Source organism: Clostridium magnum DSM 2767 (assembly GCF_001623875.1).
In the GTDB taxonomy this organism is placed as follows: domain Bacteria; phylum Bacillota; class Clostridia; order Clostridiales; family Clostridiaceae; genus Clostridium_AM; species Clostridium_AM magnum.
The window spans coordinates 57672-115342 of record NZ_LWAE01000010.1 but is presented as its reverse complement, the minus strand read 5'-3'; the positions used below and the strand labels follow the sequence as shown (position 1 = coordinate 115342).

The window sequence follows — 57671 nt, the reverse complement described above, 5'->3', positions numbered from 1 at the left end:
ACCAACTCGACCATCTTTCCACATGTAATTTAAATCGCCAACTTTTAAAAATATTTAATTTTTTTGGCTGGGATAGCAGGATTTGAACCTACGAATACCAGAGTCAAAGTCTGGTGCCTTACCGCTTGGCGATATCCCAATATTTTTAATTTGCTTGGCGAAGAATATAATATCATGAATCAAAAATTTATAAGATGAATAACAAACTATATTTTGAAATTATGTTATGTTTTCTATGTTATTTGAAATTATATTAATGATTTCTTGTATTGATACACTCGGGGGTGTTGTAGTGAAAAAGTTCTAGGATATTTTGATATAAATACAACTCTTGGTGTTTATTGGCACATAAATTTAAAGATGTAGCAGAATGCTACTGAGAAATTAGCTGCTATTTTGAGCGATGGCAAAAAATAAAAATAGCCACTGAAAAATCAGTGGATATCCCATGCGACTAAGTCTATAAGCCGAGTTTTGTATTCCAGGAAATGGGGATTTTAATATATTTTCTTATATTAAATTATATCTTTTATACCCTATAAATGGCTTGAAACCAAGGGTTTTAGAATTTAGTATACCTTAGTGTGTTTTTTTGAAATTTACACAGTGGTGGCAAATCGGTGGAAAGATTTAATTTTGCCACCAGTTATATTTATCTACTTGATTAACAAAATAGAGCAAATAAGTTAAATAAGTTTTTCAATTACAATTTACAACCTCTTTATTGGTGTACTTTACAGTATGTTGGAGATATGCTATATTATATAGTAATCGATTATATATAATCTATAGTATTTTAAACATGGGTAGGATAAAGTAAATGAATTCAATTAAAAAATCTACACTAAGAAACGAGGTAAGTCGTAAAATAAGGGAATTAATATTTAATAATGAATTAAAGCGAGGAGAAAGAATCGTGGAAACAAGGATTGCTAAAGAATTGGGAGTTTCTCAATCACCTGTTAGGGAGGCAATAAGGAAGCTTGAACTAATGGGCCTTATAGAAAACAAACCATTTCTCGGATGCTTTGTAAAGAAACTTACAAAAAAAATATAGAAGATACATATAAAGTTAGGACTTATTTGGAGATGCTTGCTGTTTGTGAGGCAGCTGAAAATATATCGGAAAATCATTTAAAAAAAATGAATGAGCTGCTAAAAAAGATGAAAATAGTTGCTGAAAGTGGATTTAAAGAGGAATTTACTGAATTAGATATAGCTGATAATTCATTGTTAGATAAGATGTGGAATATGGTTAATCTAGGACAATGGACCTTTATTACTGCAAATATATCTAAAAAAAGCTTGGCAGAGCTAGCTGGTAGGCATGAATTGTTATTTCAAAGTTTAAAAGAAAGAGATTCAGAAAAGGCATCTCAATACGTAAAAAATCATATTGAAGAATTATGTGAAGAAATCCTTACAAAAGTTGAGGATTTGTAAAGCAAACATAAAGGTAGTTTCATATTGGAGTGAATAATATGTTTGAAATGACAACATTAGAAAAGGTATATAAATATTTTTATGAAGAAAATTTGAATCCTAATGATATGAGTAAATCGAATTTGTATACCATATTAGAAAGATTTGATGCACAAGAATTTGAAACAAATTTTATACAGAGTTTATCTAAAGCTGATAATATTCATTCAGAGCAATTGTTTATTAAGTCAGAGGCAGATGCTGCTGTGGTAAGACGACCTAGATATCTACCACAGCATGGAATGTATAAGCATAATTTTATAGAGTTTACTTATGTTTACAATGGCCTATGCAAATTTATTCAATCCAATGAAAAGGAGATAACTCTTAAAGAGGGGAATCTTCTGCAGATGATAGCATTATCTTTCATATTGTGGTAAGACGTAGTACTTTTGACAAGGTATTTACGATGCTGCTAGATAGTGAGGATATACTATCACAATTTTTTGGAAGAGTTATATATGGGGTATCACCTATGTTCTATGCTTTATTTGAAGTAGGTAAGGATGAAAAATAAAAGCTTTAGTTTTAGAAATGTATGAGGAGATGCAGCTTTCACATAGAACTTCGAAACATATGCTCAATGTATATTTTGAATGGATTTGTGTTCATTTGATGAGGAGCTACGACTGTAAAGTATGGATTGAAGATGCCCAATCACCACATGTGGATATGGTGAAGATACTGGATTATATGAGAAGTAACTATAAGGATAGCTCTATTGAAGAAATAGAACAGAAATTTAGTTATAGTAAGAACTATCTATGTAAGATCATAAAAAATATACAGGAAAAACATATGGAAAGTTAATTAGTGATATAAGAATGCAAAAATCATGTGAACTTCTTAAAAAAAGTAAAATAAGTACAGCGGAAATTGCCTCTATATGTAGGGTATGAGGACATAAGTAGTTTTTATAGATCTTTTAAAAATACCTATAATTTAACCACTGCACAGTATCGAATCCAAAGCACAGCGGTTAAAAATGAATAATAAAGGCTGATTTAAATCTACTGAAAAAGGATTTAATATTTGGTATGAATGAACACTTTTAGAATTATTGAAGGGATTATATATAATAGCTATAAGGAGGGGTATTCATGAAGCTATCTGTTTATAAGTTGGGAAGAATTGAGTACACGAAAGCTTTAAAACTTCAAAAAATGTTATTAAAACTAAGACAACAACAGAAGATAGTAGATATATTGTTAGTGCTAGAACATCCTTCAGTGTTAACACTAGGGAGAAATGCTAATCAATCTAATATTTTGGTTGCTAAAGATATATTACAAGCACGTGGAATTGACATACATGAAACTAATAGAGGTGGAGACGTAACATATCACGGACCAGGTCAAATAATTGGATATCCTATAATAGACCTTAATAACCATGGTAAAGATGTACACAATTTTATTTGGAATATAGAGGAAGTCTTTGTTCGACTGCTTAAGGAACAATATAATATTGATACAAAACGATTCTCGGAACATAAAGGAGTGTGGGTTGGAAACAATAAAATTACTGCTCTTGGCTTTAGTGTTAAACGGTGGGTTACTATGCATGGATTTACTTTCAATGTAAACACTGATCTAGAGTATTTCAAGATGATAAATCCTTGTGGTATAAGTGATAAAGGTGTAACTTCAATACAGAAGTTATTGGATCATTGTGAGAACTACGATAAAGCCATAGATGTTGTTGTACGTTATTTCTGTCAAGTATTTAATCTAGAACCTGAGATACTATATAAGTTAGATTCTAGAGATAAAAAATTGGAGGATGATTAAAAACATAAAGAGTATATGATAAAAGATTAATATTAATAACTTTAATTCTGCAAAATAAAAAGTCAAATTGGCAATACTTCCAAAAAATAAATATGGCACACTGTCTAATTCCATGTTAAATATAAGTTGCGAGACAAATATTACACGGAGGTAATCAGTATGCCAAATAAATTTATCAATTATAGTATATCCACCAATAATGAACTTTACAACTACTTAAATGATGTAAACTATGGAATAAGTAAGCCGCAGTTTCATCATATAACCACAATTATTAATGGATTAATAAATTTAGATGGCACAAAATCTCTATTAAAAATTTCTGAGCATATACTAACTGCTAAAAGTAGCAGCTCGATATATAGATTTTTGAGTCGTTCTAAATGGGACGATAGGCTCATTGACAGAAATCGTATTAACTATTTAAAGCTTTACTTTGATAAGATCATAAAGCCAAAATCCGCAGGATTCTTAGTTATAGATGATACTGTAAATCCTAAAGAGCAAGCAAAGAAAATGCAAGGGCTGAGCTATAATTATTGTCATGCAGAAGGTAAAAGCATTTGGTTTCACTGTGTAGTTACTTCTAACTTTGTCGCAGGGGATATGTCTATTCCTTTAAACTACAAGCCCTACTTAAGTAAAGAAAACTGCAAAATATATGACAAAACTTTTATGGGTAAATCAGACATAGCCCTAGATTTTATTAATTCTTTTGAAAAACCATCCAACTGGGATAAAATATATTGTCTTGTTGACAGCTGGTATACTAGTGAAAAACTCATTAATGGCTGCTTTATAAAAGGTTTCAACCTTATCGGTGCTTTAAAATCTAACAGAAAGATTTCTCCATTAGTAATAACAATGCAAATTAAAGAGTTTGCAAAATATATCAATCCAGCTACCTTAGATGTAGTTACCATCGAAGGTACTGATTACAGAGTATATAGATACGAAGGTAAAGTTTCAAAGATTGAAAATGCATTAGCCTTAATTTGCTATGAAGTTGATGGAGATAGTTTCAAAGATCCAGTATACTTAATGTCGACAGACATAGAGCTTAGCAGTGAAACTGTAATAAAATACTATCTAAACAGATGGAGTATTGAAACTAACTATAAATACCTTAAATCACATTTAGGATTTGATGAATATAAGGTTCAAGGTATACTCTCTATCGAGAGATACTTTCTGATTACCTTCTTAGCAATCAATTTTCTAGAGATTTATAGGTTATATCATATTAAAGAACTTGAAACTATTGGTGATGCTATTAGGTCTGTCAAAAGCCTAGCGGCTAAAGATCTAGTACGCTTTGTTTATGAGCAAGCCAAAAATAATGTACCCATAGAAACAGTGTTTACCAAACTTAAACTAGTTTCTTAAAAATTTTATAAATTTTTTATAGCAAAAGTATATCCATTATTAGTGTAATTATATTCTATTTAAGGAATATAAACTTAAGTCTGGATTTTTGACTTTTTAAATTAAAGAAGTTAAGTTAATAAGGGATAAAATATAATATCAGCGGTAGAAGGTGCCATTGAAGAATAAAAGTTAAATTTAAAGTTTTAACCATTTGCTTAAAAAGTCAAACTTTAAAATTAAGGGGGAAATATGTATGAGTTATTTGGTTTCTATTGGAATTAGTGCTGGAATTATTGCTGGAATTTTTGCTCAGTATGCAAGTGCAATCAATATAGTTTCATGGGTTAGTTTTGTTGCAATTGCAAGCTTTTTCGCGGCAGGCGGGAAGAAAGAAGGATTATTCAAAGCATTATCTGCAAATTTAAGTGGTGTTGTTTGGGCAATGATTATTTTTTTGGTACTAGGAGCATGGCATTTTAAGTTTGCAATGACTATAATAGTATTGATTGCTGTTATAGGTATGTGTGTACAAGCTGGATGGAAAGTTCTTTCCTTTATACCAGGTTCCTTTATTGGATGTGGAGCTACTTTTGGTAATAATTTTGATTGGAAAGCAACTGTAATTGCTATCATAGTAGGTGGTGTGTTAGGATATTTAATGGAACTAGGTGCTAATTATATATTTAAAGGCTTCTTTTCTAAAAAAGAAGCTTCTAATCAAGCGAAAGCTTAATTAAAAAACGTATTTATACTTTTTATTGACCAATTTGTTATTAAATATTTAGGCTTTTTAAGCAAGTGTTAAAAATATATACTTAAGTTAAAGTTCTCAGTTAGAAATTATATCTAGCTGAGGACTTTCTTTTAGAGTTTTAATTGTAAATTATTTAAATATTAACTTGATGACATTGTTCTGGTAGGATATAACTTAAGAGAAGCTTTACACAATACAGTTAGAAAAAATAAATATACTAGAAAGTCTAGTAAGTCATATAATTGATGATTAAAGTCTTTTGATATTGGAGTGATAACATGTTTGAAATGACAACATTAGAAAAAGTATATAAACATTTCTACAAAGAGAATTTGAATCCTTATAATATGAGCAAAGTGTATTTATCTACCATATTAGAAAGATTTAATGCACAAGAATTTAAAACAGACCCTGTGCAGAGTTTATCTAAGGATGATAATGTTTATTCAGAGGAATTGTTTATTAATGCAAAGTCAGATATTGCAGTGTTAAGACGACCTAGATATCGACCACACCATATAATGCATAAGCATGATTTTATAGAATTTACTTATGTTTATAATGGTGTATGTAAATTTATTGGACCAAATGAAGAAGAGGTAATGCTTAAAGAAGGAGACCTGCTTTTATTAGCCACTAACATCGATCATCAACTGCACACAGATGCAGACGACAGCATTATCTTTCATATTGCGGTAAGACGTAGTACTTTTGACAAAGCATTTATGATGTTGCTAGATAGTGAGGATATACTAGCACAATTTTTCAGCAGAATTATATATGGATCATCACTGGTATCTTATGTTTTATTTGAAGTAGGTGGGGATGAAAAAATAAAAGCTTTAATTTTAGAAATGTATCAGGAGATGCAACTTTCACATAGAACTTCGAAACGTATGCTCAATGTATATTTTGAATGGCTTTGTGTTTATTTAATGAGGAGCTATGACTGTAAGGTATGGATTGAAGATGCCCAACCACGACATGTGGATATGATGAAGATACTGGATTATATGCGAGATAGTTATAAGGATATCTCTCTTGAAGAAATAGCGCAGAAGTTCAGTTATAGCAAGAACTATTTATGTAAGATCATAAAAAAATATACAGGTAAGACATATGGAAAGTTAATTAGCGATATAAGAATGCAAAAATCATGTCAACTTCTTAAAAAAAGTGAAATAAGTACGGCAGAAATTGCATCTATTGTAGGATATGAGGATGTAAGTAGTTTTTATAGATCTTTTAAAAATATCTATAAGTTAACTCCTGCTAAGTATCGACTTCAAAACAAGGATATAGAAAATGAATAGTTTAATAAATCAAAGAGCCTTTTATCAAAGAGGGCTCTTTTTGCTGAAAATTTTTGAAAAGATAACTTTTGCAATAGTAAAGGACAACAATAGACAATGATTTAATTATGAAAAATAGCTATAGTTAATATATAGAGTAAGTAATCGGAAATATATAAAGAATAGGAGGAAATAACTATGAGTACAGAAACTATATTTAAAAAAATCAATAATATACCTAGAAGACACTATATTAAAGAGGCAACACCTCTTCAAAAACTGCCTAATTTATCTAAAGAATTAGGTGGAGAAGTAGAGATCTATATTAAAAGAGATGATTTACTTCCATTTAGTGGTAATAAAGTAAGAAAACTAGAGTTTTTATTTCAAGAAGCAGTTGACCAAGGTGCAGATACCATTATTACTGGGAGTACAGTGCAGTGCAATCACAATTTAATGGCACTGCTTATAGCTAATATGGAAGGCATGAAGACAGAATTAATTATGGAATATTGGGCAAAAGCAGATTATGAATACAATTTAGATCCTAATAAGCACCTATATGAGCTTGGAGGCGTATCTAAAGTTGATAAATCTATAGCACCAATTGTAGGACCACTAAGCGATATGGAACTTACTCAAAAGATGAAAAGAGACTTAGAAGCTGAGGGTAAAAATCCCTATATACTTGCAAGAGGAGGTACATGCTCCCTAGGAAACTGTGGGTATGTTCTTTGCGCAAATGAAATTCTTCAGCAAGCAAAAGAAATGAATGTAGATTTTGACTATCTTGTATGCCCAAGTGGTACAGGTGGAACACAAATGGGGCTTCTTATAGGTTTTCATTCAGCACAGTATACTATTTCTGTAATGGGGGTTAATGTATTTCAAAATAAGGAGATGCAATTAAAAACACTTTATGGTGCGCTAGAGCAGACATCAAGTTATTTAAATGTTGAAACACCAAGCAAAGATAAAGTTCTTTGTTATGAAGAATATTATGGTAAAGGTTATGCACAGCCCACAGTAGAACTTAAGGAGGCTATAGAATTATTAGCAAGAACCGAAGGAATTATGCTTGACCCTATATATTCAGGAAAAACACTGGCAGGTCTCATAGGATTAATTAAAAAAGGTGAGATAAAGAAGGGATCTAAAGTTATCTTCTTACATACAGGGGGGTTACCTACATACTATGATTACTCTTCTATGAAAGAAGCATTTTAAAATAGATTAAATACAAGGAGGTAAGAATATGAAGAACGAAATTTCAAAAAGAAAGATTTATGATAGGCAAGATGCCTATGCAAAAATAACGGGTAAAGCAAAATACATTGATGATTTAAAATTCCCAGGAATGCTTTATGTGCAAACGGTTAGAATTGGTGCTCCTCATGCAAGAATTTTAAATATAGATAGTTCTGAAGCATTAAAAGTAAAAGGGGTCGTAGGAGTATATACTGCAAAAGATGTACCAGGGGTAAATCAAACTCCAAAAGACAGGCCTGCTTTGGCAGAAAAAGAAACAAAATTTGCAGGTGATGGTGTAGCTATTGTTGTGGCTAATACAAAGGTACAGGCTGCTAAGGCAGCAAAGCTTGTTAAGATAGAATATGAAGAATTACCTTATGTAGTGAATCCAGAAGAAGCATTAAAAGAAGGGGCACCAATACTCCATGGAAATTCAAACTTTGCTGCAAGTCATAAGACTGTAAAGGGTAACTTAGAAAAAGGATTCGCAGAAGCAGATGTCATCCTAGAGAGAGAATTTTCTACACAAAGAGTAATGCATTCGGCTATAGAGCCTGATGGTGCAATTGCTATTCCAGAGGCAAAGGGTGTTTTAATTTACTGTCCAGGAAAAGGACCTTTTAATATCAAGAGAGCTGTTGCGGCTTACTGTGGATTCAATGAAAATCAAGTTAGGGTCATTCAACCTACTTTAGGGGGCGTTTTTGGTGGGAAAGATAGCGATATTAATATTATTGCATCTCGTGTAACTATGGCAGCAATGATTACAGGCAGACCTTGTAAAATGGTTTGGAATCGTGAAGAGGTTTTAGAAGAAGGAACTAAAAGACATCCTTTTAAATTGAAATATAAAATCGGTGCAAAGAAGGATGGATATATTACTGCTATGGAAATTAATGGGTTAGTTGATGTTGGGGCTTATATTACAAAAAGTCAAGCAACAATATGGAGAGCAACGGTAGAAGCTACAGGACCTTATAATGTTGAAAATCTTTCTACTAATATAGTAGGAGCATTCACAAATAACACCATTTCAGATGCGGTTCGTGGATTCGGTTCACCACAAGTTGATTTCGCATCAGAATCTTTAATGAATGAATTAGCGAAAGAGCTAGGCATGGATCCATTGGAACTTCGTCGTATAAATGCCTTTAAGGAGGGGTCTATTACAGCCACTGGTCAAAAACTACAAAGTGTAAATTTAATGGCCTGTCTAGACAAATTAGAAGAGGAATTCCCTGTTCACGAAAAATCAGGACCAGCACCTAAGGGAAAAGTAAGAGGACGTGGAATATCATGTATATTTCGTGGTGAAGCTATGGGAGCAGGGTTCCCTGTAAAGGATGCTGCGGCTGTAAGTTTTCACGTGGAAAAAGATGGAACTATAGTTGTACTTAGTGGAATTACAGAACAAGGACAAGGAGGAACCAATGTAGTTCTTCAAATTATCAGTGAAACATTAGGGGTTAGTATTGAAAACATGAGAATAAGCCCATTGGATACTTCTTATTTACCAGATAGTGGTGCAACTGTAGGCTCAAGAGGTACCATTACTTCCGGTAACGCAGCTTTAGTTGCAGCAAATGATGCAAAAGATAGAATGTCTAAAGTTATTGCTAAAAAATGGGGTGCAAAGTGTGAAGATTTAGTATTTGAAAATGATACGATTTTTACAAAAGATAAAAGTGAAAATATAAGCTTTAAAGAGGCTGTTACCTTATGTTACAAAGAAATACCAGGGGTCTATGGTTATGGTTGGTGGTCATTGCCTCCTGTATGGTGGGATTTTGAAAAGAATTGTGGAGAAACTTATGCTTCTTTTAATTACGGAGCTTGTGGTGCAGAAGTAGAGATTGACTTAATAACAGGAAAAGTTGACGTAATAAATTTAGTGGCTATTCATGATGTTGGACGTATTATAAATGAAGCTGAAGTAAAGGCTCAAATTGCTGGAGGAGTTTCCATGGCTTTAGGCTTTGCATTAACTGAAGAAGTAACAACTAAAAATGGTAAGTTATTGACTAAAAATTTTGACAAATACCTATTACAAACAACAGCGGATTTTTATAATTTGAAAACAATTCCTTTAGAAGCAAAAGCAGGAAATAACCCATTAGGTGTAAAAGGTGTTAGTGAATCTTCAACAGCTACTGTTTCACCAGCGGTGCTTAATGCCATTGAAAATGCATTAGGTGTAAGAATAAGAAATTTACCAGCAGATTTAGAAAGTGTATTTTCAGCAATTGAAGAAAGTCAAAAGTTAGGATATATACAAGGAGGCGCCATCAATGAGTAGAGAATTTTTTCAACCTAAAACTTTAAATGAAGCACTAAAATACAGGAGAGATTACCAAGGTGCAGCCTTATTAGCAGGAGGAACAGATCTAGTTGTTAACATTCATAAAGGCAAGGGACCAGAAGGAAACATTATTGATCTATCTAAAATTGAAGAGTTAAAAGAAATTGAAATTAAAGGTGATAAAATAAATATTGGAGCCATGGCTACATTTACAGATTTATCGGATTCAAAAATTCTAATGGAAAAAGCAATGATTATTTGTAAAGCAGCAAAAGCTGTTGGATCACCACAAATTAGAAACAAAGGTACAATAGGAGGTAATATTTGTAATGCTAGTCCTGCAGCAGATGTAGTGCCTACCCTTACTTGCTTAGAAGCAAAAGTAGAGCTTAAATCAATTATAGATGGTGATATTAAGATAAGAGTTATAGCTGTAGAAGAGTTTATTGTAGGTAGTAATAAAACGTTATTAGAGAAGGATGAGATATTAACCAATATTATATTTAAAATACCATCAGCTGACATAAGAATGGACTTTGAAAAAATAGGTAGAAGAAATGCCTTAGCAATAGCAAGATTAAATGGAGCTTGTCTTTTAAATGTGGATAACAATAGAGTGACTAAAATAAGCTTAGTTATCGGTTCAGCAATCTCCAAACCAGAAAGATTTAGTACTGTGGAGGATTATTTAATAGGCAAGGAATTAAATGATGAGGTATTAAGAAAAGGTGGTATGTTAGCATCAGATTACGTATTAGAACAAACAGGAAGACGTTCATCTAGCACTTATAAATTACCTGTAATTGCTAAGTTTACTGCATCACTTATAGAAAACACTTTAAACAAGGAGGACTAAGTATATGAATAAACTAGAAATTACATTTATGTTAAATGGTAAAGAAACTTGTATAGATGTAGACCCAGAAATGACATTGTTGAATCTACTTCGTGAAGAATTATTACTCACTGGAACAAAAGAAGGCTGTGGCGGTGGAGAATGTGGAGCGTGTACTGTACTGATGGATGGTATTGCTGTAAACTCTTGTTTAATATTGGCAGCTCAAGTGAATGGAACAGAAATCATTACAATTGAAGCGTTAGAACATGATGTACAATTAGATCGCTTGCAGCAATCTTTTATAGATAATCATGCTGTACAATGTGGCTTTTGTACACCGGGTATGCTTATGAGTTCTAAAGCTTTACTACTAAAAAATCCCCGTCCAACAGAAGAAGAAATTAAAATTGCACTTTCTGGAAATCTTTGCAGATGTACAGGATATAAAAGTATAATAGCAGCGGTAGAAGGTGCCATTGAAGAATAAAAGTGAAATTTAAAGTTTTAATCATTTACTTAAAAGTCAAACTTTAAAATTTAAGGGGAAATATGTATGGGTTATTTGGTTTCTATTGGAATTAGTGCTGGAATTTTTGCTCAGTATGCAAGTGCAATCAATGTAATTTCATGAGTTAGTTTTGTTTCAATTGCAAGCTTTTTCGCTGCAGGTGGAAAGAAAGAAGGATTATTGAATGCGTTATCTGCCAATTTAAGTGGTGTTATTTGGGCAATGATTATTTTTTTCGTACTAGGAGCATGGCATTTTAAGTTTGCAATGGCTATAATAGTACTGATTGCTGTTATAGGTATGTGTGTACAAGCAGGATGGAAAGTTCTTTCCTTTATACCAGATTCTTTTATTGGATGTGGAGCTACTTTTGGTAATAATTTTGATTGGAAAGCAACTGTAATTGCTAGCATAGTAGGTGGTGTGTTAGGATATTTGATGGAACTAGGTGCTAATTATATATTTAAAGGATTCTTTACTAAAAAAGGGGCTGTCTCAAAATAGAAAGTAATTTCTAGGGCGAGATAGCCCTTTTATTTTTTGGATAAAAAAAGCGGGTTCAAATGAACCCGCGGCGTGTGTATAATAATTTCTGTGAAAAAACAACTAAACACACAAAAGAATTATATCAGCAACAACTCGAATTTTCAAATGGATATTTCTATTGATATTGAAAGTTTAGTACAAAGTTTTCAATAGATTTTGTTTTACCTAATATTAAGGTTGAAATCAATTGTATGTCAGAAATACTTAACTTCTTAAACGATAAGAAGACTAAAGACGGTGTAGAATTTGTTCACGGCAAAGGAAAAAGAAAATCTCCGATTCAAAGGTATGTGGAGGCTGTCGAAGACATTATTGAAAAACAATCCAAATATGATGAATTCAATAAAACCTTTGGTGATAGAAACAGCTTTTCAAAAACAGATAAAGATGCAACATTTATGAAAATGAAAGATGACCATATGAGAAATGCGCAGCTAAAACCAGGGTACAATGTTCAAATTGCAGTTGAGAGCGAATATATTGTTGGAACTCTTATATCTAGTGAAAGATCTGATCAACTTACATTAATACCGTTTCTAAAAAAACTCGAAGAAAACTTAGATAAAAAGTTTTTGAATATAGTGGCTGACGCCGGATATGAAAGCGAAGAGAACTATGTTTTTATTGAACAGAATAACCAGATCTCTTTCATAAAGCCACAGAACTATGAAACCATGAAGAAATCAAACTTCAAGAAAGATATCAGTAAACGTGAGAATATGAAATATGATGAAGAACTCGATGAGTACACCTGCTACAATAATCTAAAATTAAGGCCTGTCGGCCATAAAACAAGGACATCTAAGTCCGGTTATAAATCAGAAGCAGTGATATACGAATGTAATGATTGTTCTGGATGCGAGCATAAGTCAAAATGTACAAGAGCTGCTGGAAATAAAAAAATACAAGTATCAAAAGTATTTGCTGAAAAAAGGCAGCAATCTCTTAATAATATAAGTACTCCCGAAGGGATTGTCCTTAGGGTAAACAGGTCTATACAGGTAGAAGGTGCTTTTGGTGTCCTAAAGGAAGACTATGGATTTAGGAGGTTTTATACCAGAGGCAAGGATAACGTAAAGATTGAGTTCATGCTGCTAAGCCTAGGATATAACATAAATAAGCTTCATAATAGGATTCAGAACGACAGATGCTGTAAATCGCTACATGAAGTAAAGGTATCTTAAGTTTCATAAAAAATCCCAAGTTTGGAGCCATAAAAGGACTCTCTTTTTGTCATGCAAAAAAATAACAATTAATTATACAACTACATAATAATTAAAATTATTTCCTCCAAAAATAGAAGAGAGGCTAACTCTCAAAATGACTTTAGGAATCATTTTGAGACAGCCCCTAATGAACGAAAGCTTAATTAAAAACGTATTTATATTTTTTATTGACTAATTTATTATTAAATATTTAGGCTTTTTAAGCAAGTGTTAAAAATATATACTTAAAGTTAAAGGTTCTCAGTTAGAAGTTATACCTAGCTGAGGACTTTATTTTTTTAACTTTGATAGAATGACCTACAGGATTGAAAAAAGAAACAACCCCGTTGGACTTCTGTAAGAAATCAATAATAACTTTTTGTGATTTAATACTAAACAATAAACAACTATGAATATATATCCGAAAACTCAATGTTAATTTTTTCGACATTGCTTTGATCTAAGCAACTTTCTACTACTTCGGTTTCCTCAACTATTCTAATAGGTAATTCTATAATAAATTCACTCCCCTCCCCAATTTTACTTTTAACCTTTATGGTACCATCGTGCATGCCAACAAGAGATTTCACGAGACATAGACCTATGCCACTGCCTTCATTATTTCTAGAAAGTGTCTTATCTACTTGACCAAATCTCTCAAATATAATATCTAGTTTATCTTTAGGTATCCCAACGCCTGTATCTTTTACTGAGATAATAATACTTTCATTCTTATCTTCTATACGAACCAATATACTATCTCCAGCATCAGTAAACTTCACTGCATTAGAAAGCAAGTTTAATATTATTCTCTCGACCTTGTCTGCATCAATAGCTATAATCTTTTCTTCGGTATCAGTATCAAATATCAATTTAACACCGCTAGTTTCTATGTAATCTGCAACTGATAACGTGATATCTTCTATAACACTTACAATGTTATAATTACTGAGATTTAGTTTGAAATATCCTGTATCAAATTTTGATACATCAATCAGATTATTTATAATCCTCAGCAACCTATAACAATTTTGCTTCATTGTTCCTATATACTTATTAAGTGTAAGATCAAAGGATTTTGATAATCCCTTATTATTAGGCAACTCTAATAGTTGAATAGCACCTAGTATTACATTTAATGGTGTTTTTAATTCATGTGATATATTTGCAAAGAACTCCATCATCTGTCTGTTAAATTCTATCGTGTCACTTATAACTTTCTCATTTTCTTTTACATGATTTTCAAGTTCATTTATTTGTTTTTGTGAACTAATATTCTTAATTAAACTAATGTATGATGGATTACCATTATATAATATATAACTGCTTATTATTTCTACGGGAACTTCCTTTTCGTTTAGTCCTTTAATTTTGCATTCATATGAAATAAAAGTAGTGGATTCGGAATATATTTGGTCAACATATTGTGTCACCATTTCTTTATTTTCGTTGTTAATAAAATCAAAAAATTCATTACCTATAAGTTCACTTGAATTATTTGTACCGAATATTTCGAGTGCCTTATTGTTAACAAATATATATTTTCCTTCACTTATGACTGCAATTGCATCGCTTGAGCGATTTATAATTAAATCATAGAATTGTTGATTCTTAGTAAACATTTCTTCGAAATATTGACGTTGTTTTATTTCTTATTCCAATTTATTATTAGCAATTTTTAATTTGCTGTTAGATTTATCTAACTTGTGAAAAATAATAGCATAAGGTCTCCTTAAGCCTAATTCGATTACACCTTTATATATGAAAAGGTGATAAACAACCTTTAATATATGGGATACTATGTATATGGAGTCATTAGTACTAGAGAACATGCTTAAAAGTAATTCAGTTACGATCTTCGTTATTAGATAACACTCCATATAAAAAAACATTTGTGAATCTATATTCTTTCGTAGTTTGAAATATAAAATGGAAAGTATTAGGAAAATAAATGAGGTTATATATTCACTAATAATTTTAAATTCAGTTTGACCTTTATTATAGCAAGTTGGAAATATTTTAAAATAAAAGATAGAAGCTATAGAGAGAGCAAAAATAAAAGAGAAAACTATAAATACTAAATTGTTATTTAAATCTTTTACTGGTCTATAAATTAATAAAATTGATCCTAAGCATGTGAAGGCTTCTATATATGCAAGAGCAATGTTAAGCTGCATTGAAATATTATAGTTATCGTTATTTGAAAATATAGCTAGTCCAGGATATGAAAAAACGTGTATCATCCCCAATATTGCTACAAATAAATGTCCAATGCCCAAAAACACCAAAAAGTTATTTTTATTCATATTATAAGTATTTAGAATGATTACAAATACCCCAAAGTAAATTATAGAACTAAAAATTTCTGTTATACTGTGAAACAGTATGTCATTAGTAAAGCTAAAAATAATAATTACTGAAAAGATGGTAATGGCAATACTAGATCTCATAGATAATCTCATATGTGAAAGTGTATGATTTTTTTGTAATTCTCTAAGGTTTCTGTAAACCTCCATAAAATATTCCCCCCTAATTCGTTGGATATTCCTATATATATTACAATCTATTATATATAAACGATTATTTATAAAGATTATACCTATAATAGTTTTTTATGTCAATAAATGGAGCAGGTTATAATAGTGTGATTTTTAGATATAATGCAAGCTTCAATTGATACTATGTTCTTTTGTCATGTTATCATGTTTTTCTACAAAATAACAAAATATACGAACTTTTTTAACAATATATATTGACAATTATTAAACAAGCGTCTTATAATAAATGTAAGCGATTATACATAATCGATTAAAGATTATAAATTAAAAAGTTTTGATATATTAATCTATTACACTTGTAGTATTTTTAACATTTAAAAATTTCTAATTAATACGAGAAGTAGCAAATGTTTTTTTATAAATGTTTTATGTAAAGGATTTATAAAAATCATAATAAATAATAATAATGGAGGTTTTCGTTTATGACGAATTATGTAGGTAAGAGTGTAAAAAGAATTGATGCTTACGAAAAGGTTACAGGTAAAGCAGTATACGCAACTGATGTTGCTACTCAAGCTAAAAATGCTGTTTACATGCATGCGTTAACAAGTCCATATGCACATGCAAAAATTAAAAAATTAGATTTAAGTAAAGCAGAAAAGGCACCAGGAGTAGTTGGAATAATAACAGGTGATGAACCAGGTGCTAATTGGGAGCTGTTCCCTAAAGATGCAGTACTAGCTCAAAATAATGAGGTAATATGGGCAGGACAAATTATTGCTCTTGTTGCAGCAGAAACTTTAGAACAGGCAAAAGACGCAATTGAGTTAATAGACATAGAATATGAAGTACTACCACATGTTTTAACTTATTGGGATGCTATAAAAGCAGATACACCATCTGTCATTGACCCAATGTTTGGAAAAAGAAACACTGCATCAGATAGACCAATGGATGAAGTGAAAAATAGAAAATCACCGAATGTTGTTGGTTCATTTAAGCTTGATACTGGCAATGTAGATGAAGCTATGAAGACAGCAGATGTTATTATTGAAAGAGATTTTTATACTGGTAAGAAAACAGCAAGTCAATTGGAAACTCCATTAGCGGTTTGTGAATATGATCCTTGTGGAAAATTAACAATAAGATCAAATGGTATGGGTATTCATGGTGTTGTAAAAATGGGTCTTTCCAAAATGATAGGAGTACCAGAAAATAAATTACGTGTCTTAGCTCCTGTCAGTGGCGGAAGCTTTGGAGCACGTTTAGCTTGTATCATGGAAGTATTAGTTGCAATGATGGCTAGGAAAGTTAAAAGAACTGTAGTTTATAGATTGACAAGAGAGCAGCAGTTTACTACAGCTCCATCTAACTGGCCTGTTATTACAAAAGTTAAGCTTGGTGCTAAAAAAGATGGAACAATCGTTGCCCTCGACTTTTATGTTGGTGAAGAGATTGGTGCAGCAATAAACAATACTTACTTTACTGGACGTATGGCAGCATCCGGTGCAAATCCTGTTTACAATTGGGGTGAAGCGAGAATTGATGCAGAAGCAGTTACTACAAACACAGTACCAGCTGCTGAATATAGAGGTTTAGGTGTTCCAGAATCAGAATTCGCTCTTGAAAATGCAATAAGCGAATTAGCAGATAAATTAGGCATGAGTCAAGTAGAAATTAGACAGAAAAACTTCATCAAAAGAGATGAGAGAGACTGCGTAGGAGAGGTTGTAACAAGTACTGGAATAAGCAAGTGCTTGGATGCAGTTGCTAACTCTATTAAAGTAGATGAACCAAGTGTACAAGATGGAACTGTTTGGAAAAGAGGAAAAGGTATAGCAGCAGGTGGAAAACAAAATACACCACTTGGACGTGCTGAAGTCAAAATTAACTTTAACAGTGATGGAACGGTTACTTTACTACTAAGCAGTGATGAAAATGGTATGGGTGCTACTACAGCTCTAAAACAAATGGCAGCAGAACTATTGAAAATGGATATAGATAACATAGAGGTTTTAGCTAGAGATACTGATGCAACTCCTTATGACAACTATGGAGCTTCAAGCAGAACAACATATACTACAGGAAACGCTGTAAAGGCTGCTGCTTTAGATTTAGTAAAAAATCTAAGAGAAGCAGTTGGAAGAGAAATAGGTGTTCATCCAATGAACATTGAAATAGAAGGAACAAAGGCAATTATAAAAGGATATCAAAAGAAAGAAATTGAAATTGCAAGCCTATTTAGACCAGTAAACTTCTTTGAACAAGGTAACTACGGCATGATGAAAGGTACTCCAGTAGTAGGATACGGTGTATATTGCCCAGCTCCAGTTCTACAGTGGGGTGAAGACGGCAGATGTGACAGACAATGGAACTGGTATCAATTCGCTGCAACTGCTGTTGAAGTTGCAGTAAATGAAGAAACAGGACAAGTTAAAGTTCTTAAATATGCATGTGCTGCTGATACAGGAAATCCAATCAATCCAAAACTAGTAGAAGGACAGATTGAAGGCGGCGTAATGATGGCAATAGGTTTCGCTGTCACTGAAGATCATTATTATGATAACAACGGAAAGATATGGAATGCAAATCTTGGAGATTACAGAATTCCAACAATACTTGACGTTCCAAAAGCTGATGACACTTATTCACATATTTGTCCAGATTCACTACCTGACGGACCATGGGGTGCAAAGGGTATGGCAGAATCAATTACTATTGCACCAGGACCTGCAATTGCAGAAGCTATTTACCAAGCTGTAGGAGTTAGAGTAGATTCATATCCTATGACAGCAGAAAAAGTTCTTAAGCTTATAAAAGAAAAGAAGGCAAAGGAGGCTGGAAAATAATGAGTATTATTGATAAAAGCTTTGAAAGTATTATTGTTGATTTAGAAGTAAATGGAAAAGAATATACATTACAGGTTCCACCATACAAGACACTATTAGAGGTTTTAAGAGAGGACTTAAACCTTATTGGTACAAAAATGGGATGCGAAGATGGAAACTGTGGAGTTTGTACATTACTTATGGATGGAATGGCAGTAAAGAGCTGTTCAATACTTGCTGCTCAGGCAAACGGCAGAAAAATTACAACAATCGAAGGATTAGAAGGCAAAAATGCCTTACATCCATTACAACAATCTTTCATAGACAATTTTGCACTTCAATGTGGATATTGTACTCCAGGGATGATTTTAACAGCAAAGGCTATTTTAGATGAAAATCCAAATGCAACAGAAGACGATATAAGAGAAGGGCTGCATGGAAATATGTGCCGTTGTACAGGATACAAATCAATTGTACGAGCTATCGAAGAAGTACGTGATGGCAAGTATAAAGAAGCTTGCGGGGAGGTATAGGATATGGCTATGTTTAGATTTGAAAGATATTATGAACCAAAGTCTGCTGATGAGTGTGTAGAAATACTTAAGAAATATGGAACTGATGCTAGAATGGTTGCAGGTGGAACTGACTTAGTTCCAAAACTTAAAAATAGAGTTCTTAAGGTTAAAACAGTAATCGGATTACAAAGCGTTCCTGAAATAAAAGGTATAAAGAAGACTACAGATGGAATTGAGATTGGAGCTTTAACAACACTTCGTGTAATCTCAAAATCTGAAGAAGTAAAAGAAAATTGGTTAGCATTAGCAGAAGCTGCTGGACATGTTTCAAGTATGCAGATAAGAAATATGGCAACTATTGGTGGTAATGCATGTAATGCATCTCCAAGTGCAGATGCTGTACAAGGTCTAATAGTTTCAGATGCTATTGTAAATATAGTAGGTGAGAATGGGACAAGAACTATTCCAGTAATAGATTTCTTTACAGGCGTAGGTAAAACAGTTTTAAAAGAAGGAGAATTTGTTATAAGTTTCACTATTCCAGCTCCAAAGGCAAACACTGGTGCAACTTACCAAAAGTTTGCTATTAGAGGGGATACAGATATAACAATAGTTGGTGCAGGAAGCAGTATAACATTAGATGCTGATGGAAAAGTTGAAAAGGCAATAGTTTCACTGGCAGCAGTTGCACCAACACCAATAAGAGTTGAAGCAGTTGAAAAATTAATCACAGGAAAAGTTCTTACAGAGGAGCTTATTGAAGAAGCAGGTGAAGCAGCAGCAAATTCATGCAATCCTATAACAGACCAACGTGCTACAAAAGAGTATAGGGTTGAAATGGTTAAAGTATGGACTAAGAATGCTCTAAGAGAAGCATTGAAAAGAGCAAAATAGTAAAAATATCAGAGTTGGAATGCTTAGGGTATCCAAAACAAGTATTAGAAATAGCCAAAAGTAATATATTGATGATGACGCTAGATTATTTGTCTAGCGTCGATAAAAAGAAGGGGAGTTTAAATTATGGAAAAGATAACACAAAATGTATATACCAACACAAAAATAAGAGGTTGCAACCCAAGCATCGTATTTACAAGTGAAGGCGCAGTATTTATAGACAATGCACAATGGATTAGTACATTGTTAGAAATGATTGATTTTGCAAAAAGCAAAGGTCCAATCAAATATCTAATAAACACAGAACCTCATATTGATCATATATTTGGAAACCATTGGTTTGCAGGAGTATGCCCAGTAGTTGGACACGAAAAAGTAAAAGATACTTTTTTCCTTGTTCCAGGTGAGATGGATGGATATGATTACAGCGTAGATGTAATAACACGTCAAGATAAAGAGTCTTTACCTCTTATGCCTTCAAGAGAAGAGTATGTAGTTAATATGCCGCAAATAACATTTAACGATAAAATGTCTCTAAAAGTTGGAGATCATACATTTAATTTATATCACACACCGGGACATGCCGATTCACAGATAGCAGTACATGTTCCTGAGGAGAGAGTTGTATTCGTAGGTGATACTATATTCTCTGACTGTCAAACATGGCTTCATAGTGCAAACATTGACGATTTAATTAATTCATTACACTTCCTTAAAACTTTAGATGTAGACTATATAGTTCCAGGTCATGGCCCTGTAGTAACAAAAGCTTATATAGATGTTCAGCTTGCAGTAATATACAAATGGATTGGTGCAGTGGCAGATGGAATTTCAAAAGGATGGTCACAGGATGAATGTATTAAGAACATAAAATTCGAAGAGCTCCCAGTAGATATTGGACAAGATGAAATGATGGAATACATCCAAACAACAAATGTAATCAAATGCTACAACTATGTTATGAACAAAAATAAATAAAATAAATACAATCTCAGATTAAGGTTTGGATATTAAAAAAGGAGTATAGCATGTGTGATGTTATTGATAATGGCAGAACAAGAATACTAAATAAAGGTACAGATGTAGCCATAATAACAAGCAGTGCAAAATCTCCTGATGCTATGAAAGCATCAAGAACACTTGTTGTAAGGGGGATTAGTACTGCTATTATAGAAGTGTTAAATATCGATTTTTTAGATAAAGATACAATCCTAGAATATGCAAATAAAACAGGTGCACTTGTTTTTATTGATAGAGAAATATATGATAAGGCACGAATGTTCATCAATAAAGATGTAGCGGAAATAGAATTGGTAGATGAAGTGACAATAAATAATATTATTAAGATAGCAACGATGGCAATGAAAAATAAAATTACTAATCATAGAGGAGATAATTCTATACATTATGTAAGATAGTAAAATAACCCTCTACCTAATGAAATTTATGGACAGACTTTAGAAACGTGTAGTAAACATCATAATAAGTTTGTTTACAAATATACTGGAATTCAATATATTCAAAGATTGCCAGAAAGACAATCTTTGAATATATCGCATGTATGATAACTAGCCTTTTCATTTTTCAATACAGAATGGAAAGATTTAATGATTTATAGATAATTTTATTGTGAATATATTAAGTATGTTCATAAAAATAATAGTTATATTACTTATGACTATATGATAGTGAAGAACTAAGAAGGGATTGATAACATGAAATTAGAAAATGTTAAACATATCGGGATTATAGGTACCGGTATGATTGGTACAAGTATGGCAGTACTGTTTACTGGTCATGGATATAAAACTACACTATTTGCTGTGAGCCCTGAACTTCAGAAAAGTAGTAAGGAAAAGTATGATAGATTCTATCAGGACTTTGTGGATAGAAATATGATGACTAAGGAACAGGTGGGTATCTGTGAAAAATATCTTAACTATACTTTGGATTATAATGATTTAGCTGACGTTGACGTTGTAGTTGAATGTGTATTTGAGGAATTGCAGGTTAAGTTCAATATTTATAAGAATATTGAGAAATACTGCACAAATGCAAAGGCAATTATCTCCACTACTTCTGCTCTTTCTGTAGATGATCTAGTAGACGGTTTAGATAAGTATAAGGATATTATGGTGGTGGCTCATCCATTCAACCCACCGCATCTAGTTCCTTTCTTTGAGGTTGTTAAGAGTAAGTACACTCGTGATGGTGTAACAGAGCATGTGGTAGAATTATTGGAGGCTGTTAACAGAAAAGTAGTAGTACTAAAGAAGAGTGCTCCTGGTTTTATAGCCAATCGTTTGCAGCATGCTTTGTTCAGAGAGGCAATCTATATAGTAGAAAGTGGAATTGCAGATGCACGTGATGTTGACATTGCGGCTATGTATAGTTTTATGCCTCGATACACTTCAATTGGAATTTTTGAGCATCTAGATAACTCCGGGGTTGACCTAAACTATAATATTGAAAATTATCTATTCCCGTCTCTAAGCAGTGCACAGTGCGCACCAAAGCTTATTTGTGACAAGATGGACGCAAAGGAGTACGGTGTAAAAAGTGGCAAAGGTATCTACGATTGGAGTAAAGTTGATATGAAAGATTTTAGTGAACGTATAAGTGCACCATATTGGAATTACTTCAATTGGAAGTTACCAACAGAATAACTATATCAGCATATTAGAGAAAGCATAATATCAAGAAAATCCGTAGAAAATGAAGAATTTTTCGGAAGAAAGGAATAGTTTCAAATGAGCAATATTCCAGCAAAAGGTGTTATTTTTGATATTAGTCATTATATGATTGAGGACGGACCTGGAATAAGAACCAACGTATTTATGAAAGGGTGCTTTCTAAAGTGCAAGTGGTGCAGTAATGCATATGGTCTATATCAATACCAGCAACTGGCTTTTATAAAGAATAAGTGTATAGGCTGTAAAAAATGCCTATCCCAATGTACAAACAACGCTATTACCTTTGATAACGAGATGGAAAAGGCATCAATGGATTTTAATAAGTGTCATAGTTGCTTTAAATGCATCGATATTTGTCCTACAAAGGCAAGAGTAGAGGTAGGTAAGACATATACTTCTGATCAAGTGGTGAGAGAGGTTGAGAAGGATCGTCTGTTTTATCGTAGAGGAGAGGGTGGTGTCACACTTTCTGGTGGTGAAATTCTTATGCAACCAAAATTTGCTGTTGAAATTTTAAAGAAATGTGCAGAAGCATATATTAATACTGCTATTGAAACTACTGCATATGGTAAGTGGGAATACTTAAAGCAGATGATAGATTATTCTGATACAGTTTTTATAGACTGCAAGCATATGGATTCAGAGCAGCACAAACGTCTGACCGGAGTAGATAATGAATTGATTCATGAAAATATTAGAAAGGCAGCGGAGTACTGTAAAGAAAAATGCAAACAGATGGTAGTACGTTTTCCACTGATACCAACTATAAATGATTCTAAAGAAAATATTATAGCTACGGCAAATTTGGTAAAGAGTCTTGCAGGAAATCGTGAATTGAATGTATTGCCTTACCACAGTTACGGCTCAAATAAGTATCAGTATATTGGAATGGATTATGAATTAGAGAAACTTGACACATATACAAAAGAACAACTGTTAGAGATTAATAAACTACTTCAATCAACGGGTGTATGGTATAGTATCGGCGGATATAATGTGGAGAGTTATTCATAAAACTCAAGCATATTTGAAATAAAAGTTAATTCTACAGATAAACAATAAAATAATGAATTTTTAGGTAGTTTGTTGACATAGCATTCATAAATTACTATACTATAATCAACAATAAAATATAATCGATTATATATAATAGTTTGCATTAAGAAAGGGTTGATAAAAATGAAAGATTATTCAATTACTATTTTAGAATATGGAGTTCAAAAGGGTTTTTCAAATGCCATGGTATATTCAGGCTACCATGGTGCAGGGGAGACTACTGATGTGACATATACATTCAATGTTTTACAGAATGGGGAAGATGTGATTTTGGTTGATACCGGCTATGACGGAAACAAAGCTGAAAATCAAGCTTTAGCTGATGGGGTTAATCTAACCCAGTATCAAAACCCAGTGACTGTATTAAAGAAGATTGGTGTCAATCCGGAGGATGTAAAGCATGTAATTCTTACTCATGCTCATTGGGATCATATGGGAGGTATTAATTTATTTCCAAATGCTAAATTCTATCTTCAAAAGGATGAACTGACTAGTTGGATTACAACTATGACACTTCCACGTGAGTATAATACGTTAAAGGCATCCATTTCCTGTACTGATTTAGAGCAGTGTGTTGGGCTTATTCGTGAGAACAGATTAGTTCTGTTGGATGGTGATGTGGACAACCTGCTTCCAGGTATTCATATTAGAGTGGCTAGGAATGGACATAGCTTTGCCAGCAACCTTGTAGTTGTAGAGAGCAAGGGGAACAAGTTTGTTATCGTTGGAGATACAGCTTATGTAAAGGGAAATATTATGGGAGGCCGCGGTGATGGGGTCTCAATGCCAAATGGTTACGGAGTTGGAAGCACATACAATATGATTCATACATTACAGCATATCCTAAAATTGGCAGAAGGAAACATCAACAATGTTCTAATCGGACATGAGGTTGGAACTTGGGAACAGTATGAATCTACAGTTACATCTGATGGACTTCATATCGCATATGTTGTTAAGTAAAAATAAAAAGATGAAGGGAAGGAAAAAAATGAAAGCAATTGTTAGAACATCATTAGAAGCAGGTAGTATGTCAGTACAGGAGTTGCCTATTCCAAGTATTGCAGAAGATGAAGTATTAATTCGTATAGAAGCAGTTGGAGTTTGTGGTACGGATGCCCATATTTACGGAGGACATGTTGCAACTAAAGTACCTGTTGTAGTCGGTCATGAACTTTCAGGAGTTGTTGAGAATATTGGAAATAAAGTTACAGGTGTCAAAGTGGGCGACCGTGTTGTGAGTCGTTTAAATGTCGAAGTTTGTGGTGTATGTAGAGCTTGTTTAACTGGTAATCCTCAAATGTGTGAACATCGTACTTGTCCAGGTCACATTGTAGATGGTGCCTTTGCAGATTACATGAAAATAGATGCGAAGCAGTTAATAAAAATCGAAGATAGTATTTCTTTTGAAGAAGCTGCAATGGTTGAACCTATGGCTTGCGTTGCCCATGCACTTGTAGAGCGTACTAAGGTAGAGCCGGAAGATATAGTGGTTCTTTTCGGGCCTGGACCAATTGGTTTACTAGCTCTTCAGATGGCTAAGATAAATGGTGCTTCTAAGGTTGTTGTGGTTGGTACCAACAGTGATGAGAATCTTCGTTTACCACTAGCTAAGAAGCTAGGTGCGGATTATATCCTTAACTCACAGAAGGATAACGTAGAAGATTTTATCTCTGGACTTACAAACGGTCAGGGAGCAGATTTATGTATCGAATGTTCTGGTGCGGCACCTGCTATAAATACAGGTATCCGTTCATTAAGAAGACAGGGAAGAATGTGTGTTATTGGATTGCCAGGAAGAAAAGAAATAGGAATTGAATGGCTTACTGCTGCACAGAAGTCGTTAGAATTAGTATTTAGTTATAGTTCTTCTCCACTATCATGGAATATGTGCCTATCAATGCTTGGAAGAAAGGCAATTGATGTGAAGAGCTTGATTAGTCATACAGCTTCGTTGGAGGATTTTAAGACAATATTTGATGAGACTGCTAAAGGTAATGTTATCAAGGCAATTATCAAACCATAAGTAAAGGCGTAAGAAAATGTAATAAATAGAAGGTAACAAATATAAAAGAACTAGGAGGAAATCAACATGCAAGAGATGGATAAACAGGAAGTCCATGAAATTGGTAGTCGTCGTGGTATGGAACTGCGTGATGGCAAGAGTGCAGAGGTTGGCTGTACTGATCGAATCAAGAAAATGAGCGTGGTTCTACATCGAAGCAGACCAAATTTAGAAATACACCGTACGAGAGTTTTTACTGAACATTTTAAAGCAACAGAGTGTGAATCCCAGATTCGTCGTCGTTATTTTGCTATGGCAAAAGTTTATGAAACGATGCCAATCTTCTTTGTAGAAGGGGAACGTCTAATTGGCTGGCAAGGTAGTCGTGTACGTTGCAATAATTTTAGTATTGAATCCCATGCTCACTGGTTAGAATCTGATTTTGACACTTTCGAAACTAGAGATTTTGATCCTTGGGTGATTGACCCAGAAGATAAGAAGGAGCTAAAAGATATTCACATTCCTTATTGGAGTGACAAGACATTAACATCTAAGTGGAAAAAACAGGTACCAAAAGCAGATATAATGTTGGCCTCTGGTTATGTGGATGCTAGTAACTACATCTCCAATCCAGGTTCTCACTTTATTCCTGATTATCCACAATTGCTAGCTATTGGATATAAAGGATACTATAAAAAATGTGAAAAAATTCTAGCTGAATTGGACGAATCCCAACCTGAAAATGTAGGAAAAAGAGATTTCTATGAAGGTATGATGGCTGTATGCCTAGGAATAAAGCAATACGGAAAAAATCTTAAAGCAAGGGCTCTTAAAGAGGCTGAACTTCAAAGTAATCCTACACGTAAACAAGAACTCATTGATGCTGCTAATCGTGCTGAAAGGATTTGTTGGGATACACCTACAAGCTTTGTTGATGCATTGCATATGATCTGGTTAAATACAATGTTGCTTAACGTAGAAGGCTCCGGTCCATGTATTAATCTAGGACGTATTGACCAGTTCTTATGGCCTTATTTAGAAAAAGACTTGGAGAATGGAAAACTGACTGTTGATGAAACCTTGGAGTATATGGAGGAGTTTAACATCAAGTGTTGTAATATTCCATGGCTTTTACCAGCGAATTTAGCTGTGTTCTTTGGCGGTTACTATCGTTGGACTGGAGGTTACTGTGTAGGAGGATATGATGCTAATGGCAATGATGCAGTCAATCTTTTATCCTATATTTGCCTGAGAGCTGCTCGTGAGACGCGTACTACTGCACCATCTGTTCACGTCCATATTGGTAGCAAGACATCAGATTCATTCTTACGTGAATGTGTTAAGCTTGCGGCTGAAGGATTAGGACACCCATCTTTCTTTGATATTGAAAGTATCTATAAAATGATTCCTTATAGTGCAACAGGTCTTAATGGTATAAATAACTTCACTCTTAAGGAAATCCGTGAGAAAGCATGTACTGTAGGTTGTGTAGAACCTAAACTTCAGGGCTATTGTTATGGTCACACAAATGCTAATATCACTAATTTAGGTAATACCTTAAGTGTAACACTCAATAATGGTATTTTGCCAAAAGGTTGTCCGGGTTATGGTGCTGGTACCCAAATTGGTTATCCAACAGGAGACCCTAGAACATTTAAGACCTATGATGAGTTTTATGATGCTATTCTACGCCAGTTCAAGTATCAAGTGGATGAATGTCATACACATTTATTAGTAGCTGAGAAGATTACTGCTGAGGAACATCAGCTTCCGTTATTTACAATGATGGCTACAAGTGCTATTGAAAAAGGGATTGATGTATGTGCCGGAGGTGCAATTCTGAATTCTGGTCCACACTACATGCTCAGTGGTGTAGCAGATATCGGTGATTCTTTAGCAGCAGTTAAGAAATTGGTTTATGAGGATAAAGTTATTACTATGGAGCGCTTACTAGAGGCTCTAGAAGCAGATTTTGTAGGTTACGAAGATGTTCGTCAACTTTGCTTGAATGCTCCAAAGTATGGAAATGATATTGATTATGTAGATGAAATTACTTCTAAAGTACTACAAGATTTTGCTGAATATTGTTCAACTAAAAAATGTTGGAGAGCAGGGAATTATTCTGATGCAGGTGTTCAACCTACTCAGGCAAATGTAGCAATGGGACAGATGTGCTGGGCATTACCAAGTGGAAGAAAGGCATTGGCTCCTTTAGCAGATACTCTTTCTGCTGAACAGCATATGGATGTAAATGGTCCATTAGCAGCATTGAGATCCTATGGAAAAATCAATCACACTGCTTGTACAAATGGCACCATATTAAATATGTGGATTAACAAAGGTGAACTTGTTGAAAATTAATTGAAAGGAGCGAAAAAAATGAGTAAATATGATGTAAAGAAAGTTGATATTAATACATTGTTTCCTGATCCTGATGAGGGACGCTATAAGAAACAAGGTATCGCAAGAATGTGTAACTTGGTACGTACCGCTTTGAATGATCAGCACATTCATCATATTCAATTCAATTGTCAGGATAAAAATGTTTTACTAGATGCTCAAAAACATCCGGAAAAATATCCTACATTGATGGTGAGAGTAGCAGGCTACAGTGTTTACTTTACTGATTTAAACACCACGGTACAAAATGATGTAATTTCTAGAACTGAGCATCATTTTTAAAATTCAATAAATAAACATAGATTGTTTATAGTTCTATTCTGTAAATAATGATGTCTATCTTATTAAGTTAGATTATGGAATTGTAGTTTTATCCTTGGATTTGTAACTAACAGTAGTAGAATTTTTTCTATTACTGTTGGTTAGTTTAAGGAGGTTATGGTTTTTAACCTTTCTGTAAAGTGTGGGACAAACTCTAAAGAATAGCCTATTTTCAATACTTAAATAGATTAGAAAATATTAAACATATAAAGGGGAGCGTAATTATGAAAGAAGTTGTTATTGTAAGTGCATGCAGAACTGCCCTTGGCAGCTATGGTGGCACATTAAAGGGAGTGCCTGCAGCAGAACTTGGAGCTGCAGTTGCTAAGGAAGCTATTAAGAGAGCAGGAATAAAGGCAGAGCAGGTTGATGAAGTGATTTTTGGTAATGTTCTTCAGGCTGGTCTTGGACAGAATGTTGCACGTCAGGTTGCATTAAAGGCTGGACTAGCAGTTGAAAGTACAGCAGTTACAATTAATATAGTATGTGGTTCTGGTCTTAAGTCAGTTGCTATGGCAGCCAATGCTATCAAAGCTGGTGAAGCTGATATAATTCTGTGCGGTGGAACAGAGAATATGAGTGTAGCTCCATATGTAACTCCAACAGCTCGCTGGGGAGCAAGAATGAATAATGTAACTATGATTGATGTTGCAGTTAACGATGGATTATGGGATGCATTTAATGATTATCATATGGGTATTACAGCTGAGAATGTTGCAGCGCAATATGGCTTAACAAGAGAGATGCAGGATGAATTCTCTGTAAGAAGCCAGAATAGGGCAGAAGCAGCAGTTAAAGAAGGTAGATTCAAAGATGAGATTGTACCTATAGCTATCCCTCAGAGAAAGGGCGATCCAATAATATTTGATACAGATGAATTTCCTAAGTTTGGAACAACCATAGAAAAGGTTTCTAAGCTTCGTCCGGCGTTTAAAAAAGATGGAACGGTTACAGCAGCAAATGCATCAGGTATCAATGATGGCGCAGCGGCTTTGATTGTAATGTCAAAAGAAAAAGCAGATGAGTTAGGACTTAAGCCTATGGCAACAGTAGTTTCTTATGCAACAGCAGGTGTTGACCCAACAATCATGGGTATAGGTCCTGTACCTGCAACTAAGAAGGCCCTTGTAAAAGCAGGTTTGGAAGTTAAAGATCTTGACTTAGTTGAAGCAAATGAAGCTTTCGCGGCACAGGCACTAGCAGTTGCTAAAGATTTAGGATTGAGCATGGATATCACTAATGTAAATGGGGGCGCAATTGCCATTGGACATCCTATTGGATCTTCAGGTGCAAGAATCCTTGTTACATTGCTTCATGAAATGGAAAAGAGAGAGGCAAAGACAGGTCTTGCTACATTATGTATCGGCGGTGGACAAGGGCAAGCATTAATTGTTAAGAGAGCCTAATTGAATTAGGTAATATAAAATACTAAAGCAATTTGGTAATATGTCAAGAACAAAATGAAAAGAAAATCAAATGATTTCTTTAAAAATGGGTAACCTTAATAAACATACAGTCCAATGAGAAAGTATGTTCGTATAATTTATATAGATTAATCTACTCTATTTGAAGAGTAGAGCTGATTTTTAGCCAGCAATCCAAAAATCATACGAATAAGTTTACGAGATGTTAGCGCGAGTGCTCGTTTGTGCTGATGTGTAGTTACTTCAGCAAATTTCTTCTGATAGAACTCTTGATATTCAGGAATATGGCAAACAACACTTCCTGCAGCTTCTATGAGATAATAGCGTAAATAACGGTTACCAGCTTTGTTCATAGGTGTATTTTCAGCTTTAAAACCTCCAGATTGATTTTCTTTCCACACGATGCCAGCGTATTTAGCAATAGCATCATTACTAGGAAATGCATGCACACTTCCTAATTCAGCAAGAATGCCACTGGAGTAAACAGGGCCAAAACCAGGAATAGACATTAATATTTTGTATTCCACAGGATTCATTCCCATAACAGCTTTTTCAATGGCTTTGTTAATACCTTTAAGTTCTTTATCAAAAGCCTGAATACAGTTGAAAGAACAAGCAATAGAGGTTGTTAATGGCTCATACAAACATTTATCAAGACGGTATGAATTACGTGCAGCTTGCTGCAAAATTTCAGCAGTCATCTGAGGATTAGAAATCCTTTTCCGACTTTTTCTATTGACGAAGTCAACAAGTTCTTCAATTGATGTATTTGCAATATCTTCGGAAGATAGAAATTCAGTAAGTATTGAAGATGCGGTAGCACCGTATTTATTAGAAAAAGGATGATCTTCTCCCTGTAATAATGCAAATTCGCTGAACTTAAGAAATACATTGGATAACATGTAAGTTTTTTCTCTAGTTAAGCATTCAACAATATGAAGTCTGTGCCTTGTAAGTCTTTGCAGAGCAAGATATTGAGAACCACGCCAAGGTTCAATATGAATTCTGCCAACTCTTGCAAAGTCAGCAATAACAAAAGAGTCAATGCCATCATTTTTATCAAGAGAATTAAAGGATTCTTTGTAGTTAGCAACTTCCTTAGGATTCAAGCAGTAAACATAAGGTTTGTAAGTCATAAGTTTTTCACTAGCAGATAAAAAATTGGCTATATGTACTCCATAAAAGGAAGTAGATTCTAAGCCGATTATAACAGCTTTAAAAGTATTGTTTTCTAAAACCTTAACAAGCATGGATTCAAGTTGCTCTGCACCAAATTGCGTATTAGGAACAGGTTTCATCTTAATCAAGAATTCCTGTTCAAAATTAATAGCAGAGACAACATTTTGTCTCGCACCAATATCGATACCAACAAATAGAGTTGATAAGTAATCTAATTTCTTCATGAAATCACCACCTTTCAAAAATAATGAGGAAATTAGAAAGGATTATCCTAATCCAAAGTACTAACTGCAACCTCGCGTAATTAGCATTCATCCAGACGCAAAACCTTGCTGGTGGCTGCGAAAGGAGATGCAACATTTGTGTAAGCAGAATATGATACTTTGGTCAGGCTGCAAGCTTTACAGGCAATAACACAATGTGTTTTGCAGGAGGAATACAGCAGTAACCTTCGCTAAAGTTCCGTTATGACTATTTTAGCATTAGAAAATCCTTTAATAAATAGTAGGTTAAAACAGTATAGATCGGAAAGTATAAGAATCAGCAATACTGAATTGGGAGAATCCCCACTAGAAAAATTGAGATGCTTTCTTAATCTATACAAAATATAAAAAATAAATAAGTTTATAGGCAGTAAATAACTGCTATAAACTTATTATACGAGGAGGATAACTTATGGGAAGAACTCGACAAATTAATGCCAAGGCAGCAGCTTCAATGATTAAAGACGGCATGACAGTAATGATTGGAGGCTTTATGGCAAACGGTACACCTGAAGCAATAATTGATGCCTTAGTTGAAGCTGGTACTAAAGATTTAACTATAATATGTAATGATGCAGGTCTTCCAGGTCGAGGTACAGAAAAATTACTTCAAAATAAACAGATTAAGAAGCTAATTGCTTCACACGTAGGATTAACTCCTGAATGTGGTAGACAGTATAGTGAAGGTGAGCTTGAACTAGAGTTAACCCCACAGGGAACACTTGCTGAGAAAATAAGAAGTGGTGGTGCAGGACTTGGTGGATTTTTGACGCCAACAGGTATTGGTACGATTGTTGCTGAAGGAAAAAAGGTCATTGAGATAGATGGAAAGGATTATCTGCTTGAAAAACCATTAAAAGCGGATGTTTCAATAATCAAAGGGCATATTGCAGATGAATTTGGAAATATACGATATAGAGGCTCAACAAGAAACTTTAATCCAATGATGGCGACAGCTGCAGATATTGTTATCGCAGAAGTAGATAAAATTGTTCCGGCAGGTAGTATAGGACCTGAGTTTGTGGAGACACCTGGAATATATGTAGACTATATTGTAGGAGGTGAAGCATAGTGGAAGACAAAAAAAGTTTTATTGCTGCTCGTGTGGCAAAGGAATTAAATGATGGAGATATTGTAAATTTGGGTATTGGCCTTCCAACTTTGGTTCCCAATCATCTTGATCCATCCATTTCAATCACTTTGCAGTCTGAAAATGGATTTATCGGATTGAGTGGAGAAGAACCAAATGAAGAAGATGCAAACTTTATTGTTAATGCAGGTGGTAAACCAGTATCTATTCATAAAACGGGAGCGTTTTTCAACAGCGCTGATTCTTTTACAGTTATCCGTGGTGGTCACGTTGATACTACTGTTTTGGGCTCTCTTCAGGTAGATGAAGAAGGTAGTATTGCAAACTGGATTATTCCAGGAAAAATGGTACCAGGCATGGGAGGTGCTATGGATCTAGTTGTTGGTGCAAAAAAAGTTATCGTTGCAATGGAGCATACAAATAAAGGTCGTCATAAAATTCTTAAAAAATGTACATTACCATTAACAGCTAAAAACCAAGTCAATATGGTGGTTACTGAAATGGGTGTTATGGAAATTACAAAAAATGGTATTGTATTAAAAGAGTACAATCCTAAATATTCAATTGAAGATATTCAAGCAGTTACAGAAGCCAAATTAATCATTGCAGCTGATTTGAAACCTATGATTTAAGAAAAGCTGTTGTCCGAAATACAGCAGTAACGGATAAAAAGAAGTGAGGGATAATTATGGAAGAGAAAAAGAAAATTAAAGAAGTAAAAAAGACAATTATTACAGTAGCACCAACAGGTGCATGGCCGAAGAAAAAGAATAATCCCAATGTTCCTATGACTCCACAGGAAATTGCAGATGATGTTTATGAAAGTTATAAAGTTGGTGCTGCAATCTGCCATCTTCATATGAGAGATGATGAAGGCGAAGGAACAATGGACAAAGATAAATTTGAAGAGACAGTTCGTTTAATAAAATCAAAATGTGATATTGTTATCAACTGTACAACTTCAGGTGATTTAAATGCAACAGATGAAACAAGACAAGCTCATTTAAAAAGTATCAAACCTGAAATCGCTTCTTATGACTGCGGTTCCATGAATTGGATGCATAGCGGTTTATTCATAAATCATCCAAAGTTTTTAGAGGGATTGGGAATGACAATGCAGGAATGTGAAATAAAACCTGAGATTGAAATATTCGATGCAGGTATGATTTACAATTCTTTGTATTATGTAAAAAAGGGTGTATTAAAAGCACCATGTCATTATCAATTAGTTCTAGGAGCTGCTGGTGGTTCAACTGCTACAATAGAAAATTTAGTATACTTAAAGGGACTATTGCCAGAGGGAAGTACATGGGGAGCTCTTGGTATCGGTAAGCAACATGTACCAATCATGTTAGCTACAGTTGCTATGGGTGGACATTTAAGAGTTGGTATGGAAGATAATGTAATGTGGAGTGCTGACGTTCTAGCAGAATCCAATGCTCAATTAGTAAAGCGTGCAGCTGACATCGTAAGGGTTGCAGGGAATGAGGTTGCTACACCTGCTGAGGCAAGAGAGATTTTAGGTATTAATAGAGTGTGTGATTTTAAATAAAAAGCAATTGCATTTTAAGACTCTATGTCAAGTATTAAGGTATGGTTTACTCAAAGCAATACCTTAATATTTAACATAGAGTTATTCTAACATTTTGGTCTATAATTTTATTTTGGACATCTCATATTGAGTACTAAAATTTTTAGTTACAGGAGAACAGTAAAAAATCATATACCTAAGGAGAAGTATAGTATGAGTTATGGAGCATATTTTATGTATTATAAGTGTCCAAAATGTGGGAAGAGATTTAAATACTGTTTGGATGCAGAAAAACAGAATGAGTTTGGACAATGTGATACCTGCCATGCAGTTGGTGTTTTAGTTGGAGAAGGTTGCAAAGAACCGGATAACAACATGGAATATGAAGATATTTCAGATTAATTAGATAAAGTAAGAGGAAAAAATGAAAGAAGTAATATGTATTAACTGTAAGAAAAAGTTAAGCGAATTAGATGAGAATAAAAAACTATTAATTTATGAGAACGGGGTAGAGACAAGACAACCAACATATTCTCATGGATTATTTGAATTTGTTTTTTGTTGTCCTTGTTGTCATAAAATTTCAAAGGCTAACGTAGCTGTTGAATAAAAAACATAAAAAATAGACAGAGAGGAGCTTTTATGGTCATAACAAAGGAACTTAAATATGAAGAATTATCAAAAGCTTATTCTAAATACTATTACATGGATATGCAAAAACAACCTCAGAAGTTACTTGACAAAATTAATAAAGGGCCAATAGATCCAAAGTATGCATTAAGGATAGAAGATAGAAATGATTTACTAAAACCAGGATATCTTCCGGTAGAAACAGGCTACTGCATCATGTCTGATGGAACTGGATTCGTATCAAGTATCATTCAAATGAGGCATGTTACTCCAATAATGTTTGATTGGTGGTTCGCATGGCATGGTTTACATCCCTTGAGATATAAAATATGGGATAAAGAAAATCATTTTTATATTGAAACAACCAAAACAGAACAACTGTTAAATGGAGATTTATCTTTAAAAGAGAAACTGTGGGGAGTTACCCATACTGTAATTGAAGATAGAGGATTCGGGGCAGAAAAAGCACAAATACACTTTATGTCTCCTGGCCAACTTGGATTTGACATAAATCATTTTAAAGAACCTTATGTCTCATCAGTTGTGGGAGGAAATATGAATTCTACTGTGATGTGCCATTTTATTCGTAAAAACGAAGATGGCATAGAAGTACGATCACGTTTCTGGATGGGATATCAAATTATAAATAGAGAAGCAGTAAAAGTATTACCGGAAGGAACTAAGATATCAGATGAGGTAGCCAAGCGTTTAGCCCTATGTAATATAAAGAAATTTAATAACTTGGCAAAATTATTACCTTTGATTTATTATGAAGAACGTAATAAATGGTAGATATAGTTGAAGATATTTTACAATAGTAAGAGTCATACATTTTTTTTAAGAAGAAAATGTGAGTTATGAAAAAATCACATTTTCTTCTTAAACTTGAAGCATTCAATCTAATATAAGATGTATTCTTAATAATCGAATAGTTAGTGCATAAGTCACACTTTATCGATAATATTTTATCGATTTTAGATTGACAACCTTTACGTCTTGTGGTATTATTAATTCATAAATTAGATAATATTCTGAATAGATTTGTATTCTGAAGTTGAGCTTGCAAAAACTAGCACCCTAAGATATACACTTAAAGAATGCTAGTTACTAAAGTTGCTCAATTTCAGAAACAAATTATAGAACGAATACCGCGGGGCAGATACTATGGGGTTTCAATCTTTCCCATATCACCTTAAGAGCTGTCGCTCTCTTATATTTTTAAAAATTTAGGTGTTAGGAGAAAACAAACCATAAACTTTTTCCTTAACAATTGCATAACTCCCCCTCCCCGTAGATTATTTCACTACTCCCAATCACGTTGATTTATGAAATTTTTGCAGCCCTAATTGGTGGGGCACAAATTCTAGGTTCTACTCTTCTCTTAATTGATATGTTTCCTTTACAACAAGGACATATATTAATATCTATACCTGTAAGTTTTAAAAGAAGTTCTGCTGTACTTAACTTACTCACAGATTCATTTTTTGAAACTGACATTTTAAGAATCCTTTTGCATTTTTTAAGCTTAGTTGTTCGGTTCCGATTGCTTAAGATTCCATAATGTCTTATCTTAACAAACTTTGGTGGTAATATATGCATGATAAATCTTCGTATAAATTCTTCAGCTGTAACAGTCATATACTTTTCTTTATTATTATCACTATAATCCCTCCATTTAAAAACTACATAACTATTCTGAAAAGCTATAATTCTATTGTTAGATATTGCTACCCTATGAGTATATCTACCTAAATACTCGATAACGTGCTCCGCACTTCCGAAGGGAGGTTTGCAATAAACTATCCAGTTCTTCTTATAGAGCTTATCTATAAAACATTGAAATATATCCTTGTATTTCAAATCTTCAGCTTCATTAACAAATTTCAATTTTGGATTGTTATAGTATTCTTTCTTCAAGTAGTATAGAAACTTCCCACGAAACTTCCTCGATAGAACCTTAACAGGTATGAAGAAGTCTTTTCTGGAACTTATCCAGCGGGTGCCATCTAAGGATAATCCACCACTAGGAACTATACAGTGAATATGAGGATGATTCATAAGATTTTGTCCCCATGTATGAAGTATTGTAGTAAAACCTATTTCCCCACCTAAATATTTTCTATCTCTTGAGAGCTCTAATAAAGTTTCCGAAGTAGCCTTAAACAAAATAGAATACATTTCTTTTTGATTCGTAAGGACTAAAAAATTCAATTCTTGAGGTATTGTAAATACAACATGAAAATAGGATACAGGTAATAAATCATTTTTTCTAGCTTCAATCCATTTCTCCTTTGCTAATGTTTGACATTTAGGACAATGCCTATCTCTGCAGGAGTTGTAGGAAATCCTTATATGCCCACATGCTTCGCATTCATCTATATGACCGCCTAATTCTGATGTTCTGGAAGCCTTAATATTACTCAATACCTTTCTCAAATGTGGCGGCAGCCTATGCCTTCTGATATACTCATCTCCGTATTTTAAGAGTATGTCCTGAACCTCAATCATTTCCTTCACCTAATAAAATATCTAGTGGACTCTTTACGCTTAGTAAATCCATCCTTCTAAGATGTAAATATATTGTTGTAGTAGTTATACGTGTGTGTCCCAAAAGCCTTTGTATATAACAAATATCAGTACCTGCATCTAAAAGATGAGTTGCAAAGCTGTGTCTCAAAGTGTGAACTGTTGCATTTTTAGTAATTCCAGCTTTTTTTCTAGCTTTTTCAAATATTCTCTGAACACTACGTGGTGTTATGGCATCAGTACGATATCTTCCAGAGAATAAAAATTCTTTTGGCTTATACTTTTTCCAATACTCTCTTAGAATTTTAAGATTAGCTTTTGATAAGAGACTATACCTATCCTTTTTTCCCTTACCTTGCCTTATAAATATTTGCATATTCTTGCTGTCTATATCCTTAATTTTAAGCTTGCAGACTTCACTAACCCTCAACCCTGCGGAATAAGTAGTCATTAAAATAGCCTTATGTTTAATATTATCTGTGGCATCAAAAATAGCTTTAACTTCTTGTGGAGATAATGCAACTGGCAGTCTTCTACGTTCCTTCATTCTAGGAATTGTATTGATATCCCATGACTTGTTTAAAACTTTTGTGTAGAAAAGTTTTAAGGCAGCATTAATTGAGTTAACAGAGCCTATCGTTAAATGTTTTTCTGTGATACAATAATGTAAGTAACCACATATTTCCTTTTCGCCTAACAGTAGAGGTGATTTGTTGTAAAACTTAGAAAAGTTACTGACATGAGTAAGATAATACTTTGTTGTTATTGTGCTATAACCTTTTAGCTCCATATACATTTTCATCTTGTTTCTTAATTCCGACATGCTAACACTCCTTTTTATTTTGGTTTGGTTTGTCCTTATATTCTTGACAATATAAGGGATAAAAAGAAGTGTTCATGATAAAAAGTGGTAGTTATGCTTAAATAACTACCACTTTAAATTTATACATATCTTAGATTTTAAACTCAAATTTCTAAATTGCAACAGAGTCCGCCACCGCTTATAGCGGTTTCGTTCTTTAATAGGATTGTGACTGGTTTTCCAGGCAAGACCTAAATTAATATGAGACTTACTTGTACAAAGTGTGTAAATGTATAAGTGTCTGATATTAGTTTAGGTTTTTTATTTTCCTATGGAAGGGTAATACTAATTGCTAGATTATAATGTTATCCACTATTGCGTAAAGTATAATTATTTTTAAAGTGGTGATAAAATGAAAATAAAAAAAATACTAAATAATAACGCTGTAACCGTATTAGATGAGCAAAATAGGGAAATAGTTGTAATGGGGCTTGGATTAGCATTTAAAAAGAAGTCTGGCGATGAGCTAGAAGAAGAAAAAATTGAAAGGATATTTACTTTAGAGAATAAAGAGGTATCTGAAAAATTAAAAAACATCATAAGTGAAATACCTGTAAAATATGTGGAGATTTCAGAAGAAATAATAAAGTATGCAGAAAAAGCCTTAGGAAAAAAACTAAACGAAAACATATATTTAACGCTCACCGACCATATTAATTTTGCTTTAACTAGATATAAGGATGGGATAAACATAAAAAATCCTATGCTTTGGGAAATAAAAAGATTTTATAAACAGGAATATTCTATCGGAGTTAAGGCTTTGGAGATAATAAGAGATAAACTTGAAGTGAGTTTAGAAGAAGATGAAGCGGCATCCATTGCACTGCATATTGTAAATTCGCAACTTAATGTGAATATGCCTGATGTTGTAAATATAACAAATATCATTCAAGAGATTCTAAGTATAATTAAATATCATTTTAGAATTGAATTAGATGAAGAATCTTTAAGTTACCATAGATTAATAACACACTTGAAATTTTTTGCACAAAGAATGCTAAATCACACAGCCTCTAAAAATGATGATGACTATTTATATGATATAGTTAGAGAAAAGTATTCAGATGCCTATGATTGTGCTGATAGAATAAAAAAGTTTATAAAAAAAACTTATCAATTTACAATAACAAATGATGAAATGACCTACTTAATAGTGCATATTCAGAGAGTAATTAGCAGGGATTAAGATAGTTAAAAAATAATATTTAATAGTGTAAATAATTAAGGATTGTGACTGTTGTTCAGGCAAGACCTAAATTGTTTACTAAATACTTCATTTATGAAAGTCTTCAGCTTTCAGTATATATACATGCTGAAAGAGGGATGATTCTATTGAGGTATTTAGTTTATAGTTTAGGTCTTTTTATCTTATAAATTTTTATATAACAACAAATAAAATTAATTTAAGGGGTGGAAAAAATGAGCTATAGCAGCTTAGCAAAGGAAATTCTTAAACTAGTTGGAGGACAGGAAAATGTATTAAACCTTGTTCATTGTGCCACAAGGTTAAGATTTAAATTAAGAGATAAAAAGAAAGCAAGCAAGTCAGAACTTGAAAAAGTCAATGGTATTTTAAGTGTAGTTGAGAGTGGAGGACAATTTCAAGTAGTTATTGGTAGTGATGTTTCTAATGTATACAAGGAAATAATGAAAATTGGTGGTTTTGGAACAAGCTCAAGTTCAGAACCTGAAAGCAAAGGATCAGTTACTTCTAGAATTTTTGAAGTTATTTCAGGAAGTTTTTCGCCATTACTTCCAGCACTTGCTGGATCAGGTATGCTTAAAGCGCTGCTGACAGTTCTTACAATGACTCATTTATTGTCTGACAAGAGTGGAACTTATTCTATTTTATCTGCAGCAGCAAATGCTGTATTCTACTTCTTGCCAATTTTTCTAGGAGTTACTTGTGCTATAAAGTTAGAGGCAAATCCTTATGTAGCAGCCGCTATTGGAGGGGCACTTCTAGAACCTAATTTTACAGCTTTGTTAGCTGCAGGTAAAACAACTACATTTATAGGTTTGCCAGTAGTATTAATGAGTTATTCATCGTCTGTTTTCCCAATTTTTATAGCTATTAGTATATTTGCAATACTTGAAAGATTTTTAAAGAAAGTTGTTCAAAAAGATGTACAGATGTTTTTAGTTCCTATGTTATCTTTAATGATTATGGTACCTTTAACGGCAATGGCTTTTGGACCTTTTGGCGTTTACGCTGGAAATGCAATTGGAGAAGGAATTAGTTTCCTAAGTGCTAAAAGTGGTATAATAACAGGCGCTATTATGGGAGCCGCTTGGACATTTTTAACTGTTCTAGGTCTTCATTGGGGACTTGTACCTATTATTTTAGCAAATCTTGCCGCTGGTGGTGACCCAATTATAGCTATGGCTGCAGCTGCTCCGTTTGCTCAAATGGGTTTAGCTCTTGGAGTTTTCTTAAGAGCAAAGGACAAAAAACTTAAAACACTTGCAGGATCTACATTATTACCGGGATTATTATCTGGAGTAACAGAGCCTATTATTTATGGACTACTATTAAGATACAGACGTACAATTCCTTATGTAGCTGTTGCGGGAGCAATTGGTGGAGCAGTTAGCGGCTTCCTTGGAGTGAAGGAAAAAGTTTTTGCCTTCCCTTGTTTAACAACAATTCCGGCATTTTCACCAATGACATCTTATGTAATAGCTGTGGCAGTTTCTTTTATTGTATCAATGATTCTTACTATAACATTAGGATTTGAAGATAAACATGAAGTCTCTCAAAATAAAACAGACATAGATAGTGAATTACTTATAAGAAAAAAAGTTGTTGCAAGTCCACTAACTGGAGAAGTTAAGTTGTTAACAGAAGTAAATGATTCTGTTTTCTCATCAGAAACAATGGGGAAAGGTGTTGCTATTGAACCAACTGTTGGCGAAGTATTATCACCAGTCAATGGAACAATTACAACAATATTTCCAACAAAACATGCTATTGGAATTGTATCTGAAGATGGCGTAGAGATATTAATCCATATTGGAATAAATACAGTTCAATTAGAAGGAAAACATTTCACTCAAATAGCTAAGCAAGGTGATAAAGTGAAGCAAGGAGATTTGATAATTAAATTTGATATTGAAAAAATTAAGGAAGAAGGATATGAAGTTATAACACCTGTTATTGTTACAAATTCTAAGGATTATGTAGATGTTATAGCGGATGATATAAATCAAATTAAAAAGGGAGAAATATTATTAACTGTAGTATAGGTAATAATAATTTTATAATATTATAGTTCTTACTTTATTTCCTAATTATGAAGCCTAATGCCATCATTTTTTAAAACATAGAAAATGATGGCTATTATTTGTAAGTAGTGGATGATAAAAATAGTAATTTTATTTACATTAAGAAAGATATACACCTATGCAGTAAGATAAATAAAAATCTAACTTTAGGAGGAATTAATTATGCAGAACAATATAAATAAATTTCCAGACGGTTTCTTATGGGGAGGTGCAGTAGCAGCTAACCAATGTGAAGGTGCATACAATGAAGATGGTAAGGGATTATCAACACAGGATATAGCGCCAAGAGGCATAATGGGAGCAATTACAGAAGAACCAACAGAAGATAACATGAAACTAATAGGGATTGATTTCTATCATAGGTATAAAGAAGACATCAAGTTATTTGCGGAAATGGGCTTTAAAACCTTTAGAACATCTATTGCATGGTCTAGAATATTTCCAAACGGTGATGATGTAGAGCCAAATGAGAAAGGTTTACAATTTTATGATAACTTATTCGATGAATGTTTAAAATATGGGATTGAACCTCTAGTTACAATTTCTCATTACGAAACACCTCTTGAACTTTCTAAGAATTATGATGGTTGGGTAAATAGAAAACTAATAGGATTCTTTGAAAACTATGCAAGAACAATATTTACGAGATATAAAAATAAGGTGAAATATTGGCTAACTTTCAATGAAATAAATTCAGCAACACATTTCCCTTATATGAGTGCAGGAATATGGACACCAAAGGAACAATTAAGCAAACAAGATTTATATCAAGCTATGCATCATGAGTTAGTTGCAAGTGCATTAGCAGTAAAAATTGGTCATGAAATAAATCCAGAATTTAAAATTGGATGCATGGTTCTTGGAATTCCAAATTATCCGTTAACACCAAAACCAAGTGATGTACTAAAGGCGATGGAACAAGATAGAGTAAATCTTTTCTTTGGAGATGTTCATGCAAGAGGGGAATATCCAAGATATATGAACAGATTCTTTAAGGAAAATAATATAGAAATCAAAATGGAGCCTGGTGATAAGGAAATCTTAAAGCATACAGTAGATTTCATTTCATTTAGCTACTACATGAGTGCTTGTGCAACTGGAGATCCTGAAAAGGATATAAGGGGCAAAGGAAATCTTATTGGTGGAGTTCCAAACCCATATTTAAAAGCATCAGATTGGGGATGGCAGATAGACCCACAAGGATTAAGATATATCTTAAATCAATTCTATGATAGATATCAAAAACCATTATTTATAGTTGAAAATGGCTTAGGTGCATTTGATGAGTTAATTACTGATGAAAATGGCAATAAAACTGTAAATGATGATTATAGAATTCAATACTTAAATGATCACTTAGTTCAAGTAGCTGAGGCAATTGAAGATGGTGTGGAACTTTGGGGTTATACTACTTGGGGATGTATTGACCTTGTTAGTGCATCAACGGCTGAACTTAGAAAGCGTTATGGTTTTATCTATGTTGATAGACATGATGATGGAACAGGTACATTAGAAAGATATAAGAAAAAGAGCTTCTATTGGTATAAAGAAGTAATTTCAACTAACGGGAAAAGTTTGATTAATAATAACTGATAAAAAGTAACATTTCTCAAATACAAATTTTTTACTAAATATGTTATTAAAACAACATACTTTATATTTTTTTATGATTAAATTATAGTATACCAACGTAATTTATGTCTATGAAAAAGCACAGCTTCTTATATAATGGGGCTGTGCTTACCCTTTACCTAAATTAGATGTATCCCTAAATTATAGAAAAGTCATTTAAAGTTCCATGTCTTATTATATTATAGATATCTTTTACCTGAAATAAAGGATTTGGTAGCCCGCTTAATTAATCAATTTTATTCATCCAACCTCTTAGTTTGTCCTAGTGCTTAAATATATCAAAGGTATTTGCAAAACGTTGATTATGATCATTGGCAAGAGTTGAAAAACAATAGTGTCGCAACACAAAGACACAATAATGTTGCAATAATGCGACACTGTTCTGAAATTGCAACACCAATTATTTTAACTGATTCTTCAATAATAGATTTCGCTCATAATTTGAATATTTTAATTGGTAGGGCTCTTTAGAGCATAATACTATATAACTACAGAGTATTTGATATTTATATAGTAAATCTATAGAATGAATAATTAAAAAATGTGAAAACTTTTGAGAATTATTAAAAAAAACTAAAAAATCATGTGTTTTTTAGTTATATAACAAATGAAATTAATGAAACTAAGAATATATTGTAATTTTGGCATAAAATTTGCTTTGTTTAAAATATGGGGTATTACAATTTTATATTAATTGTTTTCAATTTGATGACAATTTTTAATCATGTAACCATAGGAGGATGTGTATGGAATTAAAAAATATAATTCTTGAAAAAGAATGCAAGATTGCAATAGTTACAATTAATAGACCTAAGGCACTAAATTCGATTAATTCAGAAATTTTAAAAGAATTAGATATTGTCATTGATGAACTGTGTGAAGATAAAGAAATTTTAGCAGTAATACTTACTGGAACAGGAAAAGCATTTGTAGCAGGAGCAGATATAAGTGAAATGGAGAACCTTAATAGTGACGAAGGCAGAAGATTTGGGATATTGGGCAATAAGGTTTTTCGAATGTTAGAAAATATGGGAAAACCAGTTATAGCAGCAGTCAATGGTTTTGCATTAGGTGGAGGATGTGAATTATCTATGGCCTGTGATATAAGAATAGCTTCCTCAAAGGCTAAGTTTGGACAACCTGAAGTTGGTCTTGGAATAACTCCAGGTTTTGGAGGAACTCAAAGGCTGCCAAGACTTGTTGGTGAAGGAATGGCGAAGGAACTTATATTCTCTGGAAAAGTGATAGATGCACAGGAAGCTTTAAGAATAGGATTGGTCAATAAAGTAGTTGAACCAGAACAATTAATGGATGAGGTTAAGACATTAGCTAATACTATGGCAGCTCAAGCACCAATTGCTGTTAAGCTTTCTAAAGCAGCTATAAGCAGAGGAATGCAATGCGACATAGATAGTGGAATATCCTATGAAGCTGAAGTATTTGCACAATGCTTTTCAACAGAAGATCAAAAAGAAGGTATGGCAGCATTTATAGACAAAAGAGATAAATGCTTTAAAAATAGATAGGAGGTAACAATAAATGAATTTTGAATTGACAAAGGAACAGCAATTAGTACAGAAGATGGTAAGAGAATTCGCTGAAAATGAAGTTAAACCATTGGCAGCAGAAATAGATGAAACAGAAAGATTTCCTATGGAAACAGTAGAAAAGATGTCTGAGTATGGAATTATGGGTATTCCCTTTTCTAAAGAATATGATGGAGCAGGTGGAGATAATCTTTCCTACGCAATAGCAGTAGAAGAGTTATCAAAAGTTTGTGGCACTACAGGGGTTATAGTATCAGCACATACTTCATTATGTGCATACCCAATAGAACACTTTGGTACTCCAGCACAAAAAGAAAAGTACCTACCAGCCCTTTTAAAGGGAGAAAAAATAGGGGCCTTTGGTTTAACTGAGCCAAATGCTGGAACAGATGCTTCAGGACAACAAACTACAGCAGTTTTAAATGGAGATCATTATGTGATTAATGGTTCAAAAATATTTATAACAAATGGAGGAGTTGCTGATACATTTGTTATATTTGCAATGACTGATAGAAGTAAAGGAACAAAGGGAATATCAGCTTTCATAATAGAAAAAGGCTTTAAAGGCTTCTCCATAGGAAAGGTTGAAGATAAATTGGGTATAAGAGGATCTTCAACAACAGAGCTTATATTTGAAGACATGATAGTCCCAGTGGAAAATATGCTTGGAAAAGAAGGAAAGGGCTTTGGTATAGCAATGAACACTCTTGATGGAGGAAGAATTGGTATAGCAGCTCAAGCTTTAGGTATAGCAGAAGGTGCCTTTAATGAAACTAAAGCATATATGAAAGAGAGAAAACAGTTTGGAAAGAGTCTAGATAAATTCCAGGGCTTAGCTTGGATCATGGCAGATATGGATGTAGCTATTGAGTCTGCTAAGTACTTGTTATATAAAGCTGCATGGCTTAAAGATCAAGGACTTCCTTATACTGTAGAGGCTGCTAGGGCAAAGCTTCATGCTGCTAATGTGGCAATGGATGTAACAACTAAAGCAGTTCAGTTATTCGGGGGATATGGATATACAAAGGAGTACCCAGTAGAAAGAATGATGAGAGATGCTAAGATAACTGAAATATATGAAGGAACTTCACAGGTTCAAAAGATGGTTATCGCAGGAAGCATATTTAAATAAGGAGGTTTATAGGAATGAACATAGTAGTTTGTTTAAAACAAGTTCCAGACACAACAGAAGTTAAAATAGATCCCAAAACAGGAACATTAATAAGAGATGGTGTTCCATCAATAATAAATCCAGATGACAAAAATGCCTTAGAGGAAGCACTAGTATTAAAGGACAAGATAGGTGCTAAGGTTACTATATTAAGCATGGGACCTCAACAGGCACAAAATGCTTTAAGGGAAGCATTAGCTATGGGAGCCGACGAAGCAATACTTTTATCAGATAGAGCCTTTGGAGGAGCTGATACATTAGCTACTTCTCATGCATTAGCAGGAGCATTAAGAAAGCTAGACTATGACATAATATTGGCAGGAAGACAAGCAATAGATGGGGATACTGCACAGGTTGGCCCAGAAATAGCAGAACATTTGAATATTCCACAGGTAACTTATGTAGAAAAAGTTGAAGTTGATGGAGATTCTTTAAAAGTACAAAGGGCATGGGAAGACGGATATGAAGTAATAAAGGTTAAAACCCCAGTGCTTTTAACAGCTATAAAAGAATTAAATGATCCAAGATACATGAATATGGCAAACATATTTGAAACCTTCAAGAAGGAAGTAAAAGTATGGAGTACAGCAGATATAGATGTAGACAAGTCTCTACTTGGCTTAGCTGGATCGCCAACAAAAGTTAAGAAGTCAATGACAAAGGAAGCAAAGGGACAAGGGGAGATAATAAATCAACCAGCAAAGGAAGCAGCAGTATATGCAGTTTCAAAATTAAAAGAGAGACACTACATCTAGTATAGGAGGAAATAACAATGAGTATAGCAGCTTACAAAGGCATATGGGTATTTGCTGAACAAAGAGATGGAAAGCTTCAAAAAGTATCCTTAGAATTATTAGGAAAAGGAAGAGAATTAGCTGACAAGTTAGGAGTGGAGTTAACAGCTCTTTTACTTGGAAGTGATATAGATGATATAGCAAAAGAGTTAATAGCATATGGAGCAGACAAAGTAATTTATGCAGAAAATCCACTGTTAAAGCATTTTACAACAGATGGATATGCAAAGGTTATATGTGATTTAGTAAATGATATAAAACCAGAGGCAATATTAGTTGGGGCTTCATTTATAGGAAGAGACTTAGGGCCAAGAGTAGCAGCGAGACTTGCTACAGGACTTACAGCTGACTGTACATCTCTTGATGTAGATTCAGAGAATGGCAATTTGCTTATGACAAGACCAGCCTTCGGTGGAAACTTAATGGCTACAATAGTTTGTGGAGCTCACAGACCACAGATGTCAACAGTAAGACCAGGAGTGTTTGAGAAATTGGCAAAGGACACTACAAGAACTGGAGAGATCCAAAAGGTTACTGCAAATTTAAGTGAAGCAGATATCAGAACTGAAGTAGTAGAAGTAATTAAGGTAGCTAAAGACATCATAGATATCGGAGAAGCTAAGGTAATAGTTGCAGGTGGAAGAGGAATAGGAAATAAAGAAGGCTTTGAAATCTTAAAAGAGCTTGCAGATACATTAGAAGGAACAGTAGCTGGATCAAGAGCAGCTATAGATAATGGATGGTTAGATAAAGCTTATCAAGTTGGACAAACTGGTAAGACAGTAAGACCTAACCTTTATATAGCTTGTGGTATATCAGGAGCAATACAGCATTTAGCTGGTATGCAGGATAGTGATTACATAATAGCTATAAATAAGGATGCAGATGCTTCAATTATGAAGGTTGCAGACTTAGCTATAGTTGGAGATTACAAAAAAGTTATTCCTGAAATTATAGCACAAGTTAAGGAAATGGCAAATTAATTAAATTAGCATACTAGGTGCCACCAATTTGGGGTGCCATAGGATAGTTGACAGTTAGGAAATAGGTGAAAACAGATTTTCTATCTGTCAACCAATATTATAATTATTTACTACTGGATATTAGGATTATAAAATATAAAATTTAAAAGGCTATCAATATCTGAATATGGAGGAGAGTAATTATGAAAAAGATATGTGTACTTGGTGCAGGAACTATGGGAGCTGGAATAGCTCAAGCCTTTGCAGCTAAAGGATATGAAGTAATACTAAGAGATATAAAGGACGAATTTGTTGAAAGAGGAATTACAGGAATAAAGAAAGGTCTTTCTAAGTTAGTAACTAAAGGTAAGATGAGTCAGGAAGGTGCAGATTCCTTAGCTGATAGAATCACAGGAACAACAGACTTAAATTTAGCAGCAGATTGTGACTTGGTAGTTGAAGCAGCTGTGGAGAACATGGAAATAAAAAAGCAGATATTCGGAGACTTAGATAGAATATGTAAGCCTGAAACAATTCTAGCTTCAAATACATCATCATTATCCATAACTGAAGTGGCAGCAGCAACAAATAGACCGGACAAAGTCATAGGAATGCATTTCTTTAATCCAGCCCCAGTTATGAAACTTGTAGAGATAATAAAAGGAATGGCTACGTCACAAGAAACCTTTGATAATATTAAAGAGTTATCAATAGCTATTGGAAAGGAGCCAGTTGAGGTTGCAGAAGCTCCAGGATTTGTTGTAAACAGAATATTAGTGCCTATGATAAACGAAGCTACTGGAATATTAGCGGAAGGCATAGCTTCTGCTGAAGATATAGATAAAGCTATGATGCTTGGAGCTAATCATCCAATGGGTCCATTAGCATTAGGTGACCTTATAGGGTTAGATGTATGTTTAGCTATAATGGATATTTTGTATAAAGAAACAGGAGATACAAAGTATAGAGCTCACTCATTACTAAGAAAGTATGTTAGAGCTGGATATTTAGGAAGAAAGACTCAGAGAGGTTTCTTTAAATATGAAAGATGATCAACCTTATAATCCAGCCCAAGTAAGGACAAATAGCATTTGAAAAATCTATCCCAATTATTTTTAGTTGGAGAAGCAACAGTAGAGTGGTTAGTCAATAAAATTTTATGAACAAACCCAAATATTGTTGTTTTCTTATTTCTAAAATCTTGCCTAAATTTCCTAAGTTATTTAGATTAATTAATACAAAATAAGTCGAATAAAACTTTATTAGCTATGTTGTTATGTTATAATAAAGATAAATTTCTTGCTTCCAGAATGGTGATTTAATACTTATCTACGATGCAAGGAATTTTTTATTATATAAGTAAAGTTTGCAAATTAACTTTTAACTTAAGAGGGAGGATGTAATGTTTAAGGGAGACAGTCAGTTCAGCATGCAAGTGTTGAAAGCATTTATAGAAAACTCACAAGAGTCTATTTTTATTACCGATGGTGTAGGAACTGTGATTTTTGTAAATTCTATTGCAGCTAAGCTTATGGCAATTCCTGAGGAAATTTTGATAGGAAGGACAGTACAAGAGATTATTGACCAAGGATACTATCAAGGATCATCTGTATTGGAGGCTATTAAAACAAAAAAAACAGCAACAACTGTTATTCATCCTAGTGAAGCAAGTGAACTTGTTTCAATAAGTACACCTATTTTAGACTCAAATGATAATGTTAAATTTGTTATTACAAACAGTAATAATGAAAAAAATTTAAAATATATTATGGATGTACTGGAAAAGGAGCGAGAAAAAGTTGAAAGATATAAAACAGAGGTTGAATATCTTCGGAGAAAAGATGATAAGCAAATTATTGCAGAGAGTGATGTCATGATAAATGTACTAAATCAAGCTAATATAGTATCAAAAACAGATAGCATTGTAGCAATTTCAGGTGAGTCTGGTACTGGTAAGGATGTAGTTGCCAATCTTATTCACCAAAAAAGTAAACGTGGAAAAAATGCATTTATAAGCATAAATTGTGCTGCAATTCCTGAAAACTTACTAGAGTCTGAATTCTTTGGTTATGAAAAAGGTTCTTTCACAGGTGCAAGTTCCAAGGGAAAGCCTGGTCTGTTTGAAGTTGCAAACCATGGAACTATTTTTTTGGATGAAATAGGTGAATTACCTATTACATTTCAATCCAAGTTGTTACGGGTGATTGAGAATAGAGAAATTCGTCGTATAGGTGGCACTAGTAACATGAAGATTGATGTGAGAATTATTTGTGCAACAAACAGAGATATGAGGCAAATGGTTCTAGAGAAAAAGTTTCGTGAAGATTTATATTATAGATTAAGTGTATTTCCCATTAATATTCCTCCCCTAAGAAAAAGAAAAGAGGATATTATTCCTTTAGCTGAACAATTTTTAAATACATTAAATGCAAATCATAATACTAAAAAATATATTTCTCCTTATATGATTAACGATTTACTATCCTATTCGTGGCCAGGTAACATAAGAGAACTACGAAATGTCATTGAACGAGCATATATTATTTCTGCTAAGGATGAAATAATTATTGATATTAAAATTCCTAATAGTAATTGTTTAGAACAAGTTGAAAAATTACAAGAAATTAAAAATTCATGCTCACCATTTGGCAGGTTTGACTCGCTTAAAGATTATTTGGATAGTGCAGCAGAGGCTTACATTAGTCATGTCTTAGAGGAAAACCAAGGTAATTTTACTAAGGCGGCAAAACAACTTGGAGTTCACCGTTCAGCGCTTTATAGAAGAATAAACAAATATAAGCAAGATTTGAAAGAAACAACAGCGTCGCAACAAGAAGACACTTCAGTGTCGTAACATTGCGACGCTGTCGTTATATTGCGACGTTTATTGTTTTAAAATAATTTGTCGATATTAGAATCTGATGGCAAAATAGAGTAATGCCAAGAGGATATAAATATTAATGTGAAAACGTGGAAGATTTCCTTGATGTTTGGCATATAAGTTGCTACATATATTTGTGAAAAAATTATTGATTAAAGAGAAGGTGAAAAATATGAATAAAATTAAAGATGTTGATGAAGCTGTTGAATATATAAAAGATGGTATGACATTAATGGTAGGGGGCTTCATGACAGTAGGAACTCCGGAAATATTGATTGATGGAATATTAAAAAAGGGTGTAAAAGACCTAACGATTATTGCTAATGATACTGGATATTCGGATAAAGGAATAGGAAAACTTGTTACAAATAAAAGAGTAAAAAAAGTTATAGCTTCTCATATAGGCCTTAATCCTGAAACTGGAAGACAAATGAACGCTAAAGAATTAATAGTAGAATTAGTACCTCAGGGAACACTAGCAGAACAAATCAGATGCGGTGGTGCAGGTATAGGTGGTTTTTTAACAGAAACAGGTGTTGGAACTATCGTAGAAGAAGGAAAAGAAAAATTGAGGGTTGGGGGTAAGGAATACCTTTTAGAATTACCATTGAGAGCAGATGTAGCAATAATAGGTGGTTCTATTGTAGATAAAGATGGTAATGTTTTTTATAACGCTTCTACAAGAAACTTCAACCCATTAATTGCAACAGCAGCTGATTTAGTAATAGCTGGTGCAGAAAAGATTGTTGAAGTAGGAGAACTAGATCCAAGTCATGTAATGACACCGGGAATATTTGTAGACTACATTGTTGGAGGCGAAAGATAATGAGCGGCAAAAATGTAAAAGAATTTATTGCAAAGAGAATTGCAAAAGAATTAAGAGACGGAGATGTAGTAAATTTGGGTATAGGCCTTCCTACTATGGTTGCTAATTATATACCTGAAGGGGTTAATGTTGTATTACAATCAGAAAATGGTTTTGTAGGTTTAGGATCACAGCCTGAAGAGTACGAATTAGATAAAGATATTGTAAATGCTGGTGGACAACCTGTAACTATAAGAAAAGGAGCTGCATTTTTCGATAGCGCTACATCCTTTGGAATTATTAGAGGTGGTCATGTAAGCGCTACTGTTTTAGGTGCTTTAGAAGTAGATCAAAAAGGTAACCTAGCAAATTTTATGGTTCCAGGCAAGATGGTTCCAGGGATGGGTGGTGCAATGGATCTAGTAAGTGGAGCAAAGAAGGTTATAATTGCAATGCTTCATACAGCTAAAGGAGAGCCTAAAATATTGAAAGAATGTAAATTGCCACTTACAGCTGCTGGAAAGGTTAGTCTTATTGTTACTGAGATGGGGGTTATGGAAGTAACACCAAATGGTCTTGTTTTAAAAGAAATTGCACCAGATGTAACTGTTGAAGACATATTAAGAGAAACTGAAGCGGATTTAATAATTAGTGATAACTTAAAGTTTATGGAATATTAAGAAAGAAATATGGGGGACCTCAAAAGTCAAAAATGATGGAGCATTTTGACTTTTGGGGTCCCCAAACGTTTTTGTATAAATTTATAGATACGTGGAAAAATAATTAAACATAAGTACTTAAAATTTGATTTATAATCTTAGAAGGTGTTAATATGATAAAGCTAGAGAAATGAACTTATTTACTAATATTTATTTCGTCTGATTTTTGAACAAGTTCTGCCTGACTTTTAGCTGTTAACACCATAAAAATATTTTAACGAAGTAGTTTATGTACTTTTGGCATCCATTCGCTGATTTTAATATGCTGAGGACAAATCTGTTCACATTTATGGCAGGCAATGCATTTTGAAGCCTGTGCACCAAATATAGGAATCCACTCCCTATACAACTGTTTGCTCTTTTCAAGATTTCCATTCGTGTGGTACTCATTAAAAACGGAAAAATTATAGGGGATTGCCACGTTTTTAGGGCAGTGCATACAATATGCACATCCAGTACATGGAATGACTGCATACTTTTTAAACTGCGCCTGTACCTTTTGGTAGATTGCTTCATACTGCTCATTTAGCATGCCAACTGATGATCTCTCAGCATAATGGAGATTATTCTGTACCTGCTGCGAATTTCCCATGCCGCTTAGTATCAAGGAGACTTCTGGCATATTCCATAGGAAATCCAATGCCCATTCCACGGGGTCCTTATATACGTCAGCTTCACGGAAAATCTTTTGTACCTCAGGAGGCACATTCGCCAAATAACCACCGCGGAGCGGCTCCATTATTATAACTCCTAAGCCTCTAGCTCCTGCGTATTTAAGTCCTTCAATCCCGGCCTGGAACATGGTGTCTAGATAATTAAGTTGAATCTGACAAAACTCCCAATATGGATAATAGTCAATAATCTCTTTAAATGTCTCCAAAGTGTCATGAAATGAAAAGCCAATGTGATTGATTTTTCCACATTTCTTGGCAGCTTCCATTTTGCCGAGCACGTTAAAGCGTAGTACCTTCTCCTTCCAAAAGTTCTTGTTCATACCATGCAATAAATAGAAGTCGATTGTATCTGTTTGCAATCTACGAAGTTGTTCGTCCAAAATGCGATCGAAATCTGACTCGCTTCTAAATAGCCATGTTGGCGCTTTTGTTGCTACATAAACCTTATCGAGGTATCCATCTTGAAGTGCCTTACCTGTTATACACTCACTTTCTCCATCAAGATAATTGTAGGCCGTATCAACGTAGTTCAGTCCCTGATCAATGGCCTGGCGTAACATATTCACCGAAGCCTTCACGTCTACCTTTGTGCCTCCCAACATAGGAAGACGCATCATTCCAAATCCCAGTGCAGATATATCAATTCCAGTCTTTCCTAGTTTACGGTATTTCATAAGTTTTCCTCCTGTTTAATTTAATAATCAGGCATTAAAAGCATAGAGATTATGATTATTATATTCTTTACTTATTTTCTACAGTTTTTAACCTGAGCCTGTGCAGCAGCAAGTCTTGCTACTGGAACTCTAAATGGTGAACAGGATACGTAATCTAATCCAACATTATGACAGAATTCTATAGAAGATGGATCTCCGCCATGCTCTCCACATATTCCAAGATGAATATCTGGTCTTGTTTGTTTTCCAAGCTCTGCTGCCATCTTAACAAGTTTACCTACTCCTACCTGGTCTAATTTTTGGAATGGATCAAATTGATATATTTTATTGTTATAGTAGTCCTCTAAGAACTTACCCGCATCATCCCTAGAGAAACCAAAGGTCATTTGAGTTAAATCATTTGTTCCAAAGGAAAAGAATTCAGCTTCCTTAGCTATTTCATCTGCTGTAAGAGCTGCTCTTGGTATTTCTATCATAGTACCTACTAAATATTTTAAGTCTATCCCCTCTTTAGCAATTACTTCTTCAGCAATTGTCACAACTATATTTTTTACAAACTTTAATTCCTTTACTTCTCCAACAAGAGGGATCATTATCTCTGGCACTATATTGTAACCTTTTCTCTTTTTAACATCTATAGCCGCTTCTATTACAGCTCTAGTCTGCATCTCTGCTATCTCTGGATATGACACAGGAAGACGGCATCCTCTATGTCCCATCATTGGATTAAATTCATGTAAAGATTCAACAGTTGCCTTTAACTCTTCAAAATTTAATTCCATTTCTTCAGCTAAATCTCTTATATCTTCATCCACTTGTGGTAAAAATTCATGTAGTGGTGGGTCTAGCAGTCTTATAGTTACCGGTCTATCCTCCATAGCCTCATAAATTCCGATAAAGTCTTCTCTCTGCATTGGGAGTAATTTATCTAATGCCTTTCTTCTCTGAAATTCTGTCTTTGAAACTATCATCTCTCTAACTGCTGGTATTCTCTCTTCATCAAAGAACATATGCTCAGTTCTGCAAAGTCCTATACCTTCTGCACCAAACTTAACAGCATGCTCAGCATCTCTTGGTGTATCAGCATTAGTTCTAACCTTTAACTTTCTTATTTCATCCGCCCAGACCATAAATGCTTTAAAATGTCCGCCTATTTCATTCTCAGTAGTTTTAATAGCTTGCCCATAAACATTTCCTGTACTACCATCTAAGGATATATAATCTCCCTCTTTATATAACTTTCCACTTAACTTAAAAGTCTTAGCTTCCTCATCTATTTTCAAATCAGCACATCCAGCTATACAACAAGTTCCCATTCCTCTAGCAACAACTGCAGCATGGGAAGTCATTCCTCCTCTTGCTGTAAGTATACCTTCAGCAGCTACCATACCCTCTATATCCTCTGGTGATGTTTCAAGTCTTACTAATATTACCTTTTCACCTTGCTCGTGGTGATCCTTTGCCGTCTCTGCAGTAAAATAAACTTTTCCGCAAGCAGCACCTGGTGAAGCTGGAAGGCCCTTTGCGATAACCTCAGTATTTTCTAATTCTTTTTGATCAAAGCTTGGGTGTAATAACGAGTCTAACTGCTTAGGATCAACTTTTAATATTGCTTCTTCCTTTGTAATAAGACCTTCTTCCACTAAGTCAACAGCAATCTTTAGTGCAGCCTGAGCTGTTCTTTTGCCATTTCTTGTTTGCAAGAAATATAGTTTTCCCTGCTCAATAGTAAACTCCATATCCTGCATATCTTTATAGTGCTTTTCTAATTTTTCTGATATTTCCATAAACTGTTTATAGCACTGTGGTAAGTCCTGCTCTAATCTTGATATTGGATGAGGTGTTCTTATACCAGCAACAACATCTTCTCCCTGTGCATTTATTAAATATTCACCAAATATAAGGTTTTCTCCAGTAGCAGGATTTCTTGTAAATGCAACTCCAGTTCCTGAAGTTTCTCCCATATTACCAAATACCATTGATTGAACGTTAACTGCAGTTCCCCATTCTCTTGGAATGTCATTTAATCTTCTGTAAACTATAGCTCTTGGATTGTCCCAAGATCTAAATACAGCGGTTATTGCTTCTAGCAGCTGTTCCTTTGGGTCCTGAGGAAAATCCTTTCCCATTTCTTGCTGATATAAATCCTTATATTTCTTAACAACTTCTTTCAAATCAGATGAAGTCAATTCATTATCAAATTTAGCTCCTTTAACAGTTTTAACTTCATCAAGAATATCTTCGAACTTTCTCTTTTCAATTCCCATAACAACATCAGAGAACATTTGAATAAATCTTCTATATGAGTCATACGCAAATCTCTCATTGTTAGTTAACTTGGTTAGTCCTTCTACAGTTTCATCATTTAGTCCTAGGTTTAATATAGTATCCATCATACCTGGCATTGAAACTCTAGCTCCAGATCTTACTGAAACAAGCAAAGGGTTGTCAACGCCACCAAACTTTTTACCAGTCATTTCTTCAACCTTAATCAGTGCTTCATAAATCTGAGTTATTGCTTCTTCAGATAACTTTTTGCCATCTTCGTAGTATCTTGTGCAAGCTTCAGTAGATAAAGTAAACCCTTCTGGAACAGGTATTCCTAAATTCATCATCTCAGCAAGATTAGCCCCTTTTCCGCCGAGTAAGTTTTTCATATTTGCATTTCCTTCGTTGAAAAGATATACGTATTTTTTAGTTTCCATATGAATGTTACGCCCCCTTATTTAAATATATTGATACTCAAATTTTTGTTATGTAATTTATTATGTAGCGTATACTAAATAATAAAAATACTCTAAATAAAATATGTGGCAAAGATATCTTTTTAAAACTCTATTTCTAAACATATGTTTAAGAAAAATATTTCTGATTAATCCTATGATTTCAGTTGAATTGGCTTGACACTAAAATAATATAGGATTATTATTAAAATAACACATAATCGATTATATATAAAGTATTATTTTGATAATAGCTAAATTTTAATATTTTAAGTAAACTAAGGTAGAGGAGAGAAATGTTAAAGATGAATGTGAAGGAATGTATTAGTAATAAACGTAGTGTAAGAGCATACACAGAACAAGAGATATCAGATGAGGTGATTAATGAACTTATTAATCTTGGTACAAAAGCATCTACAGGTTCTAATCATCAGCCTTGGGGTTTTGTTGTAATTAAGAATAAAGATGAAATTCAGGCTTTATCAGAAGAAACTAAAACTTATTTATTAAAAAATCTTGAACAATATCCTTACCTACAACAGTACAAAAGCTGGCTTACTAACCCAAAATTCAGCGTATTTAATCATGCCAACTGTCTTATAATTGTATATGGTGATACTAGTTCTCATTGGTATGTTTATGATTGTACACTTGCAGCAGGAAATATTATGCTTTCTGCACACGATATGGGGTTAGGAACATGTTGGATAGGTTTTGCAGAGCATGTTTGCAATGCACCGGAATTTAAAGAAAAGTATAATGTCCCAGAAAACTTTGAACTTGTCTGTCCTATGTCAATAGGATATATGAAAACAAAGATGTATCCTCCTGTAAGAAAAGAGCCAAATATTTTTTGGTGCAGGTAAATAAATATATTAAGTTTTCATGTTAACAATATTTTCATCGTATAGTACCATTAATTCATTTTATAAGGAAAGAATTATTAGAGATTATAGGAGGGGAAGAAGCTTGAAAATAGTATGTATTGGTGATAGCTTAACTCATGGGTATAAAGTTAAAAGTTCGGAAGTTTGGACAAGTTTAGTTCAAGATAAATGTAGATTTGAGTTGTTAAATAAAGGGGTTATTGGAGATACAACTGGAGGTATGTTAGCGAGATTTGAAAAAGATGTTATAGGAAATAAACCCTCTCATGTCATTATAATGGGAGGGACAAATGATCTTATTATGGAAGTTCCACTAGGTGTTATTCTTTCGAATCTTACAGCTATGACTCATCAAGCCCGTGCGAATAAAATAAAACCTATTATTGGAATACAATTATTATTAGAACCAACAATAGCTCAAAAGCATTGGCAAGGAGTAGCAAATTTTTATAGAGTTAATGAAGAGATAACTGAACTGAGAAAGCGAATTGCAGGATTTGGAAATGCATTTGATGTTCAGATTATTGATTTTTATGCTGAATTTAATAGACATATTACATTAGAAAATAAACTTGATTTTTATATAGACGGCTTGCATCCTACAATTAAGGGCAATGAAATTATGGCAAATACAGTAAGAATATAAAATAGAGATAATTGTGGAAAAAACTGCAGTTAACTAATAAATTTAAATTCTAACAGTTATAAAAAATATAAACGTATTTATCTTAAAAATTATTAAATAAAATAACTTGAGTTAGTGAAAATAATATTAGAAATTCTGGAGGTTTCTATGATATTTAGAAGAAGAACTAATGTTAAAAACAGTGATAGTAAAACTAATAATGAGGTTGACGGCTTGATTTTAG

53 protein-coding genes, 2 tRNA genes and 1 pseudogene (2 of these 56 cut by a window edge) are annotated in these 57671 nt (G+C 33.6%); 47 read left to right on the top strand and 9 right to left on the bottom strand.

Features of this window, described 5'->3' with window-relative positions; all coding sequences use genetic code 11:
* A tRNA-Ser gene (locus CLMAG_RS26155) sits at positions 1 to 20 on the bottom strand; it reaches 71 nt to the left of the window's first position.
* A gap of 44 nt (positions 21 to 64) precedes the next feature.
* Positions 65 to 139: transfer RNA gene (locus tag CLMAG_RS26150), tRNA-Gln, on the bottom strand.
* 681 nt (positions 140 to 820) lie between these two features.
* On the opposite strand from CLMAG_RS26150, the gene CLMAG_RS26145 reads away from it, so the two are divergent.
* The 15 genes and pseudogenes from CLMAG_RS26145 to CLMAG_RS26080 all read left to right on the top strand — a co-directional run bounded on the left by CLMAG_RS26145 (position 821) and on the right by CLMAG_RS26080 (position 13312).
* Positions 821 to 1057 carry a GntR family transcriptional regulator gene (locus CLMAG_RS26145; RefSeq protein WP_066629843.1) on the top strand — a complete coding sequence of 79 codons (237 nt, stop codon included), beginning with the start codon at positions 821 to 823 and terminating at the stop codon, positions 1055 to 1057.
* Positions 1024 to 1443, top strand: coding sequence for a FadR/GntR family transcriptional regulator (locus CLMAG_RS26140; protein ID WP_066629841.1), 420 nt, complete (start codon positions 1024 to 1026; stop codon positions 1441 to 1443). The genes CLMAG_RS26145 and CLMAG_RS26140 overlap by 34 nt, the downstream gene beginning before the upstream one ends.
* A gap of 38 nt (positions 1444 to 1481) precedes the next feature.
* Positions 1482 to 1862: a cupin domain-containing protein gene (locus CLMAG_RS26135; RefSeq protein ID WP_066629839.1), complete on the top strand. Its 381-nt coding sequence runs from the start codon at positions 1482 to 1484 to the stop codon at positions 1860 to 1862.
* Complete coding sequence (locus CLMAG_RS32700) at positions 1856 to 1999, top strand: hypothetical protein (protein WP_161487036.1); 144 nt, start codon at positions 1856 to 1858, stop codon at positions 1997 to 1999. Before CLMAG_RS26135 ends, CLMAG_RS32700 begins: the two co-directional genes overlap by 7 nt.
* Before the next feature lie 17 nt (positions 2000 to 2016).
* The gene (locus CLMAG_RS26130; protein WP_139264283.1) at positions 2017 to 2292 is read left to right on the top strand and encodes a hypothetical protein; all 276 of its coding nucleotides are present in this window, start codon (positions 2017 to 2019) and stop codon (positions 2290 to 2292) included.
* A gap of 290 nt (positions 2293 to 2582) precedes the next feature.
* The gene (gene lipB / locus CLMAG_RS26125) at positions 2583 to 3272 is read left to right on the top strand and encodes a lipoyl(octanoyl) transferase LipB (protein WP_066629833.1); all 690 of its coding nucleotides are present in this window, start codon (positions 2583 to 2585) and stop codon (positions 3270 to 3272) included.
* 159 nt (positions 3273 to 3431) lie between these two features.
* Positions 3432 to 4658 (top strand): IS701 family transposase, encoded by a 1227-nt coding sequence (locus CLMAG_RS26120; protein ID WP_066629830.1) that lies wholly within the window; start codon positions 3432 to 3434, stop codon positions 4656 to 4658.
* A 235-nt stretch (positions 4659 to 4893) separates the two neighbouring features.
* Positions 4894 to 5373 (top strand): DUF1097 domain-containing protein, encoded by a 480-nt coding sequence (locus CLMAG_RS26115; RefSeq protein WP_066629828.1) that lies wholly within the window; start codon positions 4894 to 4896, stop codon positions 5371 to 5373.
* A 299-nt stretch (positions 5374 to 5672) separates the two neighbouring features.
* Positions 5673 to 6707 carry a helix-turn-helix domain-containing protein gene (locus CLMAG_RS26110; RefSeq protein WP_066629826.1) on the top strand — a complete coding sequence of 345 codons (1035 nt, stop codon included), beginning with the start codon at positions 5673 to 5675 and terminating at the stop codon, positions 6705 to 6707.
* 177 nt (positions 6708 to 6884) lie between these two features.
* Entirely contained in the window at positions 6885 to 7913 is a 1029-nt protein-coding gene (locus CLMAG_RS26105) for a D-cysteine desulfhydrase family protein (protein WP_066629824.1), read from the top strand.
* A 28-nt stretch (positions 7914 to 7941) separates the two neighbouring features.
* Complete coding sequence (locus tag CLMAG_RS26100) at positions 7942 to 10233, top strand: xanthine dehydrogenase family protein molybdopterin-binding subunit (RefSeq protein ID WP_066629822.1); 2292 nt, start codon at positions 7942 to 7944, stop codon at positions 10231 to 10233.
* Positions 10226 to 11092, top strand: coding sequence for an FAD binding domain-containing protein (locus CLMAG_RS26095; protein ID WP_066629820.1), 867 nt, complete (start codon positions 10226 to 10228; stop codon positions 11090 to 11092). Before CLMAG_RS26100 ends, CLMAG_RS26095 begins: the two co-directional genes overlap by 8 nt.
* A 4-nt stretch (positions 11093 to 11096) precedes the next feature.
* Positions 11097 to 11561, top strand: a complete 465-nt coding sequence (locus tag CLMAG_RS26090) for a (2Fe-2S)-binding protein (RefSeq protein ID WP_066629818.1) — start codon at positions 11097 to 11099, stop codon at positions 11559 to 11561.
* A gap of 156 nt (positions 11562 to 11717) precedes the next feature.
* Positions 11718 to 12086, top strand: a pseudogene (locus CLMAG_RS26085) (DUF1097 domain-containing protein); the annotation flags it as partial.
* Positions 12087 to 12319: 233 nt separating this feature from the next.
* Positions 12320 to 13312, top strand: a complete 993-nt coding sequence (locus CLMAG_RS26080; protein WP_066629813.1) for a transposase — start codon at positions 12320 to 12322, stop codon at positions 13310 to 13312.
* A gap of 428 nt (positions 13313 to 13740) precedes the next feature.
* On the opposite strand, the gene CLMAG_RS31170 is transcribed toward CLMAG_RS26080, so the two are convergent.
* Together CLMAG_RS31170 and CLMAG_RS31165 are read right to left on the bottom strand one after the other, a co-directional pair.
* Positions 13741 to 14955 carry a PAS domain-containing sensor histidine kinase gene (locus CLMAG_RS31170; protein WP_082832098.1) on the bottom strand — a complete coding sequence of 405 codons (1215 nt, stop codon included), beginning with the start codon at positions 14953 to 14955 and terminating at the stop codon, positions 13741 to 13743.
* Between the two features lie 30 nt (positions 14956 to 14985).
* Complete coding sequence (locus CLMAG_RS31165; protein ID WP_082832097.1) at positions 14986 to 15849, bottom strand: membrane-associated sensor domain-containing protein; 864 nt, start codon at positions 15847 to 15849, stop codon at positions 14986 to 14988.
* Positions 15850 to 16313: 464 nt separating this feature from the next.
* Here CLMAG_RS31165 and CLMAG_RS26070 point away from each other — a divergent pair, with 464 nt between their 5' ends.
* From CLMAG_RS26070 to CLMAG_RS26015, 12 genes are all read left to right on the top strand, one after another.
* Complete coding sequence (locus tag CLMAG_RS26070; protein WP_066629811.1) at positions 16314 to 18680, top strand: xanthine dehydrogenase family protein molybdopterin-binding subunit; 2367 nt, start codon at positions 16314 to 16316, stop codon at positions 18678 to 18680.
* Entirely contained in the window at positions 18680 to 19192 is a 513-nt protein-coding gene (locus CLMAG_RS26065) for a (2Fe-2S)-binding protein (protein ID WP_066629809.1), read from the top strand. Before CLMAG_RS26070 ends, CLMAG_RS26065 begins: the two co-directional genes overlap by 1 nt.
* Before the next feature lie 3 nt (positions 19193 to 19195).
* Positions 19196 to 20068 (top strand): FAD binding domain-containing protein, encoded by an 873-nt coding sequence (locus tag CLMAG_RS26060; protein WP_066629806.1) that lies wholly within the window; start codon positions 19196 to 19198, stop codon positions 20066 to 20068.
* A 126-nt stretch (positions 20069 to 20194) separates the two neighbouring features.
* The gene (locus CLMAG_RS26055) at positions 20195 to 21046 is read left to right on the top strand and encodes an MBL fold metallo-hydrolase (RefSeq protein WP_066629804.1); all 852 of its coding nucleotides are present in this window, start codon (positions 20195 to 20197) and stop codon (positions 21044 to 21046) included.
* A 50-nt stretch (positions 21047 to 21096) separates the two neighbouring features.
* Positions 21097 to 21486 (top strand): transketolase C-terminal domain-containing protein, encoded by a 390-nt coding sequence (locus CLMAG_RS26050; RefSeq protein ID WP_066629802.1) that lies wholly within the window; start codon positions 21097 to 21099, stop codon positions 21484 to 21486.
* Between the two features lie 297 nt (positions 21487 to 21783).
* Positions 21784 to 22734, top strand: a complete 951-nt coding sequence (locus CLMAG_RS26045; RefSeq protein ID WP_066629799.1) for a 3-hydroxyacyl-CoA dehydrogenase family protein — start codon at positions 21784 to 21786, stop codon at positions 22732 to 22734.
* 84 nt (positions 22735 to 22818) lie between these two features.
* A complete protein-coding gene (locus tag CLMAG_RS26040) occupies positions 22819 to 23775 on the top strand; it encodes a glycyl-radical enzyme activating protein (RefSeq protein WP_066629796.1) in 957 nt (318 codons plus the stop codon).
* A 165-nt stretch (positions 23776 to 23940) separates the two neighbouring features.
* The gene (locus tag CLMAG_RS26035; protein WP_066629793.1) at positions 23941 to 24780 is read left to right on the top strand and encodes an N-acyl homoserine lactonase family protein; all 840 of its coding nucleotides are present in this window, start codon (positions 23941 to 23943) and stop codon (positions 24778 to 24780) included.
* Between the two features lie 28 nt (positions 24781 to 24808).
* Positions 24809 to 25843, top strand: coding sequence for a zinc-dependent alcohol dehydrogenase (locus CLMAG_RS26030; RefSeq protein ID WP_073393597.1), 1035 nt, complete (start codon positions 24809 to 24811; stop codon positions 25841 to 25843).
* 66 nt (positions 25844 to 25909) lie between these two features.
* A complete protein-coding gene (locus tag CLMAG_RS26025; RefSeq protein WP_066629788.1) occupies positions 25910 to 28183 on the top strand; it encodes a pyruvate formate lyase family protein in 2274 nt (757 codons plus the stop codon).
* Positions 28184 to 28201: 18 nt separating this feature from the next.
* Positions 28202 to 28504 (top strand): glycine radical domain-containing protein, encoded by a 303-nt coding sequence (locus tag CLMAG_RS26020; RefSeq protein WP_066629786.1) that lies wholly within the window; start codon positions 28202 to 28204, stop codon positions 28502 to 28504.
* Positions 28505 to 28767: 263 nt separating this feature from the next.
* Positions 28768 to 29949, top strand: coding sequence for an acetyl-CoA C-acetyltransferase (locus CLMAG_RS26015; protein WP_066629782.1), 1182 nt, complete (start codon positions 28768 to 28770; stop codon positions 29947 to 29949).
* 146 nt (positions 29950 to 30095) lie between these two features.
* On the opposite strand, the gene CLMAG_RS26010 is transcribed toward CLMAG_RS26015, so the two are convergent.
* Positions 30096 to 31370, bottom strand: coding sequence for an IS110 family RNA-guided transposase (locus CLMAG_RS26010; protein WP_066616512.1), 1275 nt, complete (start codon positions 31368 to 31370; stop codon positions 30096 to 30098).
* A gap of 451 nt (positions 31371 to 31821) precedes the next feature.
* Between CLMAG_RS26010 and CLMAG_RS26005 the strand changes: the two genes are divergently transcribed.
* The 6 genes from CLMAG_RS26005 to CLMAG_RS25980 all read left to right on the top strand — a co-directional run bounded on the left by CLMAG_RS26005 (position 31822) and on the right by CLMAG_RS25980 (position 35452).
* The gene (locus CLMAG_RS26005) at positions 31822 to 32481 is read left to right on the top strand and encodes a CoA transferase subunit A (RefSeq protein WP_066629779.1); all 660 of its coding nucleotides are present in this window, start codon (positions 31822 to 31824) and stop codon (positions 32479 to 32481) included.
* Complete coding sequence (locus CLMAG_RS26000; protein WP_423231098.1) at positions 32478 to 33131, top strand: 3-oxoacid CoA-transferase subunit B; 654 nt, start codon at positions 32478 to 32480, stop codon at positions 33129 to 33131. Before CLMAG_RS26005 ends, CLMAG_RS26000 begins: the two co-directional genes overlap by 4 nt.
* Positions 33132 to 33187: 56 nt before the next feature.
* The gene (locus CLMAG_RS25995) at positions 33188 to 34051 is read left to right on the top strand and encodes a beta-keto acid cleavage family enzyme (RefSeq protein ID WP_066629775.1); all 864 of its coding nucleotides are present in this window, start codon (positions 33188 to 33190) and stop codon (positions 34049 to 34051) included.
* A gap of 192 nt (positions 34052 to 34243) precedes the next feature.
* The gene (locus CLMAG_RS25990; protein ID WP_066629771.1) at positions 34244 to 34432 is read left to right on the top strand and encodes a hypothetical protein; all 189 of its coding nucleotides are present in this window, start codon (positions 34244 to 34246) and stop codon (positions 34430 to 34432) included.
* 22 nt (positions 34433 to 34454) lie between these two features.
* A complete protein-coding gene (locus tag CLMAG_RS25985) occupies positions 34455 to 34640 on the top strand; it encodes a hypothetical protein (protein ID WP_066629769.1) in 186 nt (61 codons plus the stop codon).
* 32 nt (positions 34641 to 34672) lie between these two features.
* Positions 34673 to 35452 carry a DAPG hydrolase family protein gene (locus CLMAG_RS25980; RefSeq protein WP_066629767.1) on the top strand — a complete coding sequence of 260 codons (780 nt, stop codon included), beginning with the start codon at positions 34673 to 34675 and terminating at the stop codon, positions 35450 to 35452.
* A 531-nt stretch (positions 35453 to 35983) separates the two neighbouring features.
* Here the strand turns inward: CLMAG_RS25980 and CLMAG_RS25975 are convergent.
* Together CLMAG_RS25975 and CLMAG_RS25970 are read right to left on the bottom strand one after the other, a co-directional pair.
* A complete protein-coding gene (locus CLMAG_RS25975) occupies positions 35984 to 37168 on the bottom strand; it encodes an IS91 family transposase (protein ID WP_066629764.1) in 1185 nt (394 codons plus the stop codon).
* Positions 37161 to 38009 (bottom strand): tyrosine-type recombinase/integrase, encoded by an 849-nt coding sequence (locus CLMAG_RS25970; protein WP_066629755.1) that lies wholly within the window; start codon positions 38007 to 38009, stop codon positions 37161 to 37163. Before CLMAG_RS25970 ends, CLMAG_RS25975 begins: the two co-directional genes overlap by 8 nt.
* A 391-nt stretch (positions 38010 to 38400) precedes the next feature.
* Here CLMAG_RS25970 and licT point away from each other — a divergent pair, with 391 nt between their 5' ends.
* From licT to CLMAG_RS25915, 11 genes are all read left to right on the top strand, one after another.
* Positions 38401 to 39234 (top strand): BglG family transcription antiterminator LicT, encoded by an 834-nt coding sequence (licT, locus tag CLMAG_RS25965; RefSeq protein WP_066629752.1) that lies wholly within the window; start codon positions 38401 to 38403, stop codon positions 39232 to 39234.
* Between the two features lie 233 nt (positions 39235 to 39467).
* Positions 39468 to 41294 (top strand): beta-glucoside-specific PTS transporter subunit IIABC, encoded by a 1827-nt coding sequence (locus CLMAG_RS25960; protein WP_066629749.1) that lies wholly within the window; start codon positions 39468 to 39470, stop codon positions 41292 to 41294.
* 201 nt (positions 41295 to 41495) lie between these two features.
* Positions 41496 to 42926, top strand: a complete 1431-nt coding sequence (locus CLMAG_RS25955; protein ID WP_066629732.1) for a glycoside hydrolase family 1 protein — start codon at positions 41496 to 41498, stop codon at positions 42924 to 42926.
* 785 nt (positions 42927 to 43711) lie between these two features.
* On the top strand, positions 43712 to 44491 hold the full coding sequence (locus CLMAG_RS25950; protein WP_066629715.1) for a short-chain-enoyl-CoA hydratase: 780 nt from the start codon (positions 43712 to 43714) through the stop codon (positions 44489 to 44491).
* Between the two features lie 13 nt (positions 44492 to 44504).
* Complete coding sequence (locus tag CLMAG_RS25945) at positions 44505 to 45644, top strand: acyl-CoA dehydrogenase (RefSeq protein WP_066629713.1); 1140 nt, start codon at positions 44505 to 44507, stop codon at positions 45642 to 45644.
* 14 nt (positions 45645 to 45658) lie between these two features.
* Entirely contained in the window at positions 45659 to 46438 is a 780-nt protein-coding gene (locus tag CLMAG_RS25940) for an electron transfer flavoprotein subunit beta/FixA family protein (RefSeq protein ID WP_066629709.1), read from the top strand.
* Positions 46439 to 46455: 17 nt separating this feature from the next.
* Positions 46456 to 47460 (top strand): electron transfer flavoprotein subunit alpha/FixB family protein, encoded by a 1005-nt coding sequence (locus tag CLMAG_RS25935; RefSeq protein ID WP_066629706.1) that lies wholly within the window; start codon positions 46456 to 46458, stop codon positions 47458 to 47460.
* 182 nt (positions 47461 to 47642) lie between these two features.
* Positions 47643 to 48491, top strand: coding sequence for a 3-hydroxybutyryl-CoA dehydrogenase (locus tag CLMAG_RS25930; protein ID WP_066629704.1), 849 nt, complete (start codon positions 47643 to 47645; stop codon positions 48489 to 48491).
* Positions 48492 to 48841: 350 nt separating this feature from the next.
* Positions 48842 to 50293 carry a sigma-54 interaction domain-containing protein gene (locus tag CLMAG_RS25925; protein ID WP_066629701.1) on the top strand — a complete coding sequence of 484 codons (1452 nt, stop codon included), beginning with the start codon at positions 48842 to 48844 and terminating at the stop codon, positions 50291 to 50293.
* A 199-nt stretch (positions 50294 to 50492) separates the two neighbouring features.
* Positions 50493 to 51146, top strand: a complete 654-nt coding sequence (gene atoD, locus CLMAG_RS25920) for an acetate CoA-transferase subunit alpha (protein WP_066629695.1) — start codon at positions 50493 to 50495, stop codon at positions 51144 to 51146.
* A complete protein-coding gene (locus CLMAG_RS25915) occupies positions 51146 to 51805 on the top strand; it encodes a 3-oxoacid CoA-transferase subunit B (RefSeq protein ID WP_066629692.1) in 660 nt (219 codons plus the stop codon). Before atoD ends, CLMAG_RS25915 begins: the two co-directional genes overlap by 1 nt.
* Before the next feature lie 253 nt (positions 51806 to 52058).
* Here CLMAG_RS25915 and CLMAG_RS25910 read toward each other — a convergent pair whose 3' ends face one another.
* Together CLMAG_RS25910 and ppdK are read right to left on the bottom strand one after the other, a co-directional pair.
* Positions 52059 to 53192, bottom strand: coding sequence for an aldo/keto reductase (locus CLMAG_RS25910; RefSeq protein ID WP_066629689.1), 1134 nt, complete (start codon positions 53190 to 53192; stop codon positions 52059 to 52061).
* Between the two features lie 71 nt (positions 53193 to 53263).
* A complete protein-coding gene (ppdK, locus tag CLMAG_RS25905) occupies positions 53264 to 55897 on the bottom strand; it encodes a pyruvate, phosphate dikinase (protein ID WP_066629686.1) in 2634 nt (877 codons plus the stop codon).
* Between the two features lie 314 nt (positions 55898 to 56211).
* Between ppdK and CLMAG_RS25900 the strand changes: the two genes are divergently transcribed.
* The 3 genes from CLMAG_RS25900 to CLMAG_RS25890 all read left to right on the top strand — a co-directional run.
* Positions 56212 to 56781 (top strand): nitroreductase family protein, encoded by a 570-nt coding sequence (locus tag CLMAG_RS25900; RefSeq protein WP_242873142.1) that lies wholly within the window; start codon positions 56212 to 56214, stop codon positions 56779 to 56781.
* A gap of 103 nt (positions 56782 to 56884) precedes the next feature.
* Positions 56885 to 57448 (top strand): GDSL-type esterase/lipase family protein, encoded by a 564-nt coding sequence (locus tag CLMAG_RS25895; protein WP_066629683.1) that lies wholly within the window; start codon positions 56885 to 56887, stop codon positions 57446 to 57448.
* A 147-nt stretch (positions 57449 to 57595) separates the two neighbouring features.
* Positions 57596 to 57671 carry the 5' end (the start) of a methyl-accepting chemotaxis protein gene (locus CLMAG_RS25890; RefSeq protein ID WP_066629680.1) on the top strand. Its footprint extends 1121 nt past the window's final position, so the window shows 76 of its 1197 coding nt (coding positions 1-76); its start codon is at positions 57596 to 57598; its stop codon lies off the right edge, out of view.

Excerpts from the sequence above, each read along its gene's own strand:
- CLMAG_RS26145 (WP_066629843.1), top strand. The coding sequence starts at position 821 with ATGAATTCAATTAAAAAATCTACACTAAGAAACGAGGTAAGTCGTAAA.
- CLMAG_RS26140 (WP_066629841.1), top strand. The coding sequence starts at position 1,024 with ATGCTTTGTAAAGAAACTTACAAAAAAAATATAGAAGATACATATAAA.
- CLMAG_RS26135 (WP_066629839.1), top strand. The coding sequence starts at position 1,482 with ATGTTTGAAATGACAACATTAGAAAAGGTATATAAATATTTTTATGAA.
- CLMAG_RS26130 (WP_139264283.1), top strand. The coding sequence starts at position 2,017 with ATGTATGAGGAGATGCAGCTTTCACATAGAACTTCGAAACATATGCTC.
- lipB (WP_066629833.1), top strand. The coding sequence starts at position 2,583 with ATGAAGCTATCTGTTTATAAGTTGGGAAGAATTGAGTACACGAAAGCT.
- CLMAG_RS26120 (WP_066629830.1), top strand. The coding sequence starts at position 3,432 with ATGCCAAATAAATTTATCAATTATAGTATATCCACCAATAATGAACTT.
- CLMAG_RS26115 (WP_066629828.1), top strand. The coding sequence starts at position 4,894 with ATGAGTTATTTGGTTTCTATTGGAATTAGTGCTGGAATTATTGCTGGA.
- CLMAG_RS26110 (WP_066629826.1), top strand. The coding sequence starts at position 5,673 with ATGTTTGAAATGACAACATTAGAAAAAGTATATAAACATTTCTACAAA.
- CLMAG_RS26105 (WP_066629824.1), top strand. The coding sequence starts at position 6,885 with ATGAGTACAGAAACTATATTTAAAAAAATCAATAATATACCTAGAAGA.
- CLMAG_RS26100 (WP_066629822.1), top strand. The coding sequence starts at position 7,942 with ATGAAGAACGAAATTTCAAAAAGAAAGATTTATGATAGGCAAGATGCC.
- CLMAG_RS26095 (WP_066629820.1), top strand. The coding sequence starts at position 10,226 with ATGAGTAGAGAATTTTTTCAACCTAAAACTTTAAATGAAGCACTAAAA.
- CLMAG_RS26090 (WP_066629818.1), top strand. The coding sequence starts at position 11,097 with ATGAATAAACTAGAAATTACATTTATGTTAAATGGTAAAGAAACTTGT.
- CLMAG_RS26080 (WP_066629813.1), top strand. The coding sequence starts at position 12,320 with ATGTCAGAAATACTTAACTTCTTAAACGATAAGAAGACTAAAGACGGT.
- CLMAG_RS31170 (WP_082832098.1), bottom strand. The coding sequence starts at position 14,955 with ATGTTTACTAAGAATCAACAATTCTATGATTTAATTATAAATCGCTCA.
- CLMAG_RS31165 (WP_082832097.1), bottom strand. The coding sequence starts at position 15,849 with ATGGAGGTTTACAGAAACCTTAGAGAATTACAAAAAAATCATACACTT.
- CLMAG_RS26070 (WP_066629811.1), top strand. The coding sequence starts at position 16,314 with ATGACGAATTATGTAGGTAAGAGTGTAAAAAGAATTGATGCTTACGAA.
- CLMAG_RS26065 (WP_066629809.1), top strand. The coding sequence starts at position 18,680 with ATGAGTATTATTGATAAAAGCTTTGAAAGTATTATTGTTGATTTAGAA.
- CLMAG_RS26060 (WP_066629806.1), top strand. The coding sequence starts at position 19,196 with ATGGCTATGTTTAGATTTGAAAGATATTATGAACCAAAGTCTGCTGAT.
- CLMAG_RS26055 (WP_066629804.1), top strand. The coding sequence starts at position 20,195 with ATGGAAAAGATAACACAAAATGTATATACCAACACAAAAATAAGAGGT.
- CLMAG_RS26050 (WP_066629802.1), top strand. The coding sequence starts at position 21,097 with ATGTGTGATGTTATTGATAATGGCAGAACAAGAATACTAAATAAAGGT.
- CLMAG_RS26045 (WP_066629799.1), top strand. The coding sequence starts at position 21,784 with ATGAAATTAGAAAATGTTAAACATATCGGGATTATAGGTACCGGTATG.
- CLMAG_RS26040 (WP_066629796.1), top strand. The coding sequence starts at position 22,819 with ATGAGCAATATTCCAGCAAAAGGTGTTATTTTTGATATTAGTCATTAT.
- CLMAG_RS26035 (WP_066629793.1), top strand. The coding sequence starts at position 23,941 with ATGAAAGATTATTCAATTACTATTTTAGAATATGGAGTTCAAAAGGGT.
- CLMAG_RS26030 (WP_073393597.1), top strand. The coding sequence starts at position 24,809 with ATGAAAGCAATTGTTAGAACATCATTAGAAGCAGGTAGTATGTCAGTA.
- CLMAG_RS26025 (WP_066629788.1), top strand. The coding sequence starts at position 25,910 with ATGCAAGAGATGGATAAACAGGAAGTCCATGAAATTGGTAGTCGTCGT.
- CLMAG_RS26020 (WP_066629786.1), top strand. The coding sequence starts at position 28,202 with ATGAGTAAATATGATGTAAAGAAAGTTGATATTAATACATTGTTTCCT.
- CLMAG_RS26015 (WP_066629782.1), top strand. The coding sequence starts at position 28,768 with ATGAAAGAAGTTGTTATTGTAAGTGCATGCAGAACTGCCCTTGGCAGC.
- CLMAG_RS26010 (WP_066616512.1), bottom strand. The coding sequence starts at position 31,370 with ATGAAGAAATTAGATTACTTATCAACTCTATTTGTTGGTATCGATATT.
- CLMAG_RS26005 (WP_066629779.1), top strand. The coding sequence starts at position 31,822 with ATGGGAAGAACTCGACAAATTAATGCCAAGGCAGCAGCTTCAATGATT.
- CLMAG_RS25995 (WP_066629775.1), top strand. The coding sequence starts at position 33,188 with ATGGAAGAGAAAAAGAAAATTAAAGAAGTAAAAAAGACAATTATTACA.
- CLMAG_RS25990 (WP_066629771.1), top strand. The coding sequence starts at position 34,244 with ATGAGTTATGGAGCATATTTTATGTATTATAAGTGTCCAAAATGTGGG.
- CLMAG_RS25985 (WP_066629769.1), top strand. The coding sequence starts at position 34,455 with ATGAAAGAAGTAATATGTATTAACTGTAAGAAAAAGTTAAGCGAATTA.
- CLMAG_RS25980 (WP_066629767.1), top strand. The coding sequence starts at position 34,673 with ATGGTCATAACAAAGGAACTTAAATATGAAGAATTATCAAAAGCTTAT.
- CLMAG_RS25975 (WP_066629764.1), bottom strand. The coding sequence starts at position 37,168 with ATGATTGAGGTTCAGGACATACTCTTAAAATACGGAGATGAGTATATC.
- CLMAG_RS25970 (WP_066629755.1), bottom strand. The coding sequence starts at position 38,009 with ATGTCGGAATTAAGAAACAAGATGAAAATGTATATGGAGCTAAAAGGT.
- licT (WP_066629752.1), top strand. The coding sequence starts at position 38,401 with ATGAAAATAAAAAAAATACTAAATAATAACGCTGTAACCGTATTAGAT.
- CLMAG_RS25960 (WP_066629749.1), top strand. The coding sequence starts at position 39,468 with ATGAGCTATAGCAGCTTAGCAAAGGAAATTCTTAAACTAGTTGGAGGA.
- CLMAG_RS25955 (WP_066629732.1), top strand. The coding sequence starts at position 41,496 with ATGCAGAACAATATAAATAAATTTCCAGACGGTTTCTTATGGGGAGGT.
- CLMAG_RS25950 (WP_066629715.1), top strand. The coding sequence starts at position 43,712 with ATGGAATTAAAAAATATAATTCTTGAAAAAGAATGCAAGATTGCAATA.
- CLMAG_RS25945 (WP_066629713.1), top strand. The coding sequence starts at position 44,505 with ATGAATTTTGAATTGACAAAGGAACAGCAATTAGTACAGAAGATGGTA.
- CLMAG_RS25940 (WP_066629709.1), top strand. The coding sequence starts at position 45,659 with ATGAACATAGTAGTTTGTTTAAAACAAGTTCCAGACACAACAGAAGTT.
- CLMAG_RS25935 (WP_066629706.1), top strand. The coding sequence starts at position 46,456 with ATGAGTATAGCAGCTTACAAAGGCATATGGGTATTTGCTGAACAAAGA.
- CLMAG_RS25930 (WP_066629704.1), top strand. The coding sequence starts at position 47,643 with ATGAAAAAGATATGTGTACTTGGTGCAGGAACTATGGGAGCTGGAATA.
- CLMAG_RS25925 (WP_066629701.1), top strand. The coding sequence starts at position 48,842 with ATGTTTAAGGGAGACAGTCAGTTCAGCATGCAAGTGTTGAAAGCATTT.
- atoD (WP_066629695.1), top strand. The coding sequence starts at position 50,493 with ATGAATAAAATTAAAGATGTTGATGAAGCTGTTGAATATATAAAAGAT.
- CLMAG_RS25915 (WP_066629692.1), top strand. The coding sequence starts at position 51,146 with ATGAGCGGCAAAAATGTAAAAGAATTTATTGCAAAGAGAATTGCAAAA.
- CLMAG_RS25910 (WP_066629689.1), bottom strand. The coding sequence starts at position 53,192 with ATGAAATACCGTAAACTAGGAAAGACTGGAATTGATATATCTGCACTG.
- ppdK (WP_066629686.1), bottom strand. The coding sequence starts at position 55,897 with ATGGAAACTAAAAAATACGTATATCTTTTCAACGAAGGAAATGCAAAT.
- CLMAG_RS25900 (WP_242873142.1), top strand. The coding sequence starts at position 56,212 with ATGTTAAAGATGAATGTGAAGGAATGTATTAGTAATAAACGTAGTGTA.